Here is a 55,489-nt window from a genome sequence, read left to right as displayed (position 1 = left end):
GATCCGGTCCCGCCCCTGGAAGCGGTCGATGAGGCCGGAGACGATTCCGGAAATCTCGCCGCGCAGGCCGTAGACGCGCCGGGGGGCGTGCGGGGGCCCGTACGTCCGCATGATCAGCCGGCGCAGACGGTCATGGTCGGGAGGGTCGAGCCTGATGAAGCTCGGCGGCAGGTCGGGGTCCTCGATCGCGGGGGCGGTCCTCGCCTCGGGGGCGAGATTGCGGACGTCGGAGCTGACCCTGGGGTCGTGGAGCAGGCTGTGGATCTCCCAGTAGGTGCTGACCAGGTAGGGGCCTGATTCGTCGCGCACCACGGGGGTCCGGCGGAGTTCGGCGTACAGCGGGTAGGGGTCGGCGCGGTTGGCGTAGTCGAGGATCTGGCCCAGGAGTGCGACCGACGTCATGGTGGTTTCCTTCCGGGATTGCCTTCCGGGCCGGCTGTCCTTCCGGGAGCCGGTGCCGCCCGCGTCAGGCGTGGCGTCCGTGTCCGGCGGGGGTGAACGTGACGCGCTGGTCGGTCGGGGAGTAGCCGCTCACGGTGACCTGGGGGCCGTGGGTGGGCACCGAGGGGTCGGGGAATCCGGCCGGCACCGGACGCATGCCCTCGGTCCGCCGGTCGACGGTGGCGAACGGCGGCGGGAAGGGCGCGGCCTGTTCGATCTGCCGCTGGTAGAACTCCAGCCATTTCGCCTGGTCGAAGGTGACGGCGGCGATGACGCGGCCCTGGTAGCCATAGGCTGCGGTGAAGCGGTGTTCGCCCAGCGATCCCTGGCTGACGATGATCTGGTCGGCCATGTTCGGCACCCCGACGGACTTGATGTTGACGCCGAACTGGGCCGACCAGAAATACGGCGTCCACAGATGCGGGCGGCGCTCCGCACCGCGGCAGATCATGTTGTGGGCCGCGACCTCGGCCTGCGCGACCGCGTTGCCCCAGTGCTCCAGGGACAGGAACCGGTAGCCGAACAGCGGATGCGGCGAGCGGGCGACGTCTCCCGCGACGAAGACATCGTCGGCGACGATGCCCCGTACGTCGAAGGCCCGGCAGCCCGCGTCGCAGGCGATCCCGCGCGGCCCCGCGGCCAGCCCGGAGCCCGCGAGCCATTCGGTGTTGCGGGTCGCCCCCAGGGCGACGACGGCCACCTCCGCGTCCACCGTGCCGCCGTCCGAGAAGTGGGCCCGCCGCAGCCTTCCCACACCGTCGCCCTCGAGCCCGGTGACCATCACCCCGCAGCGCAGGTCGACGCCGTGCTGGTGGTGCAGTTGGGCGGCCACGTCGCCGATCACGCTGCCCAGGGCGCCCGACAGGGGGCTCGGGCCGCGTTCTGCGACGGTGACGGGCAGGTCCCGCTCGCGGCAGACGGAGGCGATCTCCGAGCCGGTGAATCCGGCACCGATCACCAGCACCCGGCTGGGCCCGGCCTTCAGCCGGTGTCTCAACCGGGTGGCGTCGTCCCTGGTCCGGAGCACGAAGACGCCGTCAAGACCGGCCTCCAGCTCGTTCGGCCACGGGCGGGAGCGGACCCCGGTGGCGATCAGCAGCCGGTCGTACTCCACCGAGGTGCCATCGGCGAGAGCCACCCGCTTGGCCGACAGATCCAGGCCGGTCGCGGCGGCACCCAGCCGCCACCGCGCCTCGATCGCGCGGCGCCGGGGAAGGGCCGTATGGTCGGCCGGCACCCTGCCGAGCAGCACCTGCTTGGACAGCGGCGGACGGTCGTACGGCTCGTACGGCTCGTCACCGATCATGGTGAGGGTGCCGGTGAAGCCCTCCTCGCGGAGCGTCTCGGCCGCTCGCAGCCCCGCAAGGGAGGCACCCACGACGACGATGCGGCCCTCGCGCCTGAGCCGCTCCAGGGAACCGTCAACGGCCATCGGGGACACCCGCCCCCTCCGCTGTCCACGCCGCGCCGGCGCCCTCCACGGTGATGGCCTTGACCGGACAGGCCGCCTCCGCCCGCAGGACGTCCAGGCGCCGCGTGTCGTCGGGCTCCCCGTCGTACAGCAGCGCTTCCTCACCGTGCATCGCGAACACATCCGGCGCGAGGAAGGCGCACTGCGCGTAGCCCTGGCACCGGTTGAGATCGACGACAACTCTCATGACGCCTCCGCTTCACCGCGAGGTGACGGTCTCTCCCAGCATCGGAGAGCCCACGGGACGGTGCACATTCACCGGGTCAGACGGGCGGACGGCGGGACTGTCGGCCACCGGCCGCCCGTTCCCGGGCCCAGCGCTCGCGAACGGGCTTCAGCAGACGCGAAACGGGCTCAGCGCTCGCGGTGGACCTTGTGCTGGGCGGCCTGGGCGCGGGGGCGGATGACCATCATGTCGATGTTCACATGCGAGGGGCGGGTGACCGCCCACTCCACCGTGTCGGCCACGTCGTCGGCGGTCAGCGGCTCGGCCACGCCCTCGTAGACGGCCGCGGCCTGGGCCTCGTCGCCGCGGAAGCGGTTCACCGCGAACTCGTCCGTCCTGACCATGCCCGGGGCGATCTCGATCACCCGCACCGGCTCACCGCACAGCTCCAGGCGCAGGGTGGCCGCGATGGCGTGGGCGCCGTGCTTGGCCGCCACGTACCCGCCGCCGCCCTCGTACGCCACATGGCCCGCCGTGGAGGACAGCACGACGATCGTGCCGTCGCCGGAGGCGGTGAGGGCGGGCAGCAGCGCCTGGGTCACCTGGAGCACGCCCACCACATTGACCTCGTACATCGCCCGCCAGTCGGCCGGGTCGGCGGTGGCGACGGGCTCGGCGCCGATCGCGCCGCCCGCGTTGTTCACCAGGACGTCACAGCGGTCGAACGCGGCGGCGAAGGACTCCACGGCGGCCCGGTCGGTGACATCCAGGACGTACGCCTCGGCCTGGTGCCCCGCCTCGGTCAGCTCGGCGGCGAGCGCGTCGACGCGCTCCTTACGGCGGGCGGCGAGGATGACGCGGAATCCGGCGGCGGCCAGGCGGCGCGCGGTCGCGGCGCCGATCCCGCTGCTCGCGCCGGTGATGACTGCGGTACGGGTGGTCATCGGCCCTCCTGTGGCGACGTGGCGCAAACGGTCGTGCCTGCGCATGATCCATACGCAGGATATGACGGCCTGATTTACCTCCAACCGGGGGACTGAAGATCGGAATCCGCTAGCGGGTCCCGGGCTCGGGGAAGGGTGCACTGCGTCCGGCGCGGAGCCGGAATTGGAGCACCCATGCCCAAGGAGTGAATTCAGGTAATGACCCAGCAGAGCAGATTCCTTCAGCGGTCTCGACGTTCCTTCCGACGTTGGGGCGTGGCCTCAGCGGGTGCCATCGCGGCGGCGGCCCTGGTCACCGGTGCTCCGGGAACCGCATGGGCCACGGCCAGCACCCCCGACCCGCACTCGTCGCAGAGCAACCACTGTCCCCAGGACCGGGCGTCGCACGGCGACAACAAGGAGAACCACGACAAGGAGAACCACGACAAGGGGAACCACGACAACGGCCGTCACGACGAGAACGGTCACAAGGACCGCAAGGGCCATCACGAGGACAACGGCTACGGTCACAAGGACTCGAAGGGCCACCACGAGGACAACGGCTACAAGGACCCCAACGGTCGCCACGAGGACAACGGTCACAAGGACTCCGACGACCGCCGCGACGAGGGCGGGCGGTACCAGGAGAACGGCGAGCGCGAGGAGAGCGACCAGCGCGAGGACCACGGCCGGTACGACGAGAAGATGGACAGCGGCCGCAAGGAGGACAGCCGCAAGGAGGACAGCCGCAAGGAAGACAGCCGCAAGGAGGACAGCGGCCAGGAGGAGAGCGACCAGCGCGAGGAGCACGACCAGCGCGAGGAGCACGGCCAGCGCGAGGAGCAGGGTCGTCAGGACCTGAGCCGCTACTTCCCCACCGCGAAGTACTGGCCCGGCGTCCAGGGCCGCAGCGCGGCGCGCCCCGACCAGGCCGCGCAGCCCGAGCAGGCGGCTCAGCCCGAGCAGGCCGCGCAGCCGCAGCAGGCGGCCCAGCCCGCCGAGGAGTCCCAGGACCGCGGCGCCGTCCGGCCCGTTACCGTCCCCGGCCACGAGGACGACCAGGCGCGCCACGGCCAGGAGAACAAGCAGAACAACAAGCAGAACAAGGATCACCAGAACGCCAAGCAGAACGACCCGGTGACGATCGCCGAGGCGATCGAGATCGCCGAGTGCGAGGTCGGCGGCCGGGCCGTCACCGCCGAGCTGGTGGACTGCCCCGAGGACGACCCGCACCACAAGGGCAACCACCAGGACGAGCGCAAGGACGAGCGCAAGGACGACCGTAAGGACGAGCGCAAGGACGACCGTAAGGACGACCGTAAGGACCCGCGGCAGCACGACGGTCAGCGCAAGGACCAGCAGCGCAAGGACGAGCACAAGGACCCGCACCAGAAGGAGGGCAAGAAGGTGTGGGTCGTGGAGGTCGAGTGCGACCACACCCTCACGACCGTCTTCATCGACCCGGAGACCGGCTGCGTCCTCGGTACGGAGCAGGAGCAGGACGACCACCACGGTGACCACGGCAAGCAGGGCGACCACGGCAACCACGAGGGCAAGGGCGGCCACGGCCGGCCGATGGTTACCGCCTAGGCACGTACATGATCACGGCGACTCCGGCCAGGCAGATCAGCGCTCCGATGACATCGAAGCGGTCGGGCCGGTAGCCGTCGGCGACCATGCCCCAGGCGAGCGATCCGGCGACGAAAACGCCGCCGTACGCCGCGAGGATGCGGCCGAACTCCGCGTCCGGCTGGAGCGTGGCCACGAACCCGTAGGCGCCCAGGGAGATGACCCCTGCGCCGATCCATGCCCAACCCCTGTGCTCACGTACGCCCTGCCAGATGAGCCAGGCGCCTCCGATCTCCAGGAGCGCGGCCACGGCGAACAGAGCGATGGAACGTGCGGTGAGCATGGGGGGAAGGGTACGGCCCGATCATGAAACCCGAACGAACCAGCTAGGGGCCCGCCCGGGCCCCGGGCCCAGGCCCCCGGCCTCAGGGCCACACCAGGCAGTACGCCTGGTGCCCCGCCTCGTGCAGCCGGTGGCTGAAGTCCTGCCATTCGTGCAGCAGTTGATAGACCGTGAAGGCGTCCCGGGGGCCGCCGCGGTCGGGGACCGTGGACCAGATGAAGGCCGCCGCGCCCACGGACTCCTCGCCCACGCCGCGCAGCGGGTCGACGACGGTCATCGGGAGCTTGACGACGGCGTAATCCGGGTGGAGGACGACCAGTTCGAGCGGGGGGACCCGGTGCAGCGGGACGCCCTCGATGCCGGTGAGGACCATCGCCGCGACCGTCTCCGGCTTGATCTTCGTGAACATGCCGTGGCCGAGCTCATCGCCGCCGAGCTCCTCGGGGCGCATGGAGATGGGGACCCTGGCCGCGGTGGCGCCATCGGGCGCACCGAAGTATTTGTAGGTCACCCCCATGCGGCCCCCGCTTCTGCCTGCCCTGCCCGCCTCGTCCCGCCGATGGCGTCCGGGCCGGGCACGCTCGGGGCCGCCTCGGTCGTCAGTCCCTTCACCCAGTTCGCCACCGCGATGCATATCTCCACCCGACCACTCGCGGCCACTACCGCGCAACCCGATCTCTGTTACAGCAACCTCCCCCACGCTCGGGCTGTGAAACGCCCGGCCGCGGGAGTCTGTCCGGTTCTGACAACATGGGTTGCGTGGGCTATCCGTACGCAGCCCCATCTTCATGCAGTTGGGGTACTTTGGGTATGTGAACCCAACTACACAGGTGGGGGTCCCGGAGCACGTGGCTACCGTGCTCCGAGTAGCAGCAGGGTATACCCGCCAGTCGAAAGCTAAAGCAGACAAATCGGAAGCCAGTCCGCAAACGCAGGACGAAGCGACGGAGCGGAAAGCGCGAGAGCGCGGATGCTCTTTCAAGGGTCACTACAGGGACATCGGCGTATCCGGATACGACCCGAACGCCAAGCGAAAGGCATTCGAGCAGCTACTGGACGACTGCCGTGCGGGGTTAGTGCACGAAATCATCGTATTCAATGTGACTCGGTTTTCCAGACGAGAACCAAGGGATGCAATCCCTGTCGTCCTGGAGCTGTTCGACCTCGGCGTTACCATCACATCGGTGTCGGAGGGATCTTTCTCTCCTGGTCCTGACAACACGATGGAACTCATCATGTTGATCATGCGTCTTGACGCGGCCTATCAGGACAGCCGGAACAAAAGCCAGGCAATCGCCGGGACGAAGAAGAAGGCAAAGGAATTCGGAGGCTGGACCGGAGGGGCACTGCCCTACGGCATGGAGTCCTACGCAGAATCAGTAACGCGTGAGATCGACGGCAAGCCCGTCACGGTCACCATTCGTCGACTTCGTCCCGCGGCAGTGCGTGAAGACGGCATGGACCAAGCAGGCGAGGTCGTGAAGATGTTTGACCGCATCTTCGAGTTCAAAGACAAGCCCTGGACAGGGAAGAAGAACGCCCATCCGGCGTCCGTAGGCGCCATCGTGGCATGGCTCAACTCCCGGAACGTGCTCACGCAGAAGGGCGGGCCGTGGAGGGAGCGCACGGTCAAGCGGCTCCTCACAGACCCTCGGCTGGCTGGGATGGCTGCCGAGCCCGTGTATTCCCGCGACAAGGACGGCAGCCAGACGCGCAACGTCACTGGGTACCGCATCCTTCGCGACGAGAATGAAGAGCCCGTCATCATCGGCGAAGCGCTAATCCCACAGCGCCGCTTCTTCGAAGCTCAGGATTGGCTGGCAGGCAGGGGGCGGGGTAGCCGAGGCGGTACGCCCAGCAAGTACCTCCTAACGGCCATGGAACGGTTCTACTGCGAATGCGGACGCCCCAAGACTGGTTCAGGGGACGTCTACAAGTGCAGTCGGCCGGCTGGCGTTGTGGAAGAGGGGGCTCACGAAGGCGGGAGCACGATCCAGCGAGCGGACGTGGACTACTACGTTGCTTCTCGCATCATGGCCGTCATCACCAACGCCGACGCGGACGACCCGGAGACGCTAGACATCCTCGCTGAAGCAACCGTCCGACTGGCACGTCGCAATGAGAGCCCGGAGATTCGGAGCGAACGGGCTGCGCTGCTCGGCGAGCGGTCGGACATCGTCCGATCGATTGAGCAGCTTTACAGCGACCTTCGGATGGGAATCTATGATGGCCAAATCGGACGTCAGCAATTCCTGGCTGACAAGTCGTCGCTTGAGGCGCGTCTGAGGGCGGTCGACGCCAGGATTGTCGTGGTTGGTGATTCTGGTCTGCCGCCCCTCCCCATCGAAGAGTGGGCAGACTCCGAAGACGGCAACCCCCTCGGCCCTAACTCGTGGTGGGCGCGTGCCGACATCGAAGATCGCCGCATGTTGGTTGAGCTTTTCGTCGACCGCATCACTGTCGCGAAGGCTAAGGAGCGTGGCGGCACTGACCGCACGTGCCGTGTGGAGGACCGCGTGACGGTGCTCATGGCCTCGTCCCGAGCGAACACAGACGAGGAGAGCGACGCCGCCTGATCCCGCGCACGAAAGCGGCCCCCGTCGAAGGTTGGCGGGGGCCGTTCGTGTGCGTGGCTCAGGGCGTCGACCGGGGGCCCGCACTGGCCGCTACATCGCACTGACGGGGCGCCGGAATCGCAACGCCCCGTCAGTGCTAGCGGATCTGTCCGGAGTTATTCATCAACTGACTGCCGTTGGCCGACCGACTAGCGTCGCCCGCGCCTGATTTCCTCCCGCAGGTCGTATTAGGCACGTGCGGTCTTGCGCGCCTCGCGGAGTAATGCAGGTGCCCGCTTCAGGATTACGAAGAGGGAGCCAATCACGAGCAGTGTCGATCCCACCCAGCTAGGAACTTGCATTCGGTCCTTAAACCGCTTATAAAACGGGGTCGGACCAAGCAAAAAAGGGCGCGCTCGGTCCGGCCACACAAGTGGCCGTAATCCGTCGACCACCGCTACACCGTCCGCGAAGCGGAGACGTCGTGCGCTATCGACGTCGGCCGCTACTAAGCCAAACGCACACTGACGAATTCGGGCCGCTCTCGCCGACATGGGGAGGGCGCCCCCACCGACTTCTAGAGAGGAATCGACATAGACTACGTCAAAACATCGGCGAAGGAAGAAAGCACCCGCTGTCTCCAGTGCGGTGCGCCGCTGGAGCAGAGGACGGGGCCGGGGAGGGCAAAGCGCTTCTGCGCTCCGTGGCACGGAAAGCTCTACCGACGCAACGCCACGATGATCTACGACGGCGAGGCTTTCGACGCGTACCCCGCTGGTCGTTCCGCCTGACTAGGACGGCCTGATGCGTCCAGGTGCGGGGTAGCTTGGAAGCATGGCAACGGAGTACCTGGGAGACCGTGTGAGGCGCCTCCGCTGTCAGGCGGGGCTCACACAAGAGGGCTTGGCCGAGAAGTCTGGCGTGTCCGTCGACACCATTCGTCGGTTGGAGCAGAAACCGACGAGTTCGGTACAGCTACCGACGTTGCATGCTCTGGCGTCGGGGCTTGGCGTAGAGCTGACGAGCCTCGTGGGTGACCCTCCAGGCGCTCCGTCGACGGGGGAGTCCGATTCCCCGCAACTCGTCGCCGTCCGCCGAGCGATCATGCCGCCGCTCTTCGCTCCACCCGCCCCACCCAGCGACCTAGCGACGCTGTCTCTGGAGCGCGTCCGACGTGACATCGCGGGCGGGTGGACGCTCTACCACGCAGCAGAGTTCGAAGAGCTGCTCAACGCCTTGCCTGGCCTGATCACCGATGCTCGGTTCGCTGCCACCGTCGGCGACGTCGACCAGCGCGCGGCAGGGCAGGCAGCGCTGAGCAAGGCGCTTCAGCTAGGTGGACACCTGGCCATCCGAATGGGGAAGACGGATCTCGCTCTGTCGGCCCTGGAACGAGCCATAGCCGCCGCTGACGCCTCGTCGGACCCGCTCCTAGCCCCCATGATTTCCAACTCCGTCGCGTGGGCGTACCAGCGTCAGGCAAGGCTGGACGACGCACGCGGGCTAGCTGTCTACGCCGCCGACCGGGTCGAGCGGGACCACAGCAGCACCCCAGAGGGGATGCGGGTGTGGGGCGGGCTCCTCATGTCGGCCGCCACGAGCCACGCCCGGAGCGGCGACTACGAGCGTGCCAACGACATGATGGTGACCGCGGAGAAGGCCGCGGAGCGGCTGACGACGATGCCGAAGCCACAGGATGGCAAGCTGCTGAGCGTATTCAATAAGTCCTCCGTCCGCATTGAGCGGGTCCGCCTGGCCGTCCAGCACGAACGGCCCAGCGAGGCTCTGACCCTTGCTCGCGGGATGCGGCTGTCCAAGGAGACTCCGCCGTCGTGGCGAACGTGGCTGCTGCTCGACGTCGCACGCGCTCATACCGACCTGGGGAACGGGGAGGGGGCCGTCAAGGCGCTGGAGTCCCTGAAGCGCAACGCTCCAGCGTGGATGCGGCATCACACGTTGGCCGTCGCCGTCGTGCGTGACCTGTGGAACTGGCAGTCACGGCCGGCTGGGCTCAAACCGATCGCGGAGTTCCTGGGCGTCGCCAATTAGCGTCACCAGACTACGTAACGCGTTCCCTGTTGCTCCGTCGCAGCGCTCGTCAGGCTCTGGCTGTTAAGGACCCCCGCACCGGGGCGAACCGGCCGGGGGTGTGGTCACGCTGTGAAGGAGCGCAACGCATGCAGGCTACCCGCCTACGTCTACTGCCATGGTCTGGCCCGAACGGTCAGCCCACGTACACACCGGATGACTCCCCCAACGGCCGGATTGCCCGGTTAGCCGATCGCGTCGAAGGTGAGCAGGTCGCCACGGCGGAGGCTGTTCTGTCTCTCGCCAAGGGCATGCTGGACACCGGTCTCCGCATCGAACCGGACGAGTGCGGCTATCTGATGAAGCGCCTCACCGAATGCCTTAGGGACGCGCTCCGCGTGGCGGAGTCCCGCGGCGGCCGACTCCCGGCCCCGAACCCGCTGGAGCCCGAGGCGGAGCGTGTGCTGGAGGACAAGACCCCGGAGGCCACGTCATGAGCCGACGCCGGGAACCCACGCCGCTCACCGCTCCCCTTCCTGAGGGGTGGACGTACTTCCGATCTGAGGTGAAGCCAGAGCCCGGGGGCAGTTGCCCCAGTGGTACGCCACAGCGCCGTACCGCATTCCGAGCCTTCCGGAGGTGGAAGGCCGGGGCAAGCTGGATCAGACCGTGAGCGCGCCCACGTGGGCCGAGCTGCGCCGCTTGGTCGATGAGCAGGTGCAGCAATACCACAAGCTGATGCCATGACCGCCGACCAGTTCGCGGGGACGCCGTACGAGGGGGCGCTGGAGGGGTGGTGGACGAAGTACGGCGGGGCGAAGGACGTCGTGTCTGGCGTCGTCTTCATCCCTCAGGGAGCTGACCTCCCGCCGTGTCCGTACCCGTGCGCACACTGCCGACGGAAGGGGCTCCAGCCCCAGACAGGGGAGGACCGTGGGGAAACCACAGATCAAGCGACCGACTGACATGCGGGGAGACCACGAGTGGTTCCCGGGGACCATCGGAGACGACGTGCTCACCGTGCACAAGTTCAGCGTGGAGCCGATGGTTCCCCGGTGTGATGCCCCCGTATCCACGCACCGAGAAGTCTCCCGGTGGCAGAGGGCAGTGAACTGCGTTGACTGCCTAGTCGCCGACTGATCTACCGCACGGCCACCCGGCCGGAGCGGACAGCGGCCCCGTCCGTGCGCTTCCCCCGTGGCGCCGGGCGGGGCTTCGTCTTGTTCGGCTGCTGTCCTACGCTGATGGTGTTCACCGTCCGCTTCAACGCAGAGACAGCAGGTCATGACCGAACTGCCCTACAGCCATGAAGCCACAGTTTCGCAGACGCTTTTCGATCGCGCGGCCGCCGTGACCCCCGGCGGCGTGAACTCTCCGGTGCGGGCGTTCCGCGCCGTGGGAGGAACGCCCCGGTTCATGGTGTCCGGTGACGGTCCGTACCTCACCGATGCCGATGGACGCGAGTATGTGGACCTCGTGTGCTCGTGGGGACCGATGATCCTCGGCCATTCCCACCCCGAGGTCACCGCGGCCGTGCAGGCCGCCGTCGCCCGCGGTACGTCGTTCGGCACGCCCGGTGAGGGTGAGGTCGAGCTCGCCGAGGAGATCGTGGCGCGGGTCGCCCCCGTGGAGCAGGTGCGCCTGGTGTCGTCCGGCACCGAGGCGACGATGTCGGCGATCCGGCTGGCCCGCGGGTTCACCGGGCGGTCGAAGGTGATCAAGTTCGCCGGTTGCTACCACGGGCATGTGGACGCCCTGCTGGCCGCGGCCGGGTCCGGGGTGGCGACCTTCGGGCTGCCGGACACTCCGGGGGTGACGGGAGCGCAGGCGGGGGAGACCGTGGTGCTGCCGTACAACGACCTGGAGGCGGTCCGGGCGGCCTTTGCCGCGCACCCCGGGGAGATCGCCTGTGTGATCACCGAGGCGTCGCCGGGCAACATGGGCGTGGTGCCGCCGCTGCCCGGGTTCAACGCGGGCCTCAAGCAGCTCTGTGCCGACCATGGCGCGCTCTACATCTCCGACGAGGTCATGACCGGCTTCCGGGTCTCCCGGGCCGGGTGGTTCGGGCTGGACGGCGTGGAGCCGGACCTGATGACCTTCGGCAAGGTCATGGGCGGCGGCTTCCCGGCCGCGGCCTTCGGCGGGCGTGCCGATGTCATGGAGCGCCTCGCCCCGGCGGGCCCGGTCTACCAGGCGGGCACGCTGTCCGGGAACCCGATTGCCACGGCCGCGGGCGTCGCGCAGTTGCGGCTGCTGGACGACGCGGCGTACGGACAGGTCGACGCGGCCTCCGAGCGGCTGCGGGCGATGGCGACCGAGGCGCTCTCCAAGGCGGGCGTGGCCCACCGGGTGCAGGTCGCGGGCAATATGTTCTCGGTCTTCTTCACCGGCGACGAGGTCACCAACTACGAGCAGGCCAAGGCGCAGGAGTCGTTCCGCTTCACCGCCTTCTTCCACTCGATGCTGTCCCAGGGCGTCTATCTCCCGCCGTCCGCCTTCGAGTCGTGGTTCGTCTCCACGGCGCATGACGAGCGGGCGCTGGAGCGGGTGGCGGCGGCTCTGCCGGGGGCGGCGCGGGCCGCCGCCGAGGCCACTGAATGATGGGTGACATGACACAGAGCGAGAACGACATCACCGTCGTCCATGTGATGCGCCACGGCGAGGTCCACAACCCGGAGGGCGTGCTCTACGGCAGGCTGCCCGGCTACCACCTCTCGGATCTGGGGCGGCAGATGGCCGACCGGGTCGCCGAGCACCTCGCCGACCGTGACATCACCCATGTCGTCGCCTCCCCGCTGGAGCGGGCGCAGGAGACGGCGGGGCCGATCGCCAAGGCGCACGGCCTGGACGTGGCCTCGGACGAGCGGCTGATCGAGGCGGCGAACGTCTTCCAGGGCAAGACCTTCGGCGTCGGCGACGGCGCGCTGCGCAAACCGGCCAACTGGCGCCATCTCACCAACCCCTTCCGTCCGTCCTGGGGCGAGCCCTATGTCGACCAGGTGGTGCGGATGATGGCGGCGCTGGGCCGGGCGCGGGACGCGGCGCGCGGGCACGAGGCGGTGTGCGTCAGCCATCAACTGCCCATCTGGATCGTGCGCAGCTTCGTGGAGCGGCGGCGGCTGTGGCACGACCCGCGCAAGCGGCAGTGCACCCTGGCCAGCCTCACCAGCTTCACCTACCGCGGTGACCGGATCGTCGCGGTGGGCTACAGCGAACCGGCCCGTGATCTCGTCCCTGCCCATCTGCGCGCCGGCGCCAAGCCGGTGAAGGGGGCCTCCAAGGGCTTCGGCGCCTGAGCGGCAGGGCTCGCGGTGCCTGCGCGGCAGGGCTACGGCGCCTGAGCGGCCAGGGCTACGGCGCCCGAGCGGCCAGGGCTACGGCGCCCGAGCGGCGCGGGCCGCGGTGCGCGTGACCGGCACATGGCCGCACAGTGGCCGGTGCGTCACGGGGCGCGTTCGCGAATGGAGACAATGTGTCCGCTGTGTAATTGACCGCGTCCCTTCGGAACCTCGCTATTCGCTTCGCCATCTCCAGGGTTGTCCGGACACCCCGGGCAATCAGAACGGCGAGTGCGAATTGAGGACGTTATGCGTGAGGTCAGCCGGAGGGGGATCCTCGGTCTGGGTATGGGAGCGGCGGCATCACTGGCCGTCGCCGGCTGTTCCTCGGGATCCGGGACGCCGAAGTCCGCGAAGAAGACGACGCAGGCGAAGCCGATCGGTGACGGATCCACTTCGAAGGGTGAGCGGCGGCCGGCGGACCCGAAGCCCGAGCGGCTGGCACCGGGGCAGAAGCCGCCGCAGTTCGTGGTCTTCTCATGGGACGGCGCGGGAGAGGTCGGCAACGGTCTCTTCCCGCGGTTCCGCAAGCTGGCCAAGGACCACGGCGCGACCATGACCTTCTTCCTCTCCGGTATCTACTGCCTTCCGGAGTCGAAGAAGTCGCTGTACCGGCCGCCGAACAACCCGGTGGGCGCCTCCGACATCGGCTATCTCACCGATGACCACATCAAGGAGACGCTGCGCAACGTCCGTGAGGCGTGGCTCGAGGGCCATGAGATCGGCACCCACTTCAATGGCCACTTCTGCTCCGGAAGCGGGTCGGTGGAGAACTGGACGTCCGCGCAGTGGAAGTCCGAGATCGACCAGGCCATGTCCTTCGTCACCGAGTGGCGGACGAATACCCGCTTCACCGATGTGGATCCGCTGCCGTTCGACTACCACAAGGAACTCATCGGCGGCCGCACGCCCTGTCTGAAGGGCCAGACCAATTTGCTGCCGACCGCCCGGGAACTCGGCTGGCGCTATGACGCCAGTTCGCCCGGCGGACTCCAGGTGTGGCCGTCGAAAAAGCAGGGCGTGTGGGACTTCCCGCTTCAGCAGATTCCCTTTCCGGGGCACACCTTCGAGGTGCTCTCGATGGACTACAACATCCTGGCGAACCAGTCGCAGAATTCCACCAAAGCCCCGCCCGCGAACTACCCGGGCTGGCGCAAGCAGGCCACCGACGCGTACATAGCCGGCTTCAACCGGGCCTATGAGACCAACCGCGCCCCGTTTTTCATCGGCAACCACTTCGAGCAGTGGAACGGCGGGATCTACATGGACGCCGTCGAAGAGGCGCTGAAGCATATGGCCGACGAGAAGCGGAAGGACGTCCGGCTGGTCTCCTTCAAGCAGCTCACCGACTGGATGGACGCACAGGACCCCGCGGTCCTGGCCGATCTGCGCGGGCTCGGCGTGGGCCAGGCGTGGAGCGCGAGCGGTCACTGACCGCACCGGCGGGCCGTAAGGTCCGCGGAGGCCCTCCGGACCCCGGTGGGGGTGCCCGGAGGGGGGTGGCGAAGATCCCCAAAAGGGCCATGCGAAACTTTTCACATGAGCGCCTGCCGTGCCCCTCGGGGCCTCGCGAACCGTCGTCGCGCAACCGTGCTGGCCGTCGGGGCCACGGTTGCCGCGCTGTCCCTGACCGCCTGCGGCGGGGGCGGCACCTCGGGCGGCTCCGCCGACACCAAGTTCGTCCAGGGCAAGGGCGGCGTGGACACCGTCGCCAAGGCGAACCGTAAGGACGCACCCCAGCTCTCGGGGAAGACCCTGGAGGGCAAGCCGCTGGACGTGGCGGACTACAAGGGCAAGATCGTGGTCCTGAACGTCTGGGGCTCGTGGTGCACCCCCTGCCGGGCCGAGGCGCCGAACCTCGTCAAGGTCGCCAAGGACACCAAGGCCAAGGGGGTGCAGTTCATCGGGATCAACACCCGTGACTCCAACCGCGCCCCCGCGCTCAGTTTCGAGAAGGAATACGGCGTCGGCTACCCGAGTCTGTACGACCCGATGGGGAAGCTCATGCTGCGCTTCCCCAAGGGCAGCCTCAACCCGCAGACCATCCCCTCGACGATCGTGCTGGATCGGGAGGGCAGGATCGCGGCCCGCGCTCTGACGCCGCTCAGCGAGGAACGCCTGCGCTCGATGCTCACCCCGCTGATCGCGGAGAAGTGACCTTTCGTGATCACACTGGCCGCCGCCACCGATCCCAACGAGACCGTCCTGACCGGGGCGCTGCTGCTGGCGCTTCCGGTCGCCGTGCTCGGCGGACTGGTCTCCTTCTTCTCTCCCTGTGTGCTGCCGCTGGTGCCCGGCTATATGTCGTATGTCACCGGGATCACGGGGACGGACCTGGCCGAGGCCAAGCGCGGCCGGATGGTCGCGGGCGCCTCGCTCTTCGTGCTCGGCTTCACCGCGGTCTTCGTCTCCGGTGGCGCGCTCTTCGGCAACTTCGGCTGGACCCTCCAGGAGCACAAGGAGACCATCTCCAAGATCCTCGGGGTCGTCACGATCGTGATGGGCCTCGCCTTCATGGGAGTGCTGGGGGGCTTCGGACAGCGGGAGTTCCGCTTTCACATCAAGCCCACGCTGGGGCTCGCGGGGGCACCGCTGCTGGGCGCCCTGTTCGGCGTCGGCTGGACGCCGTGCCTGGGGCCGACGCTCACCGCCGTCAACGCCCTGGCGATCAATGAGGCGAGCGCGGGGCGCGGGGCCCTGCTCACCGCCGCGTACTGCGTGGGGCTCGGGCTGCCGTTCGTGGTGGTCGCCGTGGCCTACCGCCGGGCCCTGGGTGCCTTCGGCTGGGTCAAGCGGCACTACGTCTGGGTGATGCGGGCCGGGGGCGGCATGCTCGTCGTCCTGGGGGTGCTGCTGCTCACAGGTATCTGGGACACCATGATGGGCTCCATGCAGACCTGGGCTCAGGGCTTCAACGTTGGGATCTGACTGATGTCCACCACCGATACCGACACCGCGGCCGGCCGGGAGGCGCCGCCCGAGGGCGGCGCGACCGCCGAGGAGCGCGAGCTCGGCGCCGCGGAGTCGCAGCTCTCCACCGCCCCGGCCGAGGAGATCAACGTCCCCTCGCTCGGGCCGCTCGGCTGGGCCCGGTGGTTCTGGCGGCAGCTCACCTCGATGCGGGTGGCGCTGCTGCTGCTCCTGCTGCTCTCCCTCGGCACGATCCCCGGCTCGCTGGTCCCGCAGACCAGCATCGACCAGCTCAAGGTGCAGGACTTCCAGAAGCGGCACCCGACGCTCACGCCGATCTACGAGAAGCTCCAGCTCTTCCACGTCTACAGCTCGGTGTGGTTCTCGGCGATCTACCTCCTGCTGTTCATCTCCCTCATCGGCTGCATCGTGCCGCGCACCTGGCAGTTCATCGGCCAGTTGCGCGGCCGCCCGCCGGCCGCGCCCCGCCGGCTGACCCGGCTTCCCGCGTACACCACCTGGCGCAGTGAGGCCGAGCCGGAGCAGGTGCTCGAGGCCGCCCGGAAGATCATGAAGCGGCGCCGCTTCCGCATCCACGGCTCGGGTGACGCGGTGGCCGCGGAGAAGGGCTATCTGCGCGAGGTGGGCAATCTGCTCTTCCATATCGCGCTGATCGTGCTGCTGGTCTCCTTCGCCGCCGGGCAGTTGTGGAAGACCGAGGGCAGCAGCCTGATCACCGAGGGCGGCGGCTTCTCCAACAGCATCACCCAGTACGACGACATCAAGACGGGGCAGTTGTTCAACAGCGACGATCTCCCCCCCTTCGGCTTCCAGCTCGACCGCTTCACCGCGACCTATGAACGCAGCGGTCCGCAGATGCGCACCCCGCGCACCTTCCGCGCCGATGTGTCCTACTGGGACGGCGCGGACGGTGCCACCCGCAAGACCTCCATCAAGGTGAACGAGCCGCTGGAGATCTCGGGCTACAAGGTCTTCCTGCTGAACCACGGCTACTCGCCGGTCGTCACCATCCGGGACGGCAAGGGCAATGTGGTGCACCAGGGCCCGGTGGTCGGGCTGCCGATCGACGGGGCCAACCTCACCGAGAGCATGGTCATCAAGGTCCCGGACTACCGGGACAAGAACGGCAAGAAGGACCAGATCGGCTTCCAGGGGCAGTTCCTGCCGACCTGGGTGCGCAGCCAGGGCATGTTCTCCGTCTTCCCGGCGCTGGACAACCCGACGCTGGTCCTGACCGCCTACCACGGCAGCCTCGGCGTGGACGGTGGCACTCCGCAGAGCGTGTACCAGCTCGACAAGTCGCGGATGAAGCAGTTCATGGAGCCCGACGGCAAGACCAAGTTCGCCCGGGCGCTCAAGGTCGGCGACACCATGAAGCTGCCGAACGGCGCCGGAACGCTGTCGTTCGACGGCGTCAAGGAATGGGCCAGCTTCCAGATCTCGCACAAGCCGGGTGACCAGGGCGCCCTCATCGGCGCCGTAGCCGCCCTGGTGGGCCTGGCCGGCTCCCTGTTCATCCAGCGCCGCCGGGTGTGGGTGCGCGCGGTGCGGGGCGACGACGGCACCACCGTGGTCGAGATGGCGGGGCTCGGCCGCAGTGAGTACGCCAAGCTCCCCGAAGAACTCGCCGATCTGGCCGTCCGTCTCCAGACGGACGCACCTCCGGCCCCGGAAGCGGAACCCGATCCGGAGCCCGGCCGGGACTCCCGCGAGGAGCCCGGCAAGGACTCCTCCAAGGAGCCCGGTAAGGACTCCACCAAGGACGCCGGTAAGGACTCCACCAAGGACGCCGGTAAGGACTCCGCCAAGGACCCGAGCAAGGGCTCCTCCGAGGACCCCAGCAAGGACTCCGCCTCGGAATCCGCATCCGACACCGCAGATCCCGCAGATCCTGCCGAAGGAGCGCGCGCGTGAACCTCGCCGCCGAAGTCAACGAGAACCTGGCTCATTACAGCAACGTGCTGATCTACTCGGCGATGGCGGTCTACACGCTCGCCTTCCTCGCGCATATCGCCGAGTGGGTGTTCGGCAGCCGCAGCGCCGTCGGCCGCACCGCCGCCGCGATCACCGCCGACGCCGCGGCCGCCCAGCGCGCCAAGGTGACCGTGCAGGTCGGCGGGCAGAGCGGCGGCACCGCCGTACTGGAGCGACCGAAGATCGTCACCCGCTCCGCGGCGGGCAGCCGCGACGTCCCGGACGGGCCGGGCGCCGCGGGCGGCACCGAACAGGGCGATGTGTACGGCCGGATCGCGGTCGGCCTGACCGTACTGGCCTTCCTCTTTCATGCCGTGGGCGTCCTCTTCCGCGCGCTGTCGGTGCAGCGGGCGCCGTGGGGCAACATGTACGAGTTCTCCACGACCTTCGCGATGGTCGCGGTCGCCACGTACCTGGTGCTGCTGGCGCTGAAGAAGAATGTGCGCTGGATCGGGCTGCCCCTCGTCACCACGGTCCTCCTCGACCTCGGTCTCGCCGTCTCTGTCTTGTACACCGACAGCGACCAATTGGTTCCGGCCCTGCACTCGTACTGGCTCTGGATCCACGTGAGCTGCGCCATCGTCTCCGGCGCCTCGCTCTACATCGGCGCCGTCTCCACGCTGCTGTACCTCTTCCGCGACCGCTACGAGGCCCAGCTCGAGAACCCGGAGGGCAAGCAGTACGGCCGGTTCGCCAAGTCCGTTCTGGAGCGGGTGCCCTCGGCGGCGTCGCTGGACAAGTTCGCGTACCGCATCAACGCCACGATCTTCCCGCTGTGGACCTTCACGATCATCGCGGGCGCGATCTGGGCCGAGGCGGCCTGGGGCCGCTACTGGGGCTGGGACCCCAAGGAGGTCTGGTCCTTCATCACCTGGGTCGCCTACGCCTGTTACCTGCACGCCCGCGCCACCGCCGGCTGGAAGGGCCGCAAGGCCGCCTACCTCGCGCTGATCGCCTTCGGCTGCTACCTGTTCAACTACTACGGCGTCAACATCTTCATCACCGGCAAGCACTCCTACGCCGGGGTCTGACACCGGAACACCACAACGGCCGGTGCCCGTGACCCAGGTCACGGGCACCGGCCGTTGTGTGTGCGGACAGCCCCGGCCGCCGCGTCAGGCCGTCCGGCCCCTCCTCAGGAAGCGGCCGGCGGCGAGTCCTCGGGACCGGAGCCGGAACCGGAACCGGAGCCGGGCTCCTCGCCCTTGCGGCGCAGCTCCTCCTCGCGGCGGCGGAGATCGGCCTCCCAGTCCTTCAGGCGCTCCTCGTCGCTCTCCTGGCCGCCCGGCGTGTCGGCCGGTGCGGCGTTCCCGTCGTCCTTACGGCTCGTGTCGTTCAGGGACTTGAGGAACTCGGGATTGTCGTCCGGCGCGACCCACCCGCCCCCGCCGCGGGCAGCGCCCCGGCCGCCGCCTCCGGCGACGGCGCGCTTACGGCCCGCGATCAGCCAGGAGATGGAGCCCACGACGGGGAACAGCAGAACGAGGATCGCCCAGATGGGCTTGGGGATATAGCGGATGTCCTGTTCGTCGGTGGTGATGCAGTCGATGAACGCGTAGATGCTCAGTGCCAGCGGCACCAGGATCATCAGCACCCGTAGCATGAGGCGATTCCCCCTGCGTGTGGTGTTCGGGGCGGTGGCTCGGGCCCCCAGTTACGGGACCAGGGTAGTGCGTACCGGATACTGGGACGCATGGCTTATGACGATCTTCGTTCCTTTCTGCGGGCGCTCGACAAGGAAGGCGACCTCAAGAGGGTCAAGGCCGAAGTCGATCCGTACCTGGAGGTCGGGGAGATCGTCGACCGGGTCAACAAGGCGGGCGGCCCCGCGCTGCTCTTCGAGAACGTCAAGGGCTCGGCGATGCCGCTGGCCATGAATGTCTTCGGCACCGACCGCCGCCTCCTCAAGGCCCTCGGACTGCGCTCCTACGACGAGATCAGCGAGAAGATCGGCGGGCTGGTCAAACCCGAGCTGCCGCAGGGATTCGGCGGCATGCGCGAGGCGTTCGGGAAGCTGGGCTCGATGGCCCATGTGCCGCCGAAGAAGGTGAAGGAGGCGCCCGTCCAGGAGGTGGTCCGCACCGGCGAGGACGTCGATCTGGACCAGCTTCCGGCGCTGTTCACCTGGCCCGAGGACGGCGGCTCGTTCTTCAACCTCGGCCTCACCCACACCAAGCACCCCGAGACCGGGGTGCGCAACCTGGGCCTCTACCGCCTCCAGCGCCATGACCGCCGCACCATCGGCATGCACTGGCAGATCCACAAGGACAGCCGCAACCACTACCAAGTGGCCGCCCGGCGGGGGGAGAAGCTCCCGGTGGCGATCGCCTTCGGCGCACCGCCCGCCGTGACCTACGCCTCGACCGCGCCGCTGCCCGGCGACATCGACGAGTACCTCTTCGCGGGGTTCGTCCAGGGCCGGCGGGTCGAGATGGTCGACTGCAAGACGGTGCCGCTCCAGGTCCCGGCGGCGGCCGAGGTCGTCATCGAGGGCTGGCTGGAGCCCGGGAAGATGCTGCCGGAGGGCCCGTTCGGCGACCATACGGGCTTCTACACGCCCCAGGAGCCGTTCCCGGCCCTGACCATCGACTGTGTGACGATGCGGCGGCGCCCGCTCCTCCAGTCGATCGTGGTGGGCCGTCCGCCGACCGAGGACGGACCGCTCGGGCGTGCGACCGAGCGGTTCTTCCTCCCGCTGCTCAAGATCATCATCCCGGACATCGTGGACTACCACCTCCCCGAGTCCGGCGGATTCCACAACTGCGCGATCGTCTCGATCGACAAGAAGTACCCCAAGCACGCGCAGAAGGTGATGCACGCCATCTGGGGTGCCCACATGATGTCGCTCACCAAGCTGATCGTCGTGGTCGACGCCGACTGCGATGTACACGATCTGCACGAGGTCTCCTGGCGCGCCCTGGGGAACACCGACTACGGCCGCGATCTGACCGTGGTCGATGGCCCCGTCGACCACCTCGACCACGCCTCGTACCAGCAGTTCTGGGGCGGCAAGGCGGGCATCGACGCCACCGCGAAATGGCCTGAGGAGGGCTATACGCGGGACGGCGGATGGCCGCACATGGTCCTGTCCGACCCGGAGATCGCCGATCGGGTGACAAAGCGATGGAAGGAGTACGGGCTGTGAGCGCCGATTCCGCAACCTCTGATCTCTTCGGCCCGGAACCGGCGCCGCCCGGCCGGGTCCGCGCCTTTCTGCGGCTGGTGATGATCGAGCACTCGGTCTTCGCGCTGCCCTTCGCCTACACCGCCGCGCTGACCGCGATGCAGATGTGGGACGGCACCGTCCACTGGACGCGGCTGCTGCTGATCACGGTCGCCATGGTGGGCATGCGCACCTTCGCGATGGCCTGCAACCGGATCATCGACCGCGAGATCGACGCGCGTAATCCGCGCACCGCCGGCCGTGAGCTGGTCACCGGCGCCGTATCGGTGCGCACCGCCTGGACCGGCGCGCTCATCGCGCTCGCCGTCTTCCTGGGCGCGGCGGCCCTCCTGGGCCCGCTCTGCCTGGCGCTGGCGCCGTTCGCGGTGGTGCCGATGGTGGTCTATCCGTACGGCAAGCGGTTCACCGACTATCCGCACGCCATCCTGGGGCTGGCCCAGGCCATCGGCCCGGTGGGCGCCTGGATCGGGGTCACCGGCGAGTGGTCGTGGGACGCGGTGATCCTCGGGCTCGCGATCGGCATCTGGATCGGCGGCTTCGACCTGATCTACGCCTGCCAGGACGTGGCCGCCGACCGGGCGCACGGGGTGCGGTCGGTACCGGCCCGCTTCGGCATCGCGGGCGCCCTGTACGGGGCGCGGGTCTGCCATGTGGTCACCACGGCCCTGCTGGTCTGGTACGCGCTGGCCACGGATGCCGGGGCGTTCTTCTGGGTGGGGCTGGTGATCGTCGCGGTGGCGTTCGGATACGAGCACACCATCGTGCGGCCCGGCGATCTGTCCCGGCTGAACCGCGCCTTCTTCACGGTCAACGGCTTCATCGGGATCGCCCTGTTCGCCTGCGCGCTCCTGGACCTCATGGTGCGGGGCCTCGGCCTGTGAGACCCGCCGGATAGGCTCGGTGACGTGGAGACGCCGCACGAGCCTTACGGACCGCACGAGCCGTACGGGCCGCACGAAGAAGTGAGCCGGCGCCGTCCCTGGGTGGTCGGTGTGTCCGGCGCGTCCGGGACGCCGTACGCCGCCTCGGTGCTGCGCGCGCTGCTGGCGGCGGGGGAGGCCGTCGACCTCGTGGTCAGCAGGGCGTCACGGCTGACGCTGCTGGACGAGACGGGGATCGGCTTCCGGGACGCCCACTGGCGCGAGGATCTGCGCCGCTGGCTGGCGCGGGGCGCGGACGGCAGGCCGGACGCCTTCGAGGTGCCCGCCGAGGTCGCGGACGTGGCCCACTGGGCGGCCGGGGACCTCGCGGCCGGGCCGTCCTCCGGCTCGTACCCGACCAAGGGGATGCTGATCGTCCCGGCGAGCACCGCGTGTGTGGCCGGGGTGGCGCTCGGACTGTCGAAGGATCTGCTCCAGCGGGCCGCGAGCGTCACGCTCAAGGAACGGCGCAAGCTCGTGGTGGCGGTGCGCGAGACACCGCTGAGCGGGCAGACCCTCAAGGCCCTGGTCTCGCTGGACGAGGCGGGCGCGGTGGTGCTGCCCGCCTCGCCGGCGTTCTACGCGGGGGCGACGCATATCCAGGATCTGGTGGACTTCGTCGCGGGGCGGGTGCTGGACGCGGCGGGGGTGCCGCACAAGCTGTACCGCCGGTGGGAGGGGGAGCTCGGTGGGGACCGGGACCGGGGAGTGGCCTAGGGGCGCGGACTCTAGCGGGTCCAGCGCCTCCTGGTGCGCGCGGCGCGGGCCGCGACGACGGCCGCGCGGCGGGCCGCACGGGAGACGGGCCGGTCGGTGGCATGGGCTGCACGCGAGCGGTTGGCCAGGTCCCGCAGCTCGAGCATGCGGGCCTCAAGACCCTCGATCGTGTACACGGTGAGTCTCATCTCCTGAGGACAGGTGTATCGCCTAAAAGATTTACAGGGCTTGTGGCCCTGATGCCTTAGATTCTACATGTAATCTCGCTCAATCCCTGAATAATGGAAGGCGTACGTGCTTATGGACGCGGTGGACAGGCAGCTCATCCAGGCCCTGCGGGAGAACGGCCGGGCCTCGTACGCGGAGCTGGGCAGGCTGGTCGGCCTCTCCGGGCCCAGCGTCACGGACCGGATCAACCGCCTGGAGGCCGCCGGGGTGATCACCGGTTATCGCGCGACCGTCGACGCCGCCTCCCTCGGGCTCGGCGTCACGGCCCTGATCGGCATCCAGCTCTCGGACGCCACCGACCATGAGGAGGTGGCCCACCGGATGCGCGAGCTCGCCGAGATCGAGGACTGCTGGTTCATCGCGGGCGACGACTCCTACATGCTCAAGGTGCGCGCCTCCGACGTGGACGGCCTGGAGCGGACCATCCGCCGGCTCTCCGGCACCAAGGGCGTCTCCCGCACCCGCACCACGATCGTGCTCTCCACCAAGTGGGAGAACCGGGTCGGCGAGCTTCCCGAGGACATCGAGGCGTAGTCTCGGCCAAGGCTGACATCAGCAGACGTATTGGGAGGCGACCCGGGGTGACGGGGACCACACACGACGCGGGTTTCAAGCGGGAGTTGGAAGAGAAGGTCCGCGCGGGCGAGCGGCTCTCGCGTGAGGACGGCATCGCCCTCTACGAGTCCGACGACCTGGCCTGGCTGGGCGGTCTCGCCCATGAGGTGCGCACCCGTAAGAACGGCGACGTGGTGCACTTCAACGTCAACCGCCACCTCAACATGACGAACGTGTGCACCGCGTCCTGTGCGTACTGCTCCTTCCAGCGCAAGCCCGGCGAGAAGGACGCCTACACGATGCGCATCGAGGAGGCCGTCCGCCTCGCCAAGGCGATGGAGAACGAGAACCTCACCGAGCTCCACATCGTCAACGGCCTGCACCCCACCCTTCCCTGGCGCTACTACCCGCGGTCGCTCAAGGCGCTCAAGGAGGCCCTGCCGCAGGTCTCGCTCAAGGCGTTCACCGCCACCGAGATCCACCACTTCGAGAAGATCTCCGGCATGCCCGCCTCGGAGATCCTCGACGAGCTGATCGACGCCGGACTGGAGTCGCTCACCGGCGGCGGCGCCGAGATCTTCGACTGGGAGATCCGGCAGCACATCGTCGACCACGAAACCCACTGGGAGGACTGGTCGCGGATCCACCGGCTCGCGCACGAGAAGGGGCTCAAGACCCCCTGCACGATGCTCTACGGGCATATCGAGGAGCCCCGCCACCGGGTGGACCACGTGCTGCGCCTGCGTGAGCTCCAGGACGAGACCGGCGGCTTCCAGGTCTTCATCCCGCTGCGCTACCAGCACGACTTCGTGGACATGAAGGACGGCAAGATCCGCAACCGGCTTCAGGCCCGCACCACCATGGCGACCGGCGCCGAGGCGCTGAAGACCTTCGCGGTCTCGCGGCTGCTGTTCGACAACGTGCCGCATGTCAAGGTCTTCTGGGTGATGCACGGCGTGCAGACCGCGCAGCTCGCGCTCAACCACGGCGCGGACGACATGGACGGCTCGGTCGTCGAGTACAAGATCACTCACGACGCCGACTCCTACGGGACGCCCAACAAGCTCACCCGTGACGACCTGCTCGAGTTGATCCGGGACGCCGGTTTCCGGCCGGTGGAGCGGAACACCCGCTACGAGATCATCCGCGAGTTCGAGGGCCCGGACGCGGACCGCCGCGAGTCCCCCCAGCCGATGCGGGTGTGACCCGTCCCGCCCACCGCCCGGCGGCCGCTGTCTGACGGCCGCCGAGCGGGGCACCCGGGGGCCATGGCCGGTACGAAGAGCCCCGAGGACGCGTACACCGCCGCCCCCTTCGTCCCGGACGGCGCCGACCTGGGCGCGCTCCGGGAGGCGGCGGCCGGATGCCGCGGCTGCCCGCTGCACCGCGACACCACCCAGACGGTCTTCGGCGCCGGCGACCCGGGCGCCCGGGCCATGCTCGTCGGCGAGCAGCCGGGCGACCAGGAGGACCGGCAGGGCAAGCCCTTCGTGGGCCCGGCGGGCAAGGTCCTCGACCGGGCCCTGGCGGAGGCCGGGATCGACCCTGGCGAGACGTACATCACCAACGCCGTCAAGCACTTCAAGTTCACCCACCTCCCCGAGCGCGGCAAGCGGCGCATCCACAAGCCGCCCAGCCTGCGCGAGCTGGCCGCCTGCGGGCCCTGGCTGGCGGCCGAGGTGGAGCTGATCGGGCCCGAGGTGATCGTGGCGCTCGGCGCCACGGCCGGGAAGGCGCTGCTCGGCTCGTCGTTCCGGGTGACCAAGGAGCGCGGGACGCGGCTGGAGGGCGACGCGTCGGGACCGGCGCGCGGCGCCCTGATCGTCCCCACGATCCACCCCTCCGCGGTGCTGCGGGCCGATGACCGGGAGGCGGCGTACGAGGGGCTGGTGGCGGATCTGAGGGTCGCGGCGGAGGCACTCGGCTGAGCGGCCCGGGGCCGTGGCGTGACCCTCCGGGGCCCGGTCGCCGTCGCGCGTACGGGGGCCCGGGGCGCGGGGGCGCTGACAGTGCCGGTGGGTATCGTCGGCCGCATGCCCCTGCGTTTTGAACTCGATCCCGAGGCCACCCCCGAGCTGCTCGACTCCGTCTGCGCCCTGTGGGCCGACGTCTCGAACGCGGGTGGCGCCGTCGGCTTCGTACCGCCCGTGGCCAAGGACGACATACGCCCCGATCTGCTCAAGCACCTGGCGGCGATGACGGAGGGCCGGACCCGCCTGCTGATCGGCCGCGACGAGGACGGCGCCGTGGCCGCCACCGCCTTCTTCACCTTCAACACCCACCGGCTGATGCGCCACTGGTGCTGGCTCTACACCGTGATGGTGCACCCCTCCCACCAGGGCAAGGGACACGGCCGCGCCCTTATGGCCGCCGCCGAGGACGCCGCGCGCGATATGGACGGCATCCGGGGGATACGGCTCACCTGCCGCGGCGGCACCGGCGCGGACCGCTTCTACGAGGCGTGCGGCTACAAGGAGGTCGGCCGGGCGCCCGGCGCGATCAGGGTCGCCGACGACGACTTCCGGGACGACGTCACCATGTGGCTGCCGCTGAATTGATCAGAAACCGGCCGTGGTTCACTGGGAGGACAGCTTCTTCCAGCATCCGCTCCGGCCGAACGCCCAGCAGAACTCCCAGGAGAGAGGACGAGTCGTGTCCTTCACGCCGAGTGCCATGTTCCGCTACACCCTCATGCGCCTGGGAATCTTCGCCGGATCGTTCCTGGCCATCTGGGGCCTGGTCTACGTCCGGGTGCTGCCCTCCGGCCTCGGCAGCTCCAACCTCTTCTGGGTGGCGCTGCTCGCGCTGGTCGTCTCCGCGCCGCTGAGCTGGGTGATGCTGCGCAGGCAGCGGGACGCCGTGGCCGTCCAGGTCGCCGAGAAGGTGGACCGCGCCAAGGAGCGGCTGGCGGCGAACCAGAGCCAGGAGGACGGCGTCTGACCCGCGCCGGGCTGTAACCCTCCTCACACCACCCCGCACACTCCACCGACGCCCCCTGCGCCAGCTTCCGTTGGCACAGGGGGCGTTGACGTCTTTCGGCCCCTCAGAAGCCGTCATGAGCCCTCGGAAGCCGCCGGAAGTCAAAGATTTCCTTTGGGTGCCCCAAAGCGGCGGTGTTAATGTACTTGTCATGAAGACAGCAGCCGCGCCCCTCATCTTCGCGAGCGTTCCGCTCGTGGCGCGCCTGCACATCGATCTTTGCCGCTGCCTGTCCGCGGCCTGTCGCCGCCGCTGATCGACCTCACGCACAGCGGCCGGAGATCCCGTACGGACTCCTGGCTTTCTCCCGCCCTCTTACCTCCACCGGAGTGTGTCCGTTGTCGTCCGCCCTCAAGGCGTCCCCCCAGGGGTCGTCCTCCTTCCGCCTGCCCAAGGTGCCCTTCTGGGCGCAGATCCTGCTGGGCCTCGTCCTCGGTGTGGTGCTGGGCTGGATCGCCCGCAGCGGTGATGTCGGCTGGCTGGTCACCACGCTCGACAAGATCGGCTCGATCTTCGTCCAGTTGCTGAAGCTGGCCGTCGCCCCGCTGGTGTTCTTCGCGATCCTGATCTCGATCACCAACCTGCGGAATGTCAACAACGCCGCCCGGCTGGCGACCCGCACCCTGCTGTGGTTCATGGCCACCTCGCTCATAGCCGTCGCCATCGGCCTCGCGATCGGCCTGATCACCAACCCGGGCGCCGGCACCGATCTGACCCCCAAGGACGGCGCCAAGCCCGACCACGCGGGCTCCTGGCTGGACTTCCTCACCGGGATCGTGCCGACCGACATCATCACCCCGTTCACCGAGCTGAACGTCCTCCAGATCGTCTTCATCGCCGCCGTCGCGGGCGTCGCGGCCCTCCAGCTCGGCGAGAAGGCCCAGCCGATCCTCACCCTGAGCCAGTCGGTGCTGGAACTGCTCCAGAAGGCCCTGTGGTGGGTCATCCGCCTCGCCCCGCTGGGCACCCTCGGCCTCATCGGCACCGCCATCGCCGACTACGGCTGGAACCTGATCGGCAAGTACGCGACCTTCACCGCCGACATCTACATCGGCTGCGCACTGGTGATGTTCGGCGTCTACCCGCTGCTGCTCGCGACGGTCGCCAAGGTCAACCCCCTGAGCTTCTTCAAGGGCGCCTGGCCCGCCATCCAGCTCGCCTTCGTCTCCCGCTCCTCGGTCGGCACCATGCCGCTGACCCAGAAGGTCACCGAGCGGCTGGGCGTCCCCAAGGAGTACGCCTCCTTCGCGGTGCCCTTCGGCTCCACGACGAAGATGGACGGCTGCGCCTCGATCTACCCGGCGATCGCCGCGATCTTCATCGCTCAGATCTTCGACGTCCACCTGGGCATCGGCGACTACCTCCTGATCGCCTTCGTCTCGGTCATCGGCTCCGCCGCCACCGCCGGCCTCACCGGCGCCACGGTCATGCTGACCCTGACCCTCTCCACCCTGGGCCTGCCCCTGGAGGGCGTCGGCCTGCTGATGGCCATCGACCCGGTGCTGGACATGATGCGGACCGCCACGAACGTGGCCGGCCAGTCGCTGATCCCGGTGATCGTCTCGGCCCGCGAGAAGATCCTCGACCACGAGGCGTACGCCCACGCCAGCGCCTCTCCGCTGGACGACTACGACGAGCCGGAGCGCCAGCTCGCCGCCGCGTAACCCCTGACGGGCGACAAATCGGTGCCCCCGGACCTCGGCGAGGTCCGGGGGCACCGCGTTTGTTCACTCGCCCGCCGTGGCCTCCAGGCCGACGATGGCCACCACCAGCAGGAGCAGGAAGAAGATCCGGGCCGGGGTGACCGGTTCATGGAAGAGGATCATGCCCAGCAGTGCGGTGCCTACGGCGCCGATGCCGACCCAGACGCCGTAGGCCGTGCCGATGGGCAGGCTCTTCACCGCGACGCTCAGCAGCCCCATGCTCACGATCAGACCGGCGACGGTGAACACGCTGGGCCACAGCCGGGTGAAGCCGTCGCTCAGCTTCATGCCGATCGACCAGCAGATTTCGAACAGTCCGGCGATGAGCAGCAGGACCCATGCCATGACGGCACCTCCGTGGAGTCTCTCGATACGGGGTGCGTCGTCTTTGCGGGGCCCGGTACGGCGCGTCTCGTCGGGTTCTTCCCGACCGTAGCAAACCCAGGTGTCAGGTGAGCGGGGCGGTGAGCAGGGGCAGGGCGCGGGTGAGCTCGCGCTCCCAGTAGGGCCAGGTGTGGGTGCCGGGGCCGTAGAGGTGGGCGGCGACGGCCAGGCCGTGGGCGCGGGCGCGGCGCACATAGCGCTGGGCCATCTCGCCGAGACCGCGCTCCAGGGTGTCCTCGGGGCGGCCCGGGGGATCGAGGGGACCGGGGGTGCCGTTTCCGCAGGCGACGTAGAGCGGGTAGCCGCGGGGGAGCCGGGGGATGAGGGCGTACGGGTTGTGGGCGTCCCAGAGCGCGGACTGGGCGGCGGGGTCTCCCCACAGGGCCGTCGGGTCGGCGCCCTGGCCCGTAAGGATGCCCTGGATACCGGCGGGGTCCAGGGTGGTGTGGATGACACCGCTGAAGGACGCCGCCGCGCGGAACAGGCGGGGGTGGCGTGCGGCGTAGGACAGGGCGCCGAAGCCGCCCATGGACAGACCGGCGATCGCACGGCGGCCGTTGGCCCTCAGGGCGCGCTCCAGGAGGGGGCGCAGTTCGGCCAGGTGGAAGGTCTCCCAGGCGGGCGGGCCGTAGTGGCCGCCGTTCCACCAGTTGGAGTAGAAGCCCGCGGGGCCGCCCTCGGGGGAGACGATCAGGGCCGGGGTGGCCGCGGTGATGGCCTCGACATCGGTGTTGAGGGTCCACGCCTCCCAGCCCGGGCCCGGGTCGCAGCAGCCGTGGAGCAGGTAGAGGACGGGCCAGCGGTGGTGGGGGCGGCGGTCGTAGCCGGTGGGGAGGAGGACGCGGACGTGGCCCGCACGGCCCAGGGCGGGGGAGTCGATCGTCAGGTCGAGGACGCGCTCGCTGACGCGGTCCGCGGCGATGAGGCGGGCGCGGGCGGGCGTCCGGCGTGCGGCAAGGGCTTCCGCGGGGCGGGCTTTCGGGGCCTTCGGGGGGCCGGGCTCCGGGGAGCGGGCTTGGGCGGTGGTCGTCAGGAGCGGTGCGGCGGCCAGCGCGGTGAGCGCGGCGACGGCTCTGCGGCGGTTCGGCATCGTTCGTTCTCCTTCGCGGTGCTGCGTACGGAGCTGAACGGGGCACGGTGCGTGGTCAGTTGAAACTTTGATGTCGGCGGGCGGCCGTGGCAAGAGCGCCGACAGTGGTCCCACGTAGGCTTAACCCGATATGTGTGCGGGGGCACGATCGAAGGGGGCGGCCTGCGTGGGCGGGGCGACGGGGAGCAAGCGCGTACCACGGGCGGTGCGGGAGCAGCAGATGCTGGACGCGGGGGTGCGGGCCTTCGCGCGCAGCGGCTATCGGAACGCCTCGATGGACGACATCGCCGAGCTGGCCGGGGTTTCCAAGCCGCTGGTCTATCTCTATCTCCACTCCAAGGAAGAGCTGTTCACGGCGTGCATACGGCGGGAGGCCGCGGCGCTGGTGACCGCCGTGCGCGCCGCCGTGGAGCGGGACGCGCCCGCCGACCGGCAGTTGTGGAGCGGGCTGAGCGGCTTCTTCGCCCATGCGGCCGAACATCCGGACGGCTGGACGCTGTTGCATGTGCAGGCCCGTACGCATGGGCAGCCCTATGCGCGCGAAGTGGCCGCGATGCGGGCGGAGATCGTGGAGTTCGTGACGCAGTTGATCGGGGCGGCGGCGCGGGAGCACGCCCGCGGCACGGCGCGCGCCCGGACCCTCGCGGGCACCGAGGTGTCCGGGCTCGCGTACGCGCTGGTGGGGGCGGCCGAGTCGCTCGCGGACTGGGCGGGGGACGGAAGAGCGGGCGGGCACTCGGCAAAGGAGGCCGCGGCCACCCTGATGAACTTCGCCTGGGCCGGGCTGGGGAACCTGCTCCAGGGGACGGGATGGTCGCCCGAGCGGGTCGGGTGAGGCATGGGTCGGCTGACCCGCTCGGGTGGGCTGATGCGTGGATCTGGCTGAGGCGCGGGTGGCGTGGCCTCGGGCGGGCCTCGGGCGGGCGTCAAGGCGGGCCTCAGGCGGTGCAGTCGCCCCGCGTCGGCTCGTCAGCCAGCCGCGCCGCCATCCAGTCCAGGGCCGCCGGGATCCCGGTCAGCGCCGTGGTGACATGGTCGAGCGGATAGTCCTGCCACTCCACCGGTACGCCCCGGGCGCACCAGCGGGCGCGCAGCGCCTCGCCGACCCGGTACGGGATCAGCTCGTCCACCAGGCCCTGGTAGAGGTAGACGGGGTGGTCCGGGGAGCGAGTGCCCAAGTATGAGGACCGCAGAGCGAGTTGCCAGGCCGGGCTGGCGAGTGGGTCCCTTACGGTCACCTCGGACATGCGCTGGAAGAGCCCGGCGATGGTGCTGAGGGCCACGCAGTTCCACTTCATCGCCGTCCTTTCGTGGATACCCCTGGCTTCAGCCGGGGGAGGAAACGAAACCCCTGCGGGGCAGGGCAAGGAGCGGGGTTTCGCCGTCAGGGCTAAAGACCGTACTCTGACCCGCAAGGTGACCTTTAGCTGTGTCCTCACTAGTTTGTGAGCATGGCCACGGCGCATGTGAAGCGGGCGTTTAAGTACCGCTTCTATCCCACGGACGAGCAGGCAGCGGAGCTGTCGCGCACGTTCGGGTGTGTGCGGAAGGTCTTTAACATGGCGCTCGCGGCGCGTACGGAGGCGTGGGCGCGGCAGGAGCGGGTGAACTACAACGCCACGTCGGCGATGCTGACGGCGTGGAAGAAGACCCAAGAACTGGCGTTCCTCAACGACGTCTCCTCGGTTCCGCTACAGCAGTGCTTGCGGCACTTGCAGACGGCGTTCACGAGCTTCTTCGCCAAGCGGGCCAGGTACCCGCGCTTCAAGTCGAAGAAGAAGTCGCGCAAATCCGCCGAGTACACCACCAGCGGGTTCCGCTTCCGCGCGGGGAAGCTGACGCTGGCCAAGATGACCGAGCCACTGGATATCGTGTGGTCGCGTCCGTTCCCGGAGGGTGCGAAGCCGTCCACGGTGACCGTGTCCCAGGACAGCGCGGGGCGATGGTTCGTCTCGATGCTGTGCGAGGACCCGGGCGTCAAACCGCTTCCCGCAACGGATGCGGCGGTTGGTGTGGATGTCGGCCTGGACCACCTTCTGACCCTGTCCACCGGGGAGGAGGTCGCCAACCCCCGCCATGAGCGCCGCGACCGCGTCCGCCTCGCCCTGGCTCAACGCCGCCTGGTGAAGAAGGAGAAGGGTTCGACGAACCGGGCCAGGGCCCGGCGTAAGGTCGCCAGGATCCACGCCCGTATCGCCGACCGGCGCCGTGACGGGCTGCACAAGCTGACTTCCCGACTCGTTCGTGAGAACCAAACGATCGTGATCGAGGATCTGACCGTGCGGAACATGGTCAAGAACCGGAACCTGGCCCGCGCCATCAGCGATGCCGCGTGGTCGGAGTTCCGGGCGATGCTGGAGTACAAGGGTGCCTGGTACGGGCGGGAAGTGATCGCGGTCGACCGATTCTTCCCCTCCTCCAGGCTGTGCTCCACCTGCGGCACCCTCCAGGAGAAGATGCCGCTGCACGTCCGTACCTGGACGTGCGACTGTGGCACGACCCACGACCGGGACGTGAACGCAGCGAAAAACCTGCTGGCCGTCGGACTGACGGTGTCGGCCTGTGGAGCTGGTGTAAGACCTCAACGGAGTTCTCCGGGCGGGCAGTCGGCGACGAAGCAGGAAGCCCCACGGCGCGAGCCGTAGGAATCCCCCTCGTTTTACGAGGGGGAGGAAGCCAAGAAGTCCACATAGCCGCGCTGGAGCGTGGACTCGTCCTGGACGACGGGAGCGGTCAGCCAGCGGCGGTCGAACCCGGCCGCGGTGCGCGGTGCGCCGAAGCGGGGCGGGCAGCCGAACAGCGGCTCGTAGTCGTCGGCGTACGGCGGTGCCGGATACGCGAACTGGGCCCACAGCAGCGGGATTCGCCGCCCGATCAGCCAGCCCGCGAGCCGGTGCCGGATGAGCATCAGCCATTCGGCCACGATGTGGTGCTCGGCCGCCGTAAGGCCGTCGGCATGTGGGCCCAGCCCGCCGCGCAGGGCGAACACCGCCTCCCGGCCGCGGGCCGCGCCGCGCTCCAGGGCGAGATTGGGCCCGCCGGGGAAGAGCCGGTAGAAGCGGGCCCCGCGCTCCACCGCCGTGCCGAGGTCGGGGCAGCCCAGCGAGGCGTAGCACATCATCGCGAAGGTGCCGGGGCGGCTGCGGATGGTCGCCAGCCCCAGGAACTCGTCCCCGGTGGCCCGGTGCAGGGCGCGCACCAGCCGGGCGAACTGCTCGGGGGAGACGCGGGCGCGGTCGTCGGTGAGCAACAGCGGGGGTATCCGGGCCCGTTGCAGCAGGGGGACGGTGTCGAGGCCGAGCCGCTGCGCACCGCGCAGCGCGGCCCGCACATGGTGCACCGTCACCGTCCGCCGCCCGCGCCCCATGGTCAAAACCGTAGCCCGATCGGGGCGTTGCGTCAGCGGTGCGTCGCCGGCCCCCTGCACGGCGTGAGCACCTTAAGGACGGCGTGAGCGCCTTACGGTTATCCTCGACGGCCCGTACGGACCTGTGAGAGCGGTGAGGGACATGACCACGACCCGGCGGCCCGCGACAGCCGAATGGCTGGGCCTCGAGCCCCATCCGGAGGGCGGCTGGTACCGGGAGACCTGGCGCAGCGATGTCGCGGTGCGGCCGCCGGGGTACGGGGGCGAGCGCGCGACGGCCACGGCGATCTACTTCCTGCTGACTCCCGGTGAGGAGTCCCGCTGGCATGTGGTGCGCTCGGCCGAGCTGTGGCTGTGGCACAGCGGCGGCCCGCTGCGGCTGCGGCTGGGCGGTACGGGCGACGGCCCGGAGGCGGCCCCCACGGAGCTGGTCCTGGGCCCCGATATCGCCTCCGGCCAGCGCCCCCAGCTCGTCGTCCCGCCGGGCACCTGGCAGTCGGCCCGTCCGATGGCGGACGAGGAGGTCCTGGTGAGCTGTGTGGTCTCCCCGGGCTTCGACTTCGCCGACTTCCGGCTGCTGGAGGACTGACCGCCCCCGGGAGGCTCCGGGAAAGGCGGAACAGGCGGAAAAGGCGCAGAAGGCAAGGTAGGCCGAGAAGGCCGAGAAGAGGCGGAAAGGCAGGAGCCCCGCTTCCCGCCAGGCGGGGAGCAGGGCTCCTTGGGTGGTGCTGCTGGATCAGACGGCGCTGACGTTCTCCGCCTGGGGGCCCTTCGGACCCTGGGTGACGTCGAAGGTCACGGCCTGGTTCTCCTCAAGAGAACGGAAGCCGGTCGCGTTGATCGCGGAGTAGTGAACGAAGACATCGGGGCCGCCGCCGTCTTGGGCGATGAAGCCGAAGCCCTTCTCGGCGTTGAACCACTTGACGGTTCCGGTAGCCATAAGCCCTCCTTGGGCCAAAGGGTTGCCCTGCTCCAGAACCTGCAAGAAGTCTGAAAACTACAAAAGCCCGCGGTTACATGCTCCGCAGGCTCTGTACTGCAAGGAAACCAAACTGCAACTTGCGGCGAGCCTAGCACGCTCCGTGTGCACGAGGAAAGAGCCGAAGATCACGAAAACGAGGGGTTTCCCTGGCTTCCAGGATGGATAAGATCGCAGGTCGAGCGCTTGCCGGTCGGTCAGCGCAAGGACGGCCGACCACCCCGGCGCCATTCCCGGGGCCGAGCGGGGCTAGCCTCCGATGCGTGGACAATTCACCGAGTTCCCCCTCGCGGAGTACCCAGGGCGCCTCCGAAAGCATCGGGCCCCTTGTCGGTCATCGGCGCAGCCGGCCAAAAGTGGGGCACATCCAGTACCTCAATTGCATGCCGTTGTACTGGGGCCTCGCCAGGACCGGTTCGCTCCTGGATTTCGAGCTCACCAAGGCTTCTCCCGACGCCCTCAACGACCTGCTGGTCAGTGGCGATCTCGACATCGGCCCGATCAGCCTGGTGGAGTATCTGCGCAATGCGGACGATCTTGTCGCGCTCCCCGACATCGCGGTGGGCTGCGACGGGCCCGTGATGTCCTGCGTGATCGTCTCGCAGGTGCCGCTGGAGCAGCTCAACGGGGCGCGCGTCGCACTCGGTTCCGCCTCGCGCACCTCCGTACGCCTGGCTCAGCTCCTGCTCGCCGAGCGGTACGGGCTCACGCCCGAGTACTACACCTGCCCGCCCGACCTCAGCCTGATGATGCAGGAGGCCGAGGCGGCGGTGCTGATCGGCGACGCGGCGCTGCGGGCCAATCTCCACGACGCACCCCGGCTGGGCCTCCAGGTCCATGACCTGGGACAGATGTGGAAGGAGTGGACCGGGCTCCCCTTTGTCTTCGCGGTATGGGCGGCCCGCCGCGAGTACCTGGAGCGGGAGCCGGAGATCGTCCGGGGCGTGCACCAGGCGTTCCTGGAGTCGCGGAACCTCTCCCTGGAAGAGGTCGGCAAGGTCGCCGAGCAGGCGGCGCGCTGGGAGCAGCTCGACGCGTCGGTGCTGGAGCGCTACTTCACCACTCTCGACTTCAGCCTCGGTGCGGAGCAGTTGCTGGGCATCGCGGAGTTCGCCCGCCGTACGGGTCCGACGACCGGATACCCGGCGGACGTCCGGGTCGATCTGCTGACCTGACCTGACCTGACCTGAGCCGACCTGACCTGACCCGATCCGACCTGGCCTTCCGGACCGCACCGACCAGCGTGGATGGCGGGAACACCCCCTAAGCTGGACCGGCGCATGGAGGGGGAGGCAACGCGATGGATCCGCTGGGAGCGGACGATCCGCAGGTCATCGGCGCGTACCGGCTGCTCGGACGGCTCGGTTCGGGCGGGATGGGCCGGGTCTTTGTGGGCCGCAGCGCGGGCGGGCGCACGGTGGCGGTGAAGGTTGTGCACGCCCATTTCGCGCTGGACGAGGAGTTCCGCGCCCGCTTCCGGCGCGAGGTCGACGCCGCGCGCCGGGTCGGTGGCGCCTTTACCGCGCCGGTCCTGGACGCCGACCCGGAGGCGCACATTCCGTGGGTGGCCACCGGCTATGTGGCGGGCCCTCCGCTCAACCAGGCCGTATCCGACGAGGGGCCGCTGCCCGAGTCGGCGGTGCGGGCCCTGGGCGCGGGGCTCGCCGAGGCACTGGCCGCGGTGCACGCCCTCGGCCTGGTCCACCGCGATGTCAAGCCGTCCAATGTGCTGCTCGCGCTCGACGGTCCGCGTTTGATCGACTTCGGTATCGCCCGGGCCACCGAGGGCACGGTGTCGCTGACCTCGACCGGCGCCTCCATCGGCTCGCCCGGCTATATGGCGCCCGAGCAGATCCTGGGCGAGGGCGTCGGGGGCGCGGCCGATGTCTTCTCCCTCGGCGCGGTGCTGGCGTACGCGGCGACCGGCAAGCCGCCGTTCCCGGGCGACACTTCGGCCGCGCTGCTCTACAAGGTGGTGCACGACGAGCCCCGGCTCGGCCCCGAGCTGACGGGTGACCTGCGCGATCTGGTCGCCGCGTGCCTCGCCAAGAACCCGGCCGACCGCCCCACCCCCGAGCGGATCGTGCGGCGCCTCGCCCCGGAGGACGGCGCCTCGGGGCTCGCCCGGCCGGGCTGGCTGCCGGGGGCGCTGGTCGAGCGGGTGAGCCGGCAGGTGGTGGAGCTGCTCGACCTGGAGGCGGAGGCCGTGGCCCCGCCGCGCGTCGCCGAGCCGCCCGCCGCAGGGCCCTCCGCCATAGGGCCCTCCGCCATAGGGCCGTCATCCATAGAGCCGTCATCCATAGGGCTGCCCGCCGTAGGGCCGTCCTCGGCCGGGCCGTCAGTCACGGAGTCACCGGCCGCGGACTCACCGACCCCGCCGCCCACCCCGGCCCCGGCCTCACCCCTGCTGGGCGCCTTCGGCCCGCCCGACCCGTCGTACGCCAACGGGCTGCCCCCGAAGGACCAGCCGGGACCTCCGCTCCCCTCCCCGCCGTCGTCGAAACCGGGCGGCCGCAGTGTCGCGCTCTCCGCCGCCGTCGGCGGTAAGAAGCGCCCCAAGGCGCTGAGCTGCACGCTGGTCCTGTCCATCGCGGGCGCGCTGGCCGTGGCGACGACCGCCGCCGTGCTCTTCAAGGTGCTGCCCGGCGGCTCCAGCGACAACAACGACCAGGGCGCCGCGGACCCCCGCCCCTCCGCCACCGAACGGAACCCGGGAGACGGAGCGCACGACGACTCCGGGAAGGGTGCCGTGCCCAAGGCGTTCCTCGGCACCTGGCAGGGCGATCTGACCTCCGACTCGGGGATCCCGGTGGGCACCTTGACGATCACCTTCCGGCAGGGCCACACCGGGCAGGACGTCGCCAGCGGCCGGGTCAAGCTGTCGGTGCTGCGCTGCGACAGCACCTGGAAGCTGGTCTCGGCGGCCCCGAAACAACTCCACCTCGACGCGCGCCTGAAGGGTTCCGAGCCCCAGCAGGGGTGCAGCGACGCCTCGACGGACGAGCAGTTCACCCTCACCCGCGACGGGGCGCTCAGCTACCAGGCGAAGGACGACCAGGCGGGTGACCCCACGGGCACTCTGCGCAAGCTGCGATGAGCGGGGGCGGCCGGCGCCGGTGTGCCCGACACGTACTCGTAGTGGCGTAAAGGCGCTGGCGTACGCTGGGTCGGTCCACCCGTAGACCTCCGAAAGGTACGCCCCGGTGACCGCAAACGCAGAGGTGCAGGTAGTCCTCGACCGCGCCGCCGACGGGGGCCGGATCACCCCACAAGAGGCGCTCGACCTTTACCGTTCGGCTCCGCTGCACGCGCTGGGGGCCGCCGCCGACGCGGTCCGGCGCCGTCGCTACGCGGGCACCGAGCACATCGCGACGTACATCATCGAGCGGAACATCAACTACACCAACGTCTGCGTCACGGCGTGCAAGTTCTGCGCCTTCTACGCCGCGCCGAAGGACACGGCGAAGGGCTGGAGCCGCGATCTCGACGACATCCTGCGGCGCTGCGCGGAGACCGTCGAGCTGGGCGGCACGCAGATCATGTTCCAGGGCGGCCACCACCCGGACTACGGCGTGGAGTACTACGAGAAGCACTTCTCGGCCATCAAGAAGGCGTTCCCGCAGTTGGTGATCCACTCGCTGGGGGCGTCCGAGGTCGAGCACATGGCGCGGATCTCGGGGGTCCCGGCCGAGGAGGCCATCCGCCGTATCCACGCGGCCGGTCTCGACTCCTTCGCGGGCGCGGGCGCCGAGCTGCTGCCCGAGCGGCCGCGCAAGGCCATCGCGCCGCTGAAGGAGTCCGGCGAGCGCTGGCTGGAGATCATGGAGATCGCCCATAACCTCGGCGTGGAGTCCACCTCCACCATGCTGATGGGCACCGGCGAGACCAACGCCGAGCGGATCGAGCACCTCCGCATGATCCGCGATGTGCAGGACCGTACGGGCGGCTTCCGCGCCTTCATCCCGTACACCTACCAGCCCGAGAACAACCATCTGAAGGGCCAGACGCAGGCGACCGTCTTCGAGTACCTGCGGATGATCGCCATCGCGCGGCTCTTCCTCGACAACGTGGCCCATATCCAGGGTTCCTGGCTGACCGTGGGCAAGGAGGCCGGCCAGCTCGCCCTGCACTACGGGGCGGACGACCTCGGCTCGGTGATGCTGGAGGAGAACGTGGTCTCCTCGGCGGGCGCCCGCCACCGCTCCAACCGGATGGAGCTACTCCACCTCATCCGCGCGGCCGGCCGGGTCCCCGCGCAGCGCGCGACGACGTACGAGCACCTGGTGGTGCACGACGACCCGGCGAACGACCCGGTCGACGACCATGTCGTCTCGCATCTGTCCTCGACGGCGATCGAAGGTGGCACGGCCCACCCCGAGCTGACGGTGATCCAGGCGTCCTGATGCTCACGCTCCACGCGGCGCCCGTCGTCCGGTACACCCCCGACGACGCGGCGCCGCTGCACGAGGCCGCCGTCGCGGTCGACGGCGACCGCATCGCGGCCATCGGCCCCCTGGCGGAGCTGCGGCGGACCTATCCGCGGGCCCGGGTGCGGGAGTGGCCCGGGGAGCTCGGCCCGGCCCTCGTCCACGAGGGCCCGGTGCCGGACGCGCCCAGCCCGCGGGAGCGGATCCACGCCCTGCTGCGGCGGGGCGCGACCGCCGTCCTCGCGCACCACCTCGGCGACGCCGAGCTGCGCGCGGCCGCCCACCGGGGCGGCATCGCCGTCCTGGACCGGCCCCGGCCGCCCGTTCTCGCCCCGGCGGGCCGCGCGGATCTGGCCGTCTTCGACGCGGACGGCGCGTGCCTGGCCACGGTGGTGGCGGGGCGGCTGGTGCACCGGCGCCGCTGAGGCACGCCGGGCCCCGGGCGGGGGCGCGGGGCGCGGGAGGTGAACAATGGGGGCGTGAGCCGAGCATCCCTGGACAAGCAGCCGCACGAAGTCGCCGCCATGTTCGACGGCGTGGCGGCCAAATACGACCTCACCAACGATGTGCTGTCGCTCGGGCAGGCCCGGCTGTGGCGCAAGGCGGTCGCCCGGGCCGTGGACGCGCGCGCCGGTGAGCGGGTGCTCGACCTCGCCGCCGGTACGGGGACGTCCTCGCTGCCGTTCCTGGAGGCGGGCGCGTACGTGGTGCCGTGCGACTTCTCGCTCGGGATGCTCCGGGAGGGCAAGAAGCGCCATCCGCGGCTGCCGCTGACCGCGGGCGACGCGACCCGGCTGCCCTTCGCGGACGGGGTCTTCGACGCCGTCACGATCTCCTTCGGGCTGCGCAACATCCAGGACACGCAGGGGGCGCTGCGCGAGATGCTGCGGGTGACCAGGCCCGGCGGACGGGTCGTCATCTGCGAGTTCAGCCACCCCGCATGGGAGCCGTTCCGCACGGTCTACAGCGAGTATCTGATGCGCGCGCTGCCGCCGATCGCGACGTCGGTCAGCAGCAACCCGGACGCGTATGTCTACCTCGCGGAGTCCATCCGCGCCTGGCCGGACCAGCCCCGTCTCGCCGCCCGGCTGCGGTCGGCGGGCTGGGAGCGGGCGGCCTGGCGCAACCTCACCGGCGGCGTGGTGGCCCTCCACCGGGCGTACAAGCCGTAAGGCGGCCATGAACGCGGCATGCGAGCCGTAAGGCGGCCGTACGAGCCGTAAGGCGACCACGAACGCGGCATGGGAGCCGTAAGGCGGTCACCGGCCGGGCCGCGGGGACGGCTGCTCGCGACGGCTCCTCGCGCCGCTTCGCGGCCCTTCGCGAGTGCCGGAGTTACGCCCCCCATAGACTGCATGTGTCCAGTGCCCGGCGTGACCGGCACGCCGTTACCGAGGCTTGGGGAGACCCCGCGTGAGCGAGACCGCACCCACCGAGAGCGCGTCCTTTGGGATCTCGGAGCGCAGCGCCGATGTGATCGTCGTCGGTGCCGGACCGGCCGGCTCCACCACCGCGTACCACCTCGCCAAGGCGGGGCTGGATGTGCTGCTGCTGGAGAAGACGGCCTTTCCGCGCGAGAAGGTGTGCGGTGACGGCCTGACCCCGCGCGCCACCAAGCAGCTCGTGGCCATGGGCATCGACATCTCCGAGGAGGCGGGCTGGCTGCGCAACCGGGGTCTGCGGATCATCGCGGGCGGGGTGCGGCTCCAGCTCGACTGGCCGGAGCTGGCCGCGTACCCGAACTACGGCCTGGTCCGTAAGCGTGACGACTTCGACGAGCAGTTGGCGCGGCAGGCCCAGAAGGCCGGGGCCCGGCTGTACGAGCGCTGCAATGTGGGCGCCCCGATCACCGACGAGCGCACCGGCCGGATCACCGGGGTCCACGCCAAGCTGGGCGAGGAGAAGGCGCCCGTCACCTTCCACGCGCCCCTGGTGGTCGCCGCCGACGGCAACTCCACCCGGCTCTCGCTCGCCATGGGGCTGCACCGGCGCGAGGACCGCCCGATGGGCGTGGCGGTGCGGACGTACTTCACCTCGCCCCGCCATGACGACGACTACCTGGAGTCCTGGCTGGAGTTGTGGGACCGGCGCGGCGCGCAGGACCGGCTGCTGCCCGGCTACGGCTGGATCTTCGGCATGGGCGACGGCACCAGCAATGTGGGCCTGGGCGTCCTGAACACCTCGTCCTCCTTCAAGGAGCTCGACTGGCGCGAGATCCTCAAGGCGTGGTGCGCCTCGATGCCGGAGGACTGGGGCTACACCCCGGAGAACATGACCGGCCCGATCCGCGGCGCCGCGCTCCCGATGGCCTTCAACCGGCAGCCGCACTACACCCGCGGGCTGCTGCTCGTCGGTGACGCGGGCGGCATGGTCAACCCGTTCAACGGCGAGGGCATCGCCTATGCGATGGAATCCGGACAGATCGCCGCGGATGTGATCGTCCAGGCCCATGCCCGCGCCACCGCCCCCCAGCGCGAACTGGCCCTCCAGCGCTACCCCAAGGTCCTCAAGGACACCTACGGCGGCTACTACACGCTGGGCCGGGCGTTCGTGAAGCTGATCGGCAACCCGAAGGTCATGAAGCTGGCGGCGCAGCGCGGGCTGACGCATCCGATGCTGATGCGGTTCACCCTGAAGCTGCTGGCGAATCTGACGGACCCGACGGGCGGCGACGCGATGGACCGCATCATCAACGGCCTCACCAAGGTGACCCCGCGAGCCTGACGGCCCCGTAAGGGCCGGCCGACCGACAACGCGGACGTATCGCGGCGCCCCCAGCGGAGCGCTACGCGCCGGGGCCGCCGCTCGCGATGACGCCGAACGGCGCCCGGACCACATCCGCCAGCCAGGCCATCCGGCCGATCCCCTCGGCCGACATGGCCGGCATCAGCACCGAACCGCCCAGGTCCTGCCCCTTGGCCACCACCGCGTCGCAGTCCGCCACCTCGAAGTACGGCAGCCACTGCGGCGGTGTCGAATGCCCCTCCTGGAGCTGGGCGACGCCGCCGAAGGAGCCCTCCCGGCCGGCGCCGGTGGTCATCAGCACCGTGTACGCCCCGCCGGGGAAGGACATCTCCTCGGCGTCCCAGCCGAAGACCTTGCGGTAGAAGGCCAGGTCCCTGGGGGGATCGGGGGAGTGCAGCTCGGTCCAGCACAGGGTGCCGGGGTCGTTGACCGCGTCCAGCCCCGCCGTCCGGCCGGGCTGCCAGATGGCGAAGCGGGCGCCGCCGGGGTCGGTGAACTGGGCCATCCGCCCCTCCTCGAAGACGTCGAACGGAGCGAGCCGCACCGTGCCGCCCGACTGCTCGACGGTCCGCGCGGTCTCCTCGGCGTCACGGGTGTGGAAATACGGCGTCCAGGCGGACCGAGCGCCCTCCTCGGTGAGCGGCCCGACGGCCGCGACGGTCTTCCGGCCCAGGGTGAAGAAGCCGTATCCGCCCGCCTCGGGGCCCGCCGACTCGAAGCGCCAGCCCATCAGGGAGCCGTAGAAGGCCACGGCCGCTTCGGTGTCGGGGGCGCCCAGATCGAGCCAGTTGGGGGCGCCGGGGACGTAATCGGTGGTGAGCATGGGCGCTCCTTCGACGGTCGAGCGCGAAGACGCGGGAAGTTCTGCCGGCGATTGCCTCGTTTGCCTCGTTCTGTCCGGGATTGCCTCGTTACTCAGTCTGGCACCGGGCACCGACAGCCGCCGCCGGGCTCGACATGACGTCGCCGTGGGGCAGTGGTGACAATGAAGGCAGGGGGCGCCGTGCGCGCCAGCCGCGGTGACGCCGGATCGATGGGGCTCACAGGGCAGGTTCCACCGCCGGTGGGCCTGGCAGGAGGTACACCATGACGAAGGCAGCGGACATCATGCACCCGGGCGCGCAGTGGCTTCCGGAGAACGAGACGGTGCTGCGCGCCGCCCAGCTCATGCGGGAGCTCGGCGTGGGGGCCCTGCCGGTCAGCGACAGCAACGAGCGGCTGTGCGGCATCGTGACCGACCGTGACATCGTCGTCGACTGCATCGCGGAGAGCGCCGATCCGTCCGGGACGCCCGTCGGGGCGCTCACCAAGGGCACTCCGCGCTGGATCTCCGCGGATGCCGATGTCACGGACGTCCTGCGAGAGATGGAGGAGCACAAGATCCGCAGGCTGCCGGTGATCGACCAGAACAAGCGGCTGGTCGGAATGATCTCCGAGGCGGATCTGGCCCATCACCTCAGTGACGACCTTCTCGGCGAGTTCCTGGAGAAGGTCTACGCGCAGTAGGCGCGCGATGGGGTCGTGAGGCCGCCGTCCGCGACGGGAACGGCGGCCCCAGGCCCGTCCATCTGTCGGGAGGTGCGCCTCAGAGGACGCGCACGGCCCCGGTGGGCATGTCGTAGTCCAGCGGACGCTCGACGATCCCGGTGCTCGGGTTCTGGGCGCCGATGAAGTTGCCGCCGCCGACGTAGACGCCGACGTGGTACGCGCTGCCGGCGCTGCCCCAGTAGAGCAGGTCGCCCGGCTGGAGGGAGTCCAGCGAGACCGGGGTGCCGGTGGTGGACTGGTCCTGCGAGACCCGCGGCAGGCTCACGCCGACCTGCTTGAAGGCGGCCTGGGTCAGCCCGGAGCAGTCGTAGGAGGACGGACCGCTGGAGCCGAGCACATACGCCTTGCCGAGCTGCGCCTTCAGGAAGCTGATCAGCGTGGCGGCGTTGCCGGTGGCGTTGCTGGTGGAGTTGCTCGCGCTGGCGGTGGACAGCGTGGTGCGCTCGGCGGAGCGCGACGCCTTCGCCGCCTCGGCCTTGGCCTCGGCCGCACGCTTGGCGGCCGCCTTACGGGCCGCCTCCCGGGCTTCCTTCGCCTTGCGTTCGGCCTCCGCGTGGGCCTTCTTGGCCGCGACCTTCGCGTGGGCGGCCGCCTGCTCCTGCTGTGCCTGGAGCTCGTAGTCGGAGGCGGCCTGCTGCGTGGCGTCAGCGGTCTGGGCGGCCGTGCTCGCCAGTGTGGCGCTGACGGTCGGCATTTCCAGGGTGGACTCGGCCGGGGCGGCCTTGGACTCCGTGGCGGAGGCGGGCACGGCGGCACCGGCCACCGCGAGGGTGAGGAAGCCACCGGTCATCCCTGCTCGGAGTGCACGCGTGGACGCGGCACGGCGGGGCTTCCGGTGGCTGGGTATGTGTGCGACTGGGGACATAGGTCACTGGCTACCAGGGTCCTAAGGCCCAGATCAACAAAAGTGGGGTGTGCCACATTTGACGTGCGCACGCCCAAAAATCGGACCAAACGATCTTCGTGGGCCCGTCGGCAGCCATGCCCGAATTTCTCGATCATGTCTCTACGCACGGCATTTGGCGGCCGTGCGGTGTCTGCGGGCGATCTACCACCGATGCGGCCCGCGTACAAAGGGTTCCCGGCAAAACTAGATCCACAACCCGTCTGGGCGTGGGATACCTCACTCGCTCCGAGCCGCTCGTGAACGCGTGCGCGAGCCGGTGATCAATCGGTGACCGACCCGTGATCGATCGACGTCCGGGACGAAGGTCATCCATGGGGATGGCGGGCCCATATCAGGCGACAAAGTCCATCGCAAATTTGCATGTATGTACCATGTCTTGGTAGGGGCGCAACGCGCTCACCTGTGATGACATCTCGGAATGTCACTTCTCGTGGTCGTTCGGATGCTTCACGTACAAGATCACCGCTCATCCGACTTCATGATCCTTCGTCAGGTGGTGGAGATCACAAAGACGTTGTCGTACCCCGTGTCGCAGATCACAGACCGACGGGCATAGGATGCAGGCGAAACGGGCTTGTGAACTGCCTCACATGTGCGCGATCTTCGTGGGGCGACCGGCATGTCCGTGCGGTCCGCCAAGCAGTCATCGTCGACTGAAGGGAGCGAGGACGGTGAACGCATACGCGCCCATCCTCGTACTGGGAGCCCTCGGGGCAGGTTTTGCGATCTTCTCGGTGCTCATGGCCGCGATCATCGGCCCCAAGCGCTACAACCGGGCCAAGCTCGAGGCCTATGAGTGCGGCATCGAGCCGACTCCGCATCCGTCCGGCGGTGGGCGCTTCCCCATCAAGTACTACCTGACGGCGATGCTCTTCATCGTCTTCGACATCGAGATCGTCTTCCTCTACCCCTGGGCCGTCACCTTCGACGCCCTCGGCCTGTTCGGGCTCGTGGAGATGCTCCTCTTCGTGCTCACCGTCTTCGTGGCCTACGCCTACGTATGGCGGCGCGGCGGCCTGGAGTGGGACTAAAGGGGCTCTAGAGGAGATAGGGGAAACATCGCATGGGTATCGAAGAGAAGCTCCCGAGTGGGTTCCTGCTCACCACCGTGGAACAGGCCGCCGGGCTGGCCCGTAAGTCCTCCGTCTTCCCGGCCACCTTCGGTCTGGCCTGCTGTGCCATCGAAATGATGACCACGGGTGCCGGGCGCTACGACCTCGCGCGCTTCGGCATGGAGGTCTTCCGCGGCTCGCCCCGCCAGGCCGACCTGATGATCGTCGCCGGGCGGGTCAGCCAGAAGATGGCCCCGGTGTTGCGCCAGGTTTACGACCAGATGCCGAACCCGAAGTGGGTCATCTCCATGGGCGTCTGCGCCTCCTCCGGAGGGATGTTCAACAACTACGCGATCGTGCAGGGCGTCGATCACATCGTCCCGGTCGACATCTATCTGCCCGGCTGTCCGCCGCGCCCCGAGATGCTCATGGACTCGATCCTCAAGCTGCACCAGAAGATCCGCGAGGAGAAGCTCGGCGTCAATCGCGAGCGTGCGGCCCGTGAGGCGGAGGAGGCGGCGCTCAAGGCGTTGCCGATGATCGAGATGAAGGGGCTTCTTCGGTGAGCGACGCACACGAGGCCACCGGGCCGCAGACGGCGACGAAGGCCGCACTTCTGCGCCTCGTGGGCGGAGAAGCGAACGGAGGGGAAAGGCGTTGACTGAGGCTAATGGGGTCAATCCCGGAGGCAACGGGGTCAACCCGGACAAGGACCTCAACGCTGAGAACCTCCCCGGCCGCCGCGGCGACCAGGGCGAGCCCGTCCGCGTCCAGCGCGGGATGTTCGGCGCCAACAACGGCGGCGACACCACCGGCTACGGCGGGCTGGTGCGCCCCGTGCGGCTGCCCGGCCAGGCCACCCGGCCGTACGGGGGCTGGTTCGACGAGGTCGCCGACGAACTCGAGGGAGCGCTCGAGGAGCAGTCGCTGCTCCCGGAGAACGCGATCGAGAAGACCGTCGTGGACCGCGGTGAGCTGACCTTCCACATCGCCCGCGAGCACCTCCCGCGGGTCGCCCGGACCCTGCGCGACGACCCGGCGCTCCGCTTCGAGCTGTGCACCGGTGTCAGCGGGGTGCACTTCCCCGGCGACAAGGGCCGCGAACTGCACGCCGTCTACCACCTGCGGTCGCTCACCCATGGCCGGGTGGTCCGGCTGGAGGTGAGCGCCCCCGACAGCGATCCGCACATCCCGTCGATCGTCGATGTCTATCCGACCAACGACTGGCATGAGCGCGAGACCTACGACTTCTTCGGCCTGATCTTCGACGGTCATCCCGCGCTGACGCGGATCATGATGCCCGACGACTGGCAGGGCTTCCCGCAACGCAAGGACTACCCGCTCGGCGGCATCCCCGTCGAGTACAAGGGCGCCCAGATCCCTGCTCCGGACCAGCGGAGGTCGTACAGCTAATGACTGCCCCCCATGCAACGCCCTCGGCCTCCGCGCGCGAGACCACCGAAGGCACCGTCTACACCGTCACCGGCGGCGACTGGGACGAGGTCGTGGCCGCCGCGGCGAAGGCCGACGACGAGCGGATCATCGTCAACATGGGTCCCCAGCACCCCTCGACCCATGGGGTGCTCCGGCTGATCCTGGAGATCGACGGCGAGACGGTCACCGAGGCCCGCTGCGGAATCGGTTATCTGCACACCGGGATCGAGAAGAACCTCGAATTCCGGAACTGGACGCAGGGCACCACCTTCGTGACGCGCATGGACTATCTGACGCCCTTCTACAACGAGGCGGCGTACTGCCTGGGCGTCGAGAAGCTGCTCGGCATCGAGGACCAGATCCCGGACCGGGCCACGGTGATCCGGGTGCTGCTGATGGAGCTCAACCGGCTCTCCTCGCATCTGGTGGCCATCGCCACCGGCGGTATGGAGCTCGGCGCGACCACCATCATGATCTACGGCTTCCGCGACCGCGAGCTGATCCTGGACATCTTCGAGCTGGTCACCGGCCTGCGGATGAACCACGCGTTCATCCGGCCCGGCGGGCTCGCCCAGGACCTGCCGCCGGGGGCGGTCGACCAGATCCGGGCCCTGCTGAAGACGATGCGCAAGAACCTTCCCGAGTACGACAAGCTCGCCACCGGGAACCCGATCTTCAAGGCCCGGCTCCAGGACGTGGGTTACCTCGACCTCGCCGGGTGCATGGCGCTCGGCGTGACCGGCCCGATACTGCGGGCCACCGGGCTGCCGCACGATCTGCGCAAGACCGATCCGTACTGCGGCTATGAGACCTATGACTTCGAGGTGCCGACCGCCGACACCTGCGATGCCTACGGCCGCTTCCTGATCCGGCTGGAGGAGATGCGCCAGTCGCTGCGGATCGTCGAGCAGTGCCTGGAGCGGCTGGAGCCGGGTCCGGTGATGGTCGCGGACAAGAAGATCGCCTGGCCCGCGCAGCTCGCGCTCGGCCCGGACGGCCTCGGCAACTCCCTGGACCACATCAAGAACATCATGGGCACCTCCATGGAGGCCCTGATCCACCACTTCAAGCTGGTGACCGAGGGATTCCGGGTGCCGCCCGGACAGACGTACGCGGCGATCGAGTCGCCCAAGGGGGAACTGGGCGCCCATATGGTCAGCGACGGCGGCACTCGCCCGTTCCGCGTCCACTTCCGCGACCCGTCCTTCACCAATCTTCAGGCCGTGGCGGCGATGTGCGAGGGCGGTCAGGTCGCCGATGTGATCGTGGCCGTCGCGTCCATCGACCCCGTGATGGGAGGAGTGGACCGGTGACAGACGTACAGCTTGGGATGCCGGAGTTGCCGGCCCCCGACTACCCCGCCGAGGTACGCGCCCGGCTCGAGGCGGACGCCCGGGAGGTGATCGCCCGCTACCCGGACAGCCGCAGCGCGCTGCTGCCGCTGCTGCATCTGGTGCAGTCCGAGGAGGGCCATGTCACCCGCACCGGCATGCGGTTCTGCGCCGAGGTGCTGGGGCTGACCACCGCCGAGGTCACCGCCGTCGCCACCTTCTACACGATGTACCGGCGCAAGCCCTCCGGCGACTACCAGGTGGGGGTGTGCACCAACACCCTGTGCGCGGTGATGGGCGGCGACGCGATCTTCGAGGAGCTCCAGAGCCACCTGGGCGTGGGCAACGGGGAGACCACCGAGGACGGCAAGGTCACCCTGGAGCACATCGAGTGCAACGCGGCCTGCGACTACGCACCCGTGGTGATGGTCAACTGGGAGTTCTTCGACAACCAGACCGTCGAGTCCGCCAAGGGGCTGGTCGACGATCTGCGGGCGGGCCGGACCGTCGAGCCGACCCGGGGCGCGCCGCTGTGCACCTACAAGGAGACCGCCCGGATCCTGGCCGGCTTCCCCGACGCCCGTCCGGGCGCCGTCGAGGCCGGTGGCTCCGCGGGCCCCGCCTCGCTGGTGGGGCTGCGGCTGGCCAAGGGGGAGGCCGCGCCGGGCCGGGTCGTCTCGCCGCGGTCCGCGGACGCCCCGCAGGACGAGGCGCCGCCGACGCATCCCAGCTCGCATGACGCGCCGCGGCGGACCTCCGCCTCCGATCCGCACCACCCCGCAGGTCCGGTCGCCGAGGAGGGGGAGTGATGACCGTGACAACCGAGATCAATGGGCACAGCCCCGAGAAGCTGCTGGCACCCGTGCTCTCCGCCTTCTGGGACCAGCCGAACTCCTGGGCCCTGCGCACCTATCTGCGGCACGAGGGCTACGAGGGCATGCGCAAGGCCCTCGCCATGGACCCCGACGCGGTGATCGCGCTGGTGAAGGACGCGGGTCTGCGCGGCCGCGGCGGCGCCGGCTTCCCCACCGGGATGAAGTGGCAGTTCATTCCGCAGGGCGACGGCAAGCCGCACTATCTCGTCGTCAACGCCGATGAGTCGGAACCGGGCACCTGCAAGGACATCCCCCTTCTCTACGCCAATCCGCACTCGCTCATCGAGGGCATGGTCATCGCCTGTCATGCCATCCGCTCCGAGCACGCCTTCATCTATCTGCGCGGCGAGACCGTCCCCGTGCTGCGGCGGCTGCACGAGGCCGTTCGCGAGGCGTACGAGGCGGGCTACCTCGGCACGGCGGAACGGCGGCGGGACAAGCTCGGGGTGGACGGACTTCCCGGTCTCGACATCACCGTGCACGCGGGCGCCGGCGCGTACATCTGTGGTGAGGAGACCGCGCTGCTGGACTCGTTGGAGGGACGCCGCGGCCAGCCCCGGCTGCGGCCCCCCTTCCCCGCGGTCGCCGGTCTGTACGCATGCCCCACTGTGGTGAACAACGTCGAATCCATCGCCTCGGTTCCCGCGATCCTCAACAAGGGCAAGGAATGGTTCCGTTCGATGGGCAGCGAGAAGTCCCCGGGCTTCACGCTCTACTCGCTGTCCGGCCATGTGGCCAACCCCGGGCAGTTCGAGGGCCCGCTCGGGATCACCCTGCGCCAACTGCTCGACATGAGCGGCGGGATGCGCCCCGGCCACCGGCTGAAGTTCTGGACCCCGGGCGGCTCGTCCACCCCGCTGCTCACCGAGGAGCACCTCGACGTCCCGCTGGACTACGAGGGCGTGGGCGCGGCCGGGTCGATGCTGGGCACCAAGGCGCTCCAGTGCTTCGACGAGACCACCTGCGTGGTGCGGGCGGTGACCCGCTGGACCGAGTTCTACGCGCATGAGTCCTGCGGCAAGTGCACACCCTGCCGCGAGGGCACGTACTGGCTGGTGCAGTTGCTGCGCGACCTGGAGGCCGGCAAGGGGCGCATGGACGACCTCGACAAGCTGGCCGACATCGCCGACAACATCAACGGCAAGTCCTTCTGTGCCCTCGGCGACGGCGCGGCCAGCCCCATCTTCTCCTCGCTGAAGTACTTCCGCGAGGAGTACGAGCAGCACATCACCGGCGGAGGCTGTCCGTTCGACCCGGCCAAGTCGACTGTCTGGGCCGACCAGCCGCGCTCCACTCACCTGGGGGTGAACGCATGACCGTGACCACCAACGCACCCTCGTCGGGCGGGGAGGCGGCGGTGCCGCGAGAGGATCTGGTCTCCGTCACCATCGACGGGATCGAGATCTCGGTCCCCAAGGGGACGCTGGTCATCCGTGCCGCCGAACTGCTCGGCATCGAGATCCCGCGGTTCTGCGACCATCCGCTCCTCGACCCGGCCGGCGCCTGCCGCCAGTGCATCGTCGAGGTGGAGGGCCAGCGCAAGCCGATGGCCTCCTGCACCATCACCTGCACGGACGGGATGGTCGTCAAGACGCAGCTCACCTCGCCGGTGGCCGAGAAGGCACAGCGCGGGGTGATGGAGCTGCTGCTGATCAACCACCCGCTGGACTGCCCGGTCTGCGACAAGGGCGGTGAATGCCCGCTCCAGAACCAGGCGATGAGCGCCGGGCAGGCCGACAGCCGCTTCGAGGGCCAGAAGCGCACCTTCGCCAAGCCGGTGCCGATCTCGGCCCAGGTGCTGCTGGACCGCGAGCGCTGTGTGCTGTGCGCGCGCTGCACCCGGTTCTCCAACCAGATCGCGGGCGACCCGATGATCGAGCTGCTGGAGCGGGGCGCGCTTCAGCAGGTGGGCACCGGTGAGGGCGACCCGTTCGAGTCGTACTTCTCCGGCAACACCATCCAGATCTGCCCGGTGGGCGCCCTGACCTCGGCGGCGTACCGCTTCCGCTCCCGCCCCTTCGACCTGGTCTCCTCGCCCAGCGTGTGCGAGCACTGCGCGGGCGGCTGCGCGACCCGCACCGACCACCGGCGCGGCAAGGTCATGCGGCGGCTGGCGGCGGACGACCCCGAGGTCAACGAGGAGTGGATCTGCGACAAGGGCCGCTTCGGCTTCCGCTACGCGCAGTTGCCCGAGCGGCTCACCACCCCGCTGGTGCGCGACCGCGAGACGGGGAAACTGGAGCCGGCGAGCTGGCCCGAGGCGCTGGAGGCGGCGGCCGAGGGGCTGGGGATGGCGCGCGGCCGCACCGGCGTGCTCACCGGTGGCCGGCTGACCGTCGAGGACGCGTACGCCTACGCGAAGTTCGCGCGGCTCGCCCTGGACACCAACGACATCGACTTCCGGGCCCGTACGCACAGCGATGAGGAGGCCGAGTTCCTGGCCACCCATATCGCGGGCCGGGGCCGTGACCTGGACGGCGGCGGGCTCACCTACACCACGCTGGAGAAGGCCCCGGCCGTGCTGCTGGTGGGCTTCGAGTCCGAGGAGGAGTCGCCCGGCGTCTTCCTGCGGCTGCGCAAGGCGCACCGCAAGCACGGACAGCGCACCTTCTCGCTGGCCAGCCACGCGACCCGGGGCCTTCAGAAGGCGGGCGGCCTGCTGCTGCCGGCCGCCCCCGGCACCGAGCCGGAGTGGCTGGACGCCATCGCGGGCCGCACCGGGCTGGACGAGAGCGGCGAGCGGGCCGCCGAGGCGCTGCGCGAAGAGGGCGCGGTGATCATCGTGGGCGAGCGGCTGGCGTCCGTGGCCGGCGGGCTGACCGCCGTCGTACGGGCCGCCGCCGCCACCGGGGCCACACTCGCCTGGATTCCGCGCCGGGCGGGGGAGCGGGGCGCGATCGAGGCGGGCGCCCTTCCCGGGCTGCTGCCCGGTGGCCGCCCGGCCCACGACCCGCGGGCCCGCGAGGAGGTCTCCGCGGTCTGGGGCAGCAGCGACCTGCCGCACCAGGTGGGCCGGGACACCGGCCAGATCATCGAGGCCGCGGCGGTCGGCGGGCTCGGCGCGCTGCTGGTCGCGGGCGTCGAGGTGGCCGATCTGCCCGATCCAGCGCGGGCGCTGGAGGCCCTGGACGCGGTGGACTTCGTGGTCAGCCTGGAGCAGCGGCCCTCGGAGGTCACCGAGCTGGCCGATGTGGTGCTGCCGGTCGCGGCGGTCGTCGAGAAGTCCGGCACCTTCCTCAACTGGGAGGGACGCGCCCGGCCGTTCGAGGCCGCGCTCAAACCCGACCAGATGACCCGCCGTCATACGCTGCCGGACGCCCGGGTGCTGCACATGCTGGCCGACGCGCTGGACGCGCCCCTGGGCCTGCCGGACGTCGAGGCCGTACGCGCCGAGATGACCCGGCTCGGCACCTGGCAGGGCCCGCGCGCCACCGCCTCGCTGGAGACGGGCGGTCCGCTGCCCCGGCCGGCCGAGGGCGAGGCGGTGCTCGCCGGCCATCGGCTGCTGCTCGACCAGGGCCGGCTCCAGGAGGGCGATCCGGCGCTGGCCGGGACCCGCCACGCGGCCGTGGCCCGGCTGTCGGCCGCCACGGCGGGCGAGGCGGGCGTCGAGGACGGCCAGATGCTGCGCGTCAGCGGCCCGGCCGGCTCGGTCCAACTGCCGCTGAGCATCACCCCGATGCCCGACCGGGTGGTCTGGCTGCCGCTGGCCTCGGTCGGCGGCGGTGTCCACCGCGATCTGGGCGCCCGCCCCGGTGATGTCGTCACGATCACTGCCCCCGCGACGGAGGTGACCCAGTGAGGTATCTCGCCGCAGAGGACCTGTCGATGTTCGGCACCGACCCGTGGTGGCTGGTGCTGATCAAGGCCGTCTTCTGCTTCGCGTTCCTGATGGTGACGGTGCTGATCTCCATCGTCATGGAGCGCAAGGTGGTCGGCTGGATGCAGTTGCGCATCGGGCCCAACCGGCACGGCCCCTGGGGCATGCTCCAGTCCCTCGCGGACGGCGTGAAGCTGATGCTCAAGGAGGACGTGGTCGTCAAGGGCGCGGACAAGGTGGTCTACGTCCTGGCGCCGGTCGTCGCGGCCATCCCCGCCTTCATGGCGGTCGCGGTGATGCCGTTCGGCCCGTCGGGCGGCGAGGTCTCGATCTTCGGCCATCGCACCGCGATGCAGCTCACCGATCTGCCGATCGCCGTCCTCTACATCCTCGCCACCGCCTCGGTCGGCATCTACGGCATCGTGCTCGCGGGCTGGTCCTCCGGATCGACGTATCCGCTCCTGGGCGGTCTGCGCTCCTGCGCCCAGATGATCAGCTACGAGATCGCGATGGGGCTCTCCTTCGCGGCGGTCTTCCTCTACTCCGGGTCGATGTCGACCTCGCAGATCGTCGAGGGGCAGCACGACCGCTGGTACGCGGTGCTGCTGCCGGTCTCGTTCCTCATCTACATCGTCTCGATGATCGGTGAGACCAACCGGGCGCCGTTCGACATGCCGGAGTCCGAGGGCGACCTGGTCGGCGGCTTCAACACCGAGTACTCCTCGATCAAGTTCGCGATGTTCATGCTCGCCGAGTACATCAACATGGTCACCGTCTCGATGGTCGCCGTCACCCTCTTCCTCGGCGGCTGGCGGGCGCCCTGGCCGATCAGCACCTTCTGGGAAGGCGCCAACCACGGCTGGTGGCCGATGCTGTGGTTCGTCGGCAAGGTCATCACCTCGCTGTTCGTCTTCATCTGGGTGCGCGGCACGCTTCCGCGGGTGCGCTACGACCAGTTCATGAAGCTGGGCTGGAAGGTGCTCATCCCGATCTCGATGGTCTGGCTGATGCTGGTCGCCACCGTCCGGGCGCTGCGCAACGAGAACTACGACTACCAGGACATCGTGCTGTACGTGGGCAGCGCGGTGATCGCGCTGCTGCTGCTGTCCTTCGTGGTCGACTTCTTCCGCGACCGTTCGGCGCCCGAGGCCGAGGCCGGAGCGGAACCGGGACCGGAGCCCGCCTTCGATCCGATGGCGGGAGGTTTCCCGGTGCCGCCGCTGCCCGGCCAGACCTTGCCGCCCGTCCCCCGCCGACGTCCGCGCACCGAGCGCGAGTTGATTGTCAGTGGTGGCCCCGACACTGTCAGTGACGGAAAGGAGGCCGACGGTGTCTGACTTCCAGAATCCGGTGGCCGGCTTCGGCGTGACCTTCAAGGCCATGTTCAAGAAGCGGCTCACCGAGCAGTACCCAGAGGAGAAGAAGCCCACCGCGCCCCGCTTCCACGGACGCCACCAGCTCAACCGGCATCCGGACGGGCTGGAGAAGTGCATCGGCTGCGAGCTGTGCGCCTGGGCCTGCCCCGCCGACGCGATCTATGTGGAGGGCGCGGACAACACCGACGAGGAGCGCTACTCCCCGGGTGAGCGCTACGGCCGCGTCTACCAGATCAACTATCTGCGCTGCATCCTGTGCGGCCTGTGCGTCGAGGCGTGCCCCACCCGGGCGCTGACCATGACCAATGAGTACGAGCTCGCCGACCGCAGCCGCACCTCGCTCATCTACACCAAGGAAGAGCTGCTCGCGGGCCTCGAGGACGGGATGGTCGACTCCCCGCACGCCATCTACCCCGGCACCGACGAGCAGGACTACTACCGGGGTCTGGTGACCGAGGCCGCGCCCGGCACCTCCCGGCAGGTCGCGGTCAGCAAGGGCGAGACCCCGTCCGGCCAGGCCGAGGGGAACTCCGGCCAGGCCGAGGAGAACGAGGAGCCGCAGGAGTCGCCGGAGCGGCAGCGGGGGGTGCAGGCATGAGCGGCACTCTGGCCGCCGCGGCCTCCACCACCTCCACGGGTGAGGCCCTCCAGTTCTGGGTGCTCGGCACCGTCGCCGTGATCGGCGCGCTGTGCACGATCCTGATGCACAAGGCCGTGCACAGCGCCCTGTGCCTGGCGGGCACCATGATCGTCCTGGCGGTCTTCTACCTCGCCAACGGGGCGTACTTCCTGGGTGTCGTCCAGATCGTCGTCTACACCGGCGCGATCATGATGCTCTTCCTCTTCGTGGTGATGCTGGTCGGTGTCACCGCGGCCGACTCCCTCAAGGAGACCCTCAAGGGGCAGCGCTGGCTCGCCGCCCTGTGCGGGCTCGGCTTCGGGATCCTGCTGTGCGCCGGGATCGGCAATGCCTCGCTGACGACGTGGAACGGCCTGGGCCAGGCCAACGCCGGCGGCAATGTGGAGGGCCTGGCGGCACTGATCTTCACCAAGTACGTCTTCGCCTTCGAGATCACCGGGGCGCTGCTGATCACCGCGGCGGTCGGCGCGATGGTGCTGACCCACCGCGAGCGCACCGAGCGGGCCCGCTCCCAGCGCGAGCAGTCCGAGGCGCGGGTGCGCACCGGGCGGAACGTGCCGCCGCTGCCCGCCCCCGGCGTGTACGCGCGGCACAACGCGGTGGACATCCCCGGTCTGCTGCCCGACGGCACCCCGTCCGAGCTGACCGTCAACGCGACGCTGCGCGGCCGCGGTCAGATCCGGGACGTCTCCACCGAGGCGCTGGCCGAGCTGGCGGCGCTGGAGCAGCGCTCGCAGCGCTGGCTGGGCCGTAAGGCCAGGGACACCGGCAAGAAGGCCGGGGGCGCCGCGGAGCCGGAGCACGGCGAGAACGGCGAGAACGGCCAGAACGGTGAGAACGCGGCCGGCGCGAACTCGAGGGGAGCCGCCAAGTGAATCCGGTCAACTACCTCTACCTGGCCGCCCTGTTGTTCACCATTGGTGCGGCCGGTGTCGTGATCAGGCGGAACGCGATCGTCCTCTTCATGTGCGTCGAGCTGATGCTGAACGCGTGCAACCTGGCGTTCGTCACCTTCTCCCGGCTGCACGGCAATCTCGACGGCCAGATCATCGCCTTCTTCACGATGGTCGTGGCCGCGGCGGAAGTCGTGGTCGGTCTCGCGATCATCGTGTCCGTCTTCCGCTCCCGCCACTCGGCCTCGGTCGACGACGCCAGCCTGATGAAGCTCTAGAAGGGGTCGCGTTCAAGTGGAGAACCTCATCGGATTGCTTGTCGCGGCGCCGCTTCTCGGCGCTGCCCTGCTGCTGTGCGGGGGGCGGCGGCTGGACGGCAAGGGCCACTACATCGGCACGGTGCTCGCCGCCGCCTCCTTCGTGATCGGCGCCGTGCTCTTCGCCGAGATGCTCGGCCGCGGCGAGCACGACCGGGCCCTGCACAGCAAGGTCTTTAGCTGGATCCCGGTGGGCGGCTTCCGGGCGGACGTCGCCTTCCAGCTCGACCAACTGTCCATGACCTTCGTTCTGCTGATCACCGGTGTGGGCACGCTGAT

At 69.5% G+C, this 55,489-nt stretch carries 58 protein-coding genes and 1 riboswitch (2 of these 59 cut by a window edge); of the genes, 43 read left to right on the top strand and 15 right to left on the bottom strand.

Annotated elements, in window-relative coordinates:
* The 4 genes from ACK1X7_RS23740 to ACK1X7_RS23725 form a co-directional block, all read right to left on the bottom strand.
* A protein-coding gene (locus ACK1X7_RS23740) for a cytochrome P450 (protein ID WP_413115609.1) crosses the window boundary here: on the bottom strand, positions 1-402 show its beginning. 837 nt of this gene lie to the left of the window's left edge; the window shows 402 of its 1,239 coding nt (coding positions 1-402); its start codon is at positions 400-402; its stop codon lies beyond the left edge, outside the window.
* A gap of 64 nt (positions 403-466) precedes the next feature.
* Positions 467-1,873, bottom strand: a complete 1,407-nt coding sequence (locus tag ACK1X7_RS23735; RefSeq protein ID WP_385144126.1) for an NAD(P)/FAD-dependent oxidoreductase — start codon at positions 1,871-1,873, stop codon at positions 467-469.
* The gene (locus tag ACK1X7_RS23730) at positions 1,863-2,099 is read right to left on the bottom strand and encodes a ferredoxin (RefSeq protein WP_385144128.1); all 237 of its coding nucleotides are present in this window, start codon (positions 2,097-2,099) and stop codon (positions 1,863-1,865) included. Before ACK1X7_RS23730 ends, ACK1X7_RS23735 begins: the two co-directional genes overlap by 11 nt.
* 167 nt (positions 2,100-2,266) lie before the next feature.
* Positions 2,267-3,022 carry an SDR family NAD(P)-dependent oxidoreductase gene (locus tag ACK1X7_RS23725; RefSeq protein WP_385144130.1) on the bottom strand — a complete coding sequence of 252 codons (756 nt, stop codon included), beginning with the start codon at positions 3,020-3,022 and terminating at the stop codon, positions 2,267-2,269.
* A gap of 255 nt (positions 3,023-3,277) precedes the next feature.
* Between ACK1X7_RS23725 and ACK1X7_RS23720 the strand changes: the two genes are divergently transcribed.
* A complete protein-coding gene (locus ACK1X7_RS23720) occupies positions 3,278-4,591 on the top strand; it encodes a PepSY domain-containing protein (protein WP_413115608.1) in 1,314 nt (437 codons plus the stop codon).
* Here the strand turns inward: ACK1X7_RS23720 and ACK1X7_RS23715 are convergent.
* Together ACK1X7_RS23715 and ACK1X7_RS23710 are read right to left on the bottom strand one after the other, a co-directional pair.
* Complete coding sequence (locus tag ACK1X7_RS23715) at positions 4,581-4,913, bottom strand: YnfA family protein (RefSeq protein WP_078642826.1); 333 nt, start codon at positions 4,911-4,913, stop codon at positions 4,581-4,583. The two genes, ACK1X7_RS23720 and ACK1X7_RS23715, sit on opposite strands and share 11 nt — an antisense overlap.
* An 82-nt stretch (positions 4,914-4,995) precedes the next feature.
* Positions 4,996-5,547: a hypothetical protein gene (locus ACK1X7_RS23710; RefSeq protein ID WP_385144134.1), complete on the bottom strand. Its 552-nt coding sequence runs from the start codon at positions 5,545-5,547 to the stop codon at positions 4,996-4,998.
* 178 nt (positions 5,548-5,725) lie between these two features.
* On the opposite strand from ACK1X7_RS23710, the gene ACK1X7_RS23705 reads away from it, so the two are divergent.
* The 11 genes from ACK1X7_RS23705 (at position 5,726) to ccsB (ending at position 18,770) form a co-directional block, all read left to right on the top strand.
* Complete coding sequence (locus ACK1X7_RS23705; protein WP_390794395.1) at positions 5,726-7,489, top strand: recombinase family protein; 1,764 nt, start codon at positions 5,726-5,728, stop codon at positions 7,487-7,489.
* Between the two features lie 813 nt (positions 7,490-8,302).
* Positions 8,303-9,517: a helix-turn-helix domain-containing protein gene (locus tag ACK1X7_RS23700; RefSeq protein ID WP_413115607.1), complete on the top strand. Its 1,215-nt coding sequence runs from the start codon at positions 8,303-8,305 to the stop codon at positions 9,515-9,517.
* A 290-nt stretch (positions 9,518-9,807) separates the two neighbouring features.
* Positions 9,808-9,993, top strand: a complete 186-nt coding sequence (locus tag ACK1X7_RS23695; RefSeq protein WP_385141453.1) for a hypothetical protein — start codon at positions 9,808-9,810, stop codon at positions 9,991-9,993.
* A gap of 246 nt (positions 9,994-10,239) precedes the next feature.
* Positions 10,240-10,461 (top strand): hypothetical protein, encoded by a 222-nt coding sequence (locus ACK1X7_RS23690; RefSeq protein WP_390794398.1) that lies wholly within the window; start codon positions 10,240-10,242, stop codon positions 10,459-10,461.
* Positions 10,462-10,780: 319 nt separating this feature from the next.
* Entirely contained in the window at positions 10,781-12,097 is a 1,317-nt protein-coding gene (gene hemL, locus ACK1X7_RS23685) for a glutamate-1-semialdehyde 2,1-aminomutase (protein ID WP_385141459.1), read from the top strand.
* Between the two features lie 8 nt (positions 12,098-12,105).
* Positions 12,106-12,792 (top strand): histidine phosphatase family protein, encoded by a 687-nt coding sequence (locus ACK1X7_RS23680; protein WP_174893822.1) that lies wholly within the window; start codon positions 12,106-12,108, stop codon positions 12,790-12,792.
* A 291-nt stretch (positions 12,793-13,083) separates the two neighbouring features.
* Complete coding sequence (locus ACK1X7_RS23675) at positions 13,084-14,268, top strand: hypothetical protein (protein WP_385141462.1); 1,185 nt, start codon at positions 13,084-13,086, stop codon at positions 14,266-14,268.
* 105 nt (positions 14,269-14,373) lie between these two features.
* Positions 14,374-14,991 carry a TlpA family protein disulfide reductase gene (locus tag ACK1X7_RS23670; protein WP_385141465.1) on the top strand — a complete coding sequence of 206 codons (618 nt, stop codon included), beginning with the start codon at positions 14,374-14,376 and terminating at the stop codon, positions 14,989-14,991.
* Between the two features lie 9 nt (positions 14,992-15,000).
* Positions 15,001-15,762, top strand: coding sequence for a cytochrome c biogenesis CcdA family protein (locus ACK1X7_RS23665; protein ID WP_385141530.1), 762 nt, complete (start codon positions 15,001-15,003; stop codon positions 15,760-15,762).
* Between the two features lie 3 nt (positions 15,763-15,765).
* Positions 15,766-17,679 (top strand): cytochrome c biogenesis protein ResB, encoded by a 1,914-nt coding sequence (locus tag ACK1X7_RS23660; RefSeq protein ID WP_413115606.1) that lies wholly within the window; start codon positions 15,766-15,768, stop codon positions 17,677-17,679.
* A complete protein-coding gene (gene ccsB / locus ACK1X7_RS23655) occupies positions 17,676-18,770 on the top strand; it encodes a c-type cytochrome biogenesis protein CcsB (protein WP_078642832.1) in 1,095 nt (364 codons plus the stop codon). Before ACK1X7_RS23660 ends, ccsB begins: the two co-directional genes overlap by 4 nt.
* A 104-nt stretch (positions 18,771-18,874) precedes the next feature.
* Here the strand turns inward: ccsB and ACK1X7_RS23650 are convergent, their stop codons facing one another.
* Positions 18,875-19,342: a PLD nuclease N-terminal domain-containing protein gene (locus tag ACK1X7_RS23650; RefSeq protein WP_413115605.1), complete on the bottom strand. Its 468-nt coding sequence runs from the start codon at positions 19,340-19,342 to the stop codon at positions 18,875-18,877.
* Positions 19,343-19,432: 90 nt separating this feature from the next.
* Between ACK1X7_RS23650 and ACK1X7_RS23645 the strand changes: the two genes are divergently transcribed.
* The 3 genes from ACK1X7_RS23645 to ACK1X7_RS23635 all read left to right on the top strand — a co-directional run bounded on the left by ACK1X7_RS23645 (position 19,433) and on the right by ACK1X7_RS23635 (position 22,560).
* Positions 19,433-20,884, top strand: a complete 1,452-nt coding sequence (locus ACK1X7_RS23645) for a menaquinone biosynthesis decarboxylase (protein WP_385141474.1) — start codon at positions 19,433-19,435, stop codon at positions 20,882-20,884.
* Positions 20,881-21,804: a menaquinone biosynthesis prenyltransferase MqnP gene (gene mqnP, locus ACK1X7_RS23640; protein ID WP_385141477.1), complete on the top strand. Its 924-nt coding sequence runs from the start codon at positions 20,881-20,883 to the stop codon at positions 21,802-21,804. The genes ACK1X7_RS23645 and mqnP overlap by 4 nt, the downstream gene beginning before the upstream one ends.
* A gap of 81 nt (positions 21,805-21,885) precedes the next feature.
* Entirely contained in the window at positions 21,886-22,560 is a 675-nt protein-coding gene (locus ACK1X7_RS23635) for a UbiX family flavin prenyltransferase (protein ID WP_216345425.1), read from the top strand.
* Positions 22,561-22,571: 11 nt separating this feature from the next.
* Here the strand turns inward: ACK1X7_RS23635 and ACK1X7_RS23630 are convergent, their stop codons facing one another.
* Positions 22,572-22,748 carry a hypothetical protein gene (locus ACK1X7_RS23630; RefSeq protein WP_165449181.1) on the bottom strand — a complete coding sequence of 59 codons (177 nt, stop codon included), beginning with the start codon at positions 22,746-22,748 and terminating at the stop codon, positions 22,572-22,574.
* A 112-nt stretch (positions 22,749-22,860) separates the two neighbouring features.
* Here ACK1X7_RS23630 and ACK1X7_RS23625 point away from each other — a divergent pair, with 112 nt between their 5' ends.
* From ACK1X7_RS23625 to ACK1X7_RS23600, 6 genes are all read left to right on the top strand, one after another.
* Complete coding sequence (locus ACK1X7_RS23625; RefSeq protein WP_014054040.1) at positions 22,861-23,322, top strand: Lrp/AsnC family transcriptional regulator; 462 nt, start codon at positions 22,861-22,863, stop codon at positions 23,320-23,322.
* A 47-nt stretch (positions 23,323-23,369) separates the two neighbouring features.
* Entirely contained in the window at positions 23,370-24,548 is a 1,179-nt protein-coding gene (mqnE, locus tag ACK1X7_RS23620) for an aminofutalosine synthase MqnE (protein WP_216345416.1), read from the top strand.
* Positions 24,549-24,611: 63 nt separating this feature from the next.
* A complete protein-coding gene (locus ACK1X7_RS23615; RefSeq protein ID WP_398159788.1) occupies positions 24,612-25,271 on the top strand; it encodes a UdgX family uracil-DNA binding protein in 660 nt (219 codons plus the stop codon).
* Between the two features lie 105 nt (positions 25,272-25,376).
* A complete protein-coding gene (locus tag ACK1X7_RS23610; RefSeq protein WP_216345414.1) occupies positions 25,377-25,901 on the top strand; it encodes a GNAT family N-acetyltransferase in 525 nt (174 codons plus the stop codon).
* A 115-nt stretch (positions 25,902-26,016) separates the two neighbouring features.
* The gene (locus ACK1X7_RS23605; protein ID WP_385141534.1) at positions 26,017-26,283 is read left to right on the top strand and encodes a DUF4229 domain-containing protein; all 267 of its coding nucleotides are present in this window, start codon (positions 26,017-26,019) and stop codon (positions 26,281-26,283) included.
* A 377-nt stretch (positions 26,284-26,660) separates the two neighbouring features.
* On the top strand, positions 26,661-27,986 hold the full coding sequence (locus ACK1X7_RS23600) for a dicarboxylate/amino acid:cation symporter (RefSeq protein WP_385141483.1): 1,326 nt from the start codon (positions 26,661-26,663) through the stop codon (positions 27,984-27,986).
* A 63-nt stretch (positions 27,987-28,049) separates the two neighbouring features.
* Here ACK1X7_RS23600 and ACK1X7_RS23595 read toward each other — a convergent pair whose 3' ends face one another.
* Positions 28,050-28,370: a DMT family transporter gene (locus tag ACK1X7_RS23595; protein ID WP_059145063.1), complete on the bottom strand. Its 321-nt coding sequence runs from the start codon at positions 28,368-28,370 to the stop codon at positions 28,050-28,052.
* A gap of 31 nt (positions 28,371-28,401) precedes the next feature.
* A riboswitch (guanidine-III (ykkC-III) riboswitch) is annotated at positions 28,402-28,467 on the bottom strand.
* A 6-nt stretch (positions 28,468-28,473) separates the two neighbouring features.
* Complete coding sequence (locus ACK1X7_RS23590) at positions 28,474-29,499, bottom strand: alpha/beta hydrolase (protein WP_385141486.1); 1,026 nt, start codon at positions 29,497-29,499, stop codon at positions 28,474-28,476.
* A 220-nt stretch (positions 29,500-29,719) separates the two neighbouring features.
* On the opposite strand from ACK1X7_RS23590, the gene ACK1X7_RS23585 reads away from it, so the two are divergent.
* On the top strand, positions 29,720-30,334 hold the full coding sequence (locus tag ACK1X7_RS23585; protein WP_390794448.1) for a TetR/AcrR family transcriptional regulator: 615 nt from the start codon (positions 29,720-29,722) through the stop codon (positions 30,332-30,334).
* A 103-nt stretch (positions 30,335-30,437) separates the two neighbouring features.
* On the opposite strand, the gene ACK1X7_RS23580 is transcribed toward ACK1X7_RS23585, so the two are convergent.
* Positions 30,438-30,797 carry a lipase family protein gene (locus ACK1X7_RS23580; RefSeq protein WP_390794402.1) on the bottom strand — a complete coding sequence of 120 codons (360 nt, stop codon included), beginning with the start codon at positions 30,795-30,797 and terminating at the stop codon, positions 30,438-30,440.
* A 153-nt stretch (positions 30,798-30,950) separates the two neighbouring features.
* Between ACK1X7_RS23580 and ACK1X7_RS23575 the strand changes: the two genes are divergently transcribed.
* Positions 30,951-32,144: an RNA-guided endonuclease InsQ/TnpB family protein gene (locus ACK1X7_RS23575; protein ID WP_385141491.1), complete on the top strand. Its 1,194-nt coding sequence runs from the start codon at positions 30,951-30,953 to the stop codon at positions 32,142-32,144.
* A 14-nt stretch (positions 32,145-32,158) separates the two neighbouring features.
* Here the strand turns inward: ACK1X7_RS23575 and ACK1X7_RS23570 are convergent, their stop codons facing one another.
* Complete coding sequence (locus ACK1X7_RS23570) at positions 32,159-32,866, bottom strand: AraC family transcriptional regulator (RefSeq protein ID WP_413115604.1); 708 nt, start codon at positions 32,864-32,866, stop codon at positions 32,159-32,161.
* 142 nt (positions 32,867-33,008) lie between these two features.
* Between ACK1X7_RS23570 and ACK1X7_RS23565 the strand changes: the two genes are divergently transcribed.
* Positions 33,009-33,455 carry a cupin domain-containing protein gene (locus tag ACK1X7_RS23565; RefSeq protein WP_390794403.1) on the top strand — a complete coding sequence of 149 codons (447 nt, stop codon included), beginning with the start codon at positions 33,009-33,011 and terminating at the stop codon, positions 33,453-33,455.
* A gap of 147 nt (positions 33,456-33,602) precedes the next feature.
* On the opposite strand, the gene ACK1X7_RS23560 is transcribed toward ACK1X7_RS23565, so the two are convergent.
* On the bottom strand, positions 33,603-33,806 hold the full coding sequence (locus ACK1X7_RS23560; RefSeq protein WP_030834854.1) for a cold-shock protein: 204 nt from the start codon (positions 33,804-33,806) through the stop codon (positions 33,603-33,605).
* A gap of 356 nt (positions 33,807-34,162) precedes the next feature.
* On the opposite strand from ACK1X7_RS23560, the gene ACK1X7_RS23555 reads away from it, so the two are divergent.
* The 6 genes from ACK1X7_RS23555 (at position 34,163) to ACK1X7_RS23530 (ending at position 40,996) form a co-directional block, all read left to right on the top strand.
* Positions 34,163-35,020 carry a menaquinone biosynthetic enzyme MqnA/MqnD family protein gene (locus tag ACK1X7_RS23555; protein WP_385141540.1) on the top strand — a complete coding sequence of 286 codons (858 nt, stop codon included), beginning with the start codon at positions 34,163-34,165 and terminating at the stop codon, positions 35,018-35,020.
* A 125-nt stretch (positions 35,021-35,145) separates the two neighbouring features.
* The gene (locus tag ACK1X7_RS23550) at positions 35,146-36,942 is read left to right on the top strand and encodes a serine/threonine-protein kinase (protein WP_413115603.1); all 1,797 of its coding nucleotides are present in this window, start codon (positions 35,146-35,148) and stop codon (positions 36,940-36,942) included.
* A 106-nt stretch (positions 36,943-37,048) separates the two neighbouring features.
* Positions 37,049-38,248, top strand: coding sequence for a cyclic dehypoxanthinyl futalosine synthase (gene mqnC / locus ACK1X7_RS23545; RefSeq protein ID WP_385141503.1), 1,200 nt, complete (start codon positions 37,049-37,051; stop codon positions 38,246-38,248).
* A complete protein-coding gene (locus tag ACK1X7_RS23540; RefSeq protein WP_390794404.1) occupies positions 38,248-38,697 on the top strand; it encodes an imidazolonepropionase-like domain-containing protein in 450 nt (149 codons plus the stop codon). Before mqnC ends, ACK1X7_RS23540 begins: the two co-directional genes overlap by 1 nt.
* A gap of 54 nt (positions 38,698-38,751) precedes the next feature.
* On the top strand, positions 38,752-39,444 hold the full coding sequence (locus tag ACK1X7_RS23535; RefSeq protein WP_413115602.1) for a demethylmenaquinone methyltransferase: 693 nt from the start codon (positions 38,752-38,754) through the stop codon (positions 39,442-39,444).
* Between the two features lie 241 nt (positions 39,445-39,685).
* Positions 39,686-40,996, top strand: coding sequence for a geranylgeranyl reductase family protein (locus tag ACK1X7_RS23530; RefSeq protein ID WP_216342308.1), 1,311 nt, complete (start codon positions 39,686-39,688; stop codon positions 40,994-40,996).
* Between the two features lie 61 nt (positions 40,997-41,057).
* Here the strand turns inward: ACK1X7_RS23530 and ACK1X7_RS23525 are convergent, their stop codons facing one another.
* A complete protein-coding gene (locus ACK1X7_RS23525) occupies positions 41,058-41,840 on the bottom strand; it encodes a VOC family protein (RefSeq protein ID WP_119990619.1) in 783 nt (260 codons plus the stop codon).
* A gap of 263 nt (positions 41,841-42,103) precedes the next feature.
* Between ACK1X7_RS23525 and ACK1X7_RS23520 the strand changes: the two genes are divergently transcribed.
* The gene (locus tag ACK1X7_RS23520; RefSeq protein WP_385141509.1) at positions 42,104-42,523 is read left to right on the top strand and encodes a CBS domain-containing protein; all 420 of its coding nucleotides are present in this window, start codon (positions 42,104-42,106) and stop codon (positions 42,521-42,523) included.
* A 79-nt stretch (positions 42,524-42,602) separates the two neighbouring features.
* Here ACK1X7_RS23520 and ACK1X7_RS23515 read toward each other — a convergent pair whose 3' ends face one another.
* Positions 42,603-43,430, bottom strand: a complete 828-nt coding sequence (locus ACK1X7_RS23515; protein ID WP_385141512.1) for a C40 family peptidase — start codon at positions 43,428-43,430, stop codon at positions 42,603-42,605.
* Positions 43,431-44,143: 713 nt separating this feature from the next.
* On the opposite strand from ACK1X7_RS23515, the gene ACK1X7_RS23510 reads away from it, so the two are divergent.
* The 12 genes from ACK1X7_RS23510 to nuoL all read left to right on the top strand — a co-directional run.
* Positions 44,144-44,503 (top strand): NADH-quinone oxidoreductase subunit A, encoded by a 360-nt coding sequence (locus ACK1X7_RS23510; protein WP_014054062.1) that lies wholly within the window; start codon positions 44,144-44,146, stop codon positions 44,501-44,503.
* Between the two features lie 32 nt (positions 44,504-44,535).
* Positions 44,536-45,090 (top strand): NuoB/complex I 20 kDa subunit family protein, encoded by a 555-nt coding sequence (locus ACK1X7_RS23505; protein ID WP_093463764.1) that lies wholly within the window; start codon positions 44,536-44,538, stop codon positions 45,088-45,090.
* Between the two features lie 91 nt (positions 45,091-45,181).
* Entirely contained in the window at positions 45,182-45,937 is a 756-nt protein-coding gene (locus ACK1X7_RS23500) for an NADH-quinone oxidoreductase subunit C (protein WP_361494554.1), read from the top strand.
* Entirely contained in the window at positions 45,937-47,271 is a 1,335-nt protein-coding gene (locus ACK1X7_RS23495) for an NADH-quinone oxidoreductase subunit D (protein ID WP_216342299.1), read from the top strand. The genes ACK1X7_RS23500 and ACK1X7_RS23495 overlap by 1 nt, the downstream gene beginning before the upstream one ends.
* A gap of 17 nt (positions 47,272-47,288) precedes the next feature.
* Positions 47,289-48,098, top strand: a complete 810-nt coding sequence (gene nuoE, locus ACK1X7_RS23490; protein ID WP_385141543.1) for an NADH-quinone oxidoreductase subunit NuoE — start codon at positions 47,289-47,291, stop codon at positions 48,096-48,098.
* On the top strand, positions 48,098-49,480 hold the full coding sequence (gene nuoF / locus ACK1X7_RS23485; protein ID WP_216342297.1) for an NADH-quinone oxidoreductase subunit NuoF: 1,383 nt from the start codon (positions 48,098-48,100) through the stop codon (positions 49,478-49,480). Before nuoE ends, nuoF begins: the two co-directional genes overlap by 1 nt.
* The gene (locus ACK1X7_RS23480) at positions 49,477-51,966 is read left to right on the top strand and encodes an NADH-quinone oxidoreductase subunit G (RefSeq protein ID WP_390794405.1); all 2,490 of its coding nucleotides are present in this window, start codon (positions 49,477-49,479) and stop codon (positions 51,964-51,966) included. Before nuoF ends, ACK1X7_RS23480 begins: the two co-directional genes overlap by 4 nt.
* A 26-nt stretch (positions 51,967-51,992) precedes the next feature.
* Complete coding sequence (nuoH, locus tag ACK1X7_RS23475; RefSeq protein WP_385141545.1) at positions 51,993-53,321, top strand: NADH-quinone oxidoreductase subunit NuoH; 1,329 nt, start codon at positions 51,993-51,995, stop codon at positions 53,319-53,321.
* Positions 53,314-53,958: an NADH-quinone oxidoreductase subunit NuoI gene (gene nuoI / locus ACK1X7_RS23470; protein ID WP_413115601.1), complete on the top strand. Its 645-nt coding sequence runs from the start codon at positions 53,314-53,316 to the stop codon at positions 53,956-53,958. Before nuoH ends, nuoI begins: the two co-directional genes overlap by 8 nt.
* The gene (locus tag ACK1X7_RS23465) at positions 53,955-54,875 is read left to right on the top strand and encodes an NADH-quinone oxidoreductase subunit J (protein WP_385141522.1); all 921 of its coding nucleotides are present in this window, start codon (positions 53,955-53,957) and stop codon (positions 54,873-54,875) included. Before nuoI ends, ACK1X7_RS23465 begins: the two co-directional genes overlap by 4 nt.
* Positions 54,872-55,171 (top strand): NADH-quinone oxidoreductase subunit NuoK, encoded by a 300-nt coding sequence (gene nuoK, locus ACK1X7_RS23460; protein WP_014054072.1) that lies wholly within the window; start codon positions 54,872-54,874, stop codon positions 55,169-55,171. Before ACK1X7_RS23465 ends, nuoK begins: the two co-directional genes overlap by 4 nt.
* Positions 55,172-55,187: 16 nt before the next feature.
* Positions 55,188-55,489, top strand: the 5' portion of a protein-coding gene (gene nuoL, locus ACK1X7_RS23455; protein WP_382954168.1) for an NADH-quinone oxidoreductase subunit L. It continues 1,594 nt past the right edge of the window; 302 of the gene's 1,896 nt are visible here — the first part of the coding sequence; the start codon lies at positions 55,188-55,190; its stop codon lies off the right edge, out of view.

Source organism: Streptomyces sp. CY-1, from assembly GCF_047218265.1.
GTDB lineage: Bacteria > Actinomycetota > Actinomycetes > Streptomycetales > Streptomycetaceae > Streptomyces > Streptomyces niphimycinicus.
This window is presented reverse-complemented; position numbering and strand designations above follow the sequence as displayed.

Coding starts and splice junctions, on each gene's coding strand:
- ACK1X7_RS23735 (WP_385144126.1), bottom strand. CDS start 1,873: ATGGCCGTTGACGGTTCCCTGGAGCGGCTCAGGCGCGAGGGCCGCATC.
- ACK1X7_RS23730 (WP_385144128.1), bottom strand. CDS start 2,099: ATGAGAGTTGTCGTCGATCTCAACCGGTGCCAGGGCTACGCGCAGTGC.
- ACK1X7_RS23725 (WP_385144130.1), bottom strand. CDS start 3,022: ATGACCACCCGTACCGCAGTCATCACCGGCGCGAGCAGCGGGATCGGC.
- ACK1X7_RS23715 (WP_078642826.1), bottom strand. CDS start 4,913: ATGCTCACCGCACGTTCCATCGCTCTGTTCGCCGTGGCCGCGCTCCTG.
- ACK1X7_RS23710 (WP_385144134.1), bottom strand. CDS start 5,547: ATGCATCGCGGTGGCGAACTGGGTGAAGGGACTGACGACCGAGGCGGC.
- ACK1X7_RS23700 (WP_413115607.1), top strand. CDS start 8,303: ATGGCAACGGAGTACCTGGGAGACCGTGTGAGGCGCCTCCGCTGTCAG.
- ACK1X7_RS23695 (WP_385141453.1), top strand. CDS start 9,808: ATGCTGGACACCGGTCTCCGCATCGAACCGGACGAGTGCGGCTATCTG.
- ACK1X7_RS23690 (WP_390794398.1), top strand. CDS start 10,240: ATGACCGCCGACCAGTTCGCGGGGACGCCGTACGAGGGGGCGCTGGAG.
- hemL (WP_385141459.1), top strand. CDS start 10,781: ATGACCGAACTGCCCTACAGCCATGAAGCCACAGTTTCGCAGACGCTT.
- ACK1X7_RS23680 (WP_174893822.1), top strand. CDS start 12,106: ATGACACAGAGCGAGAACGACATCACCGTCGTCCATGTGATGCGCCAC.
- ACK1X7_RS23675 (WP_385141462.1), top strand. CDS start 13,084: ATGCGTGAGGTCAGCCGGAGGGGGATCCTCGGTCTGGGTATGGGAGCG.
- ACK1X7_RS23670 (WP_385141465.1), top strand. CDS start 14,374: ATGAGCGCCTGCCGTGCCCCTCGGGGCCTCGCGAACCGTCGTCGCGCA.
- ACK1X7_RS23660 (WP_413115606.1), top strand. CDS start 15,766: ATGTCCACCACCGATACCGACACCGCGGCCGGCCGGGAGGCGCCGCCC.
- ACK1X7_RS23650 (WP_413115605.1), bottom strand. CDS start 19,342: ATGCTACGGGTGCTGATGATCCTGGTGCCGCTGGCACTGAGCATCTAC.
- ACK1X7_RS23645 (WP_385141474.1), top strand. CDS start 19,433: ATGGCTTATGACGATCTTCGTTCCTTTCTGCGGGCGCTCGACAAGGAA.
- ACK1X7_RS23630 (WP_165449181.1), bottom strand. CDS start 22,748: ATGAGACTCACCGTGTACACGATCGAGGGTCTTGAGGCCCGCATGCTC.
- ACK1X7_RS23625 (WP_014054040.1), top strand. CDS start 22,861: ATGGACGCGGTGGACAGGCAGCTCATCCAGGCCCTGCGGGAGAACGGC.
- ACK1X7_RS23615 (WP_398159788.1), top strand. CDS start 24,612: ATGGCCGGTACGAAGAGCCCCGAGGACGCGTACACCGCCGCCCCCTTC.
- ACK1X7_RS23610 (WP_216345414.1), top strand. CDS start 25,377: ATGCCCCTGCGTTTTGAACTCGATCCCGAGGCCACCCCCGAGCTGCTC.
- ACK1X7_RS23605 (WP_385141534.1), top strand. CDS start 26,017: ATGTTCCGCTACACCCTCATGCGCCTGGGAATCTTCGCCGGATCGTTC.
- ACK1X7_RS23595 (WP_059145063.1), bottom strand. CDS start 28,370: ATGGCATGGGTCCTGCTGCTCATCGCCGGACTGTTCGAAATCTGCTGG.
- ACK1X7_RS23590 (WP_385141486.1), bottom strand. CDS start 29,499: ATGCCGAACCGCCGCAGAGCCGTCGCCGCGCTCACCGCGCTGGCCGCC.
- ACK1X7_RS23585 (WP_390794448.1), top strand. CDS start 29,720: ATGCTGGACGCGGGGGTGCGGGCCTTCGCGCGCAGCGGCTATCGGAAC.
- ACK1X7_RS23580 (WP_390794402.1), bottom strand. CDS start 30,797: ATGAAGTGGAACTGCGTGGCCCTCAGCACCATCGCCGGGCTCTTCCAG.
- ACK1X7_RS23575 (WP_385141491.1), top strand. CDS start 30,951: ATGGCCACGGCGCATGTGAAGCGGGCGTTTAAGTACCGCTTCTATCCC.
- ACK1X7_RS23570 (WP_413115604.1), bottom strand. CDS start 32,866: ATGGGGCGCGGGCGGCGGACGGTGACGGTGCACCATGTGCGGGCCGCG.
- ACK1X7_RS23565 (WP_390794403.1), top strand. CDS start 33,009: ATGACCACGACCCGGCGGCCCGCGACAGCCGAATGGCTGGGCCTCGAG.
- ACK1X7_RS23560 (WP_030834854.1), bottom strand. CDS start 33,806: ATGGCTACCGGAACCGTCAAGTGGTTCAACGCCGAGAAGGGCTTCGGC.
- ACK1X7_RS23550 (WP_413115603.1), top strand. CDS start 35,146: ATGGATCCGCTGGGAGCGGACGATCCGCAGGTCATCGGCGCGTACCGG.
- ACK1X7_RS23540 (WP_390794404.1), top strand. CDS start 38,248: ATGCTCACGCTCCACGCGGCGCCCGTCGTCCGGTACACCCCCGACGAC.
- ACK1X7_RS23525 (WP_119990619.1), bottom strand. CDS start 41,840: ATGCTCACCACCGATTACGTCCCCGGCGCCCCCAACTGGCTCGATCTG.
- ACK1X7_RS23520 (WP_385141509.1), top strand. CDS start 42,104: ATGACGAAGGCAGCGGACATCATGCACCCGGGCGCGCAGTGGCTTCCG.
- ACK1X7_RS23515 (WP_385141512.1), bottom strand. CDS start 43,430: ATGTCCCCAGTCGCACACATACCCAGCCACCGGAAGCCCCGCCGTGCC.
- ACK1X7_RS23505 (WP_093463764.1), top strand. CDS start 44,536: ATGGGTATCGAAGAGAAGCTCCCGAGTGGGTTCCTGCTCACCACCGTG.
- ACK1X7_RS23495 (WP_216342299.1), top strand. CDS start 45,937: ATGACTGCCCCCCATGCAACGCCCTCGGCCTCCGCGCGCGAGACCACC.
- nuoE (WP_385141543.1), top strand. CDS start 47,289: ATGCCGGAGTTGCCGGCCCCCGACTACCCCGCCGAGGTACGCGCCCGG.
- nuoF (WP_216342297.1), top strand. CDS start 48,098: ATGACCGTGACAACCGAGATCAATGGGCACAGCCCCGAGAAGCTGCTG.
- ACK1X7_RS23480 (WP_390794405.1), top strand. CDS start 49,477: ATGACCGTGACCACCAACGCACCCTCGTCGGGCGGGGAGGCGGCGGTG.
- nuoH (WP_385141545.1), top strand. CDS start 51,993: ATGTTCGGCACCGACCCGTGGTGGCTGGTGCTGATCAAGGCCGTCTTC.
- ACK1X7_RS23465 (WP_385141522.1), top strand. CDS start 53,955: ATGAGCGGCACTCTGGCCGCCGCGGCCTCCACCACCTCCACGGGTGAG.